The sequence below is a fragment of the Ruegeria sp. CDSC068 genome, assembly GCF_059610545.1.
Genome location: NZ_JBXWNV010000005.1, coordinates 167,925 through 225,235, shown reverse-complemented (window position 1 = coordinate 225,235; position 57,311 = coordinate 167,925). Strand labels below are relative to the sequence as shown.

52 protein-coding genes and 1 pseudogene are annotated in these 57,311 nt (G+C 57.6%); 31 read left to right on the top strand and 22 right to left on the bottom strand.

What is annotated here, in order from left to right:
• The first annotated feature begins 54 nt into the window (after positions 1-54).
• Positions 55-1,026 (top strand): formylglycine-generating enzyme family protein, encoded by a 972-nt coding sequence (locus AC2FID_RS12475; RefSeq protein WP_496837078.1) that lies wholly within the window; start codon positions 55-57, stop codon positions 1,024-1,026.
• A 2-nt stretch (positions 1,027-1,028) separates the two neighbouring features.
• Here the strand turns inward: AC2FID_RS12475 and AC2FID_RS12470 are convergent, their stop codons facing one another.
• From AC2FID_RS12470 to AC2FID_RS12445, 6 genes are all read right to left on the bottom strand, one after another.
• Positions 1,029-2,333: an NAD(P)/FAD-dependent oxidoreductase gene (locus AC2FID_RS12470; protein WP_282121504.1), complete on the bottom strand. Its 1,305-nt coding sequence runs from the start codon at positions 2,331-2,333 to the stop codon at positions 1,029-1,031.
• Between the two features lie 8 nt (positions 2,334-2,341).
• Positions 2,342-3,700, bottom strand: a complete 1,359-nt coding sequence (locus tag AC2FID_RS12465; RefSeq protein WP_058274095.1) for a glutamine synthetase family protein — start codon at positions 3,698-3,700, stop codon at positions 2,342-2,344.
• Positions 3,700-4,380: a type 1 glutamine amidotransferase gene (locus tag AC2FID_RS12460; RefSeq protein WP_496837076.1), complete on the bottom strand. Its 681-nt coding sequence runs from the start codon at positions 4,378-4,380 to the stop codon at positions 3,700-3,702. Before AC2FID_RS12460 ends, AC2FID_RS12465 begins: the two co-directional genes overlap by 1 nt.
• A 59-nt stretch (positions 4,381-4,439) precedes the next feature.
• On the bottom strand, positions 4,440-5,759 hold the full coding sequence (locus tag AC2FID_RS12455) for a glutamine synthetase family protein (protein ID WP_496837075.1): 1,320 nt from the start codon (positions 5,757-5,759) through the stop codon (positions 4,440-4,442).
• Between the two features lie 130 nt (positions 5,760-5,889).
• Positions 5,890-8,076 carry a xanthine dehydrogenase family protein molybdopterin-binding subunit gene (locus tag AC2FID_RS12450; RefSeq protein ID WP_496837073.1) on the bottom strand — a complete coding sequence of 729 codons (2,187 nt, stop codon included), beginning with the start codon at positions 8,074-8,076 and terminating at the stop codon, positions 5,890-5,892.
• A gap of 3 nt (positions 8,077-8,079) precedes the next feature.
• Positions 8,080-8,544, bottom strand: coding sequence for a (2Fe-2S)-binding protein (locus AC2FID_RS12445; protein ID WP_496754558.1), 465 nt, complete (start codon positions 8,542-8,544; stop codon positions 8,080-8,082).
• Positions 8,545-8,684: 140 nt separating this feature from the next.
• On the opposite strand from AC2FID_RS12445, the gene AC2FID_RS12440 reads away from it, so the two are divergent.
• A complete protein-coding gene (locus AC2FID_RS12440) occupies positions 8,685-9,287 on the top strand; it encodes a TetR/AcrR family transcriptional regulator (protein WP_058274090.1) in 603 nt (200 codons plus the stop codon).
• A gap of 53 nt (positions 9,288-9,340) precedes the next feature.
• Here AC2FID_RS12440 and AC2FID_RS12435 read toward each other — a convergent pair whose 3' ends face one another.
• The 4 genes from AC2FID_RS12435 to AC2FID_RS12420 are packed head-to-tail and all read right to left on the bottom strand — an operon-like array spanning position 9,341 to position 13,136.
• Entirely contained in the window at positions 9,341-10,129 is a 789-nt protein-coding gene (locus AC2FID_RS12435; RefSeq protein ID WP_496837071.1) for a heme ABC transporter ATP-binding protein, read from the bottom strand.
• Between the two features lie 3 nt (positions 10,130-10,132).
• Positions 10,133-11,209 (bottom strand): FecCD family ABC transporter permease, encoded by a 1,077-nt coding sequence (locus AC2FID_RS12430; RefSeq protein ID WP_496754556.1) that lies wholly within the window; start codon positions 11,207-11,209, stop codon positions 10,133-10,135.
• The gene (locus tag AC2FID_RS12425) at positions 11,206-12,081 is read right to left on the bottom strand and encodes a heme/hemin ABC transporter substrate-binding protein (RefSeq protein ID WP_496837069.1); all 876 of its coding nucleotides are present in this window, start codon (positions 12,079-12,081) and stop codon (positions 11,206-11,208) included. Before AC2FID_RS12425 ends, AC2FID_RS12430 begins: the two co-directional genes overlap by 4 nt.
• The gene (locus tag AC2FID_RS12420; RefSeq protein ID WP_496837068.1) at positions 12,081-13,136 is read right to left on the bottom strand and encodes a hemin-degrading factor; all 1,056 of its coding nucleotides are present in this window, start codon (positions 13,134-13,136) and stop codon (positions 12,081-12,083) included. The genes AC2FID_RS12425 and AC2FID_RS12420 overlap by 1 nt, the downstream gene beginning before the upstream one ends.
• 233 nt (positions 13,137-13,369) lie before the next feature.
• Between AC2FID_RS12420 and AC2FID_RS12415 the strand changes: the two genes are divergently transcribed.
• Genes AC2FID_RS12415 through AC2FID_RS12390 form a run of 6 tightly spaced genes read left to right on the top strand, consistent with a single transcriptional unit; the run spans position 13,370 to position 18,102 of the window.
• Positions 13,370-15,400: a TonB-dependent receptor domain-containing protein gene (locus tag AC2FID_RS12415; RefSeq protein WP_496837067.1), complete on the top strand. Its 2,031-nt coding sequence runs from the start codon at positions 13,370-13,372 to the stop codon at positions 15,398-15,400.
• 20 nt (positions 15,401-15,420) lie between these two features.
• Positions 15,421-15,867 (top strand): hypothetical protein, encoded by a 447-nt coding sequence (locus tag AC2FID_RS12410; protein WP_496837066.1) that lies wholly within the window; start codon positions 15,421-15,423, stop codon positions 15,865-15,867.
• A gap of 28 nt (positions 15,868-15,895) precedes the next feature.
• Positions 15,896-16,540 carry a MotA/TolQ/ExbB proton channel family protein gene (locus tag AC2FID_RS12405; RefSeq protein ID WP_496837064.1) on the top strand — a complete coding sequence of 215 codons (645 nt, stop codon included), beginning with the start codon at positions 15,896-15,898 and terminating at the stop codon, positions 16,538-16,540.
• Entirely contained in the window at positions 16,530-16,901 is a 372-nt protein-coding gene (locus AC2FID_RS12400) for a biopolymer transporter ExbD (protein ID WP_496837062.1), read from the top strand. The genes AC2FID_RS12405 and AC2FID_RS12400 overlap by 11 nt, the downstream gene beginning before the upstream one ends.
• Positions 16,898-17,293, top strand: a complete 396-nt coding sequence (locus AC2FID_RS12395) for an ExbD/TolR family protein (protein WP_496837060.1) — start codon at positions 16,898-16,900, stop codon at positions 17,291-17,293. Before AC2FID_RS12400 ends, AC2FID_RS12395 begins: the two co-directional genes overlap by 4 nt.
• Positions 17,290-18,102 carry a TonB family protein gene (locus AC2FID_RS12390; RefSeq protein ID WP_496837058.1) on the top strand — a complete coding sequence of 271 codons (813 nt, stop codon included), beginning with the start codon at positions 17,290-17,292 and terminating at the stop codon, positions 18,100-18,102. Before AC2FID_RS12395 ends, AC2FID_RS12390 begins: the two co-directional genes overlap by 4 nt.
• A 20-nt stretch (positions 18,103-18,122) precedes the next feature.
• Here AC2FID_RS12390 and AC2FID_RS12385 read toward each other — a convergent pair whose 3' ends face one another.
• Complete coding sequence (locus tag AC2FID_RS12385; RefSeq protein ID WP_282169286.1) at positions 18,123-18,905, bottom strand: FadR/GntR family transcriptional regulator; 783 nt, start codon at positions 18,903-18,905, stop codon at positions 18,123-18,125.
• Positions 18,906-19,256: 351 nt separating this feature from the next.
• On the opposite strand from AC2FID_RS12385, the gene AC2FID_RS12380 reads away from it, so the two are divergent.
• The 14 genes and pseudogenes from AC2FID_RS12380 (at position 19,257) to AC2FID_RS12315 (ending at position 36,859) form a co-directional block, all read left to right on the top strand.
• Positions 19,257-20,306 (top strand): TRAP transporter substrate-binding protein, encoded by a 1,050-nt coding sequence (locus AC2FID_RS12380; protein WP_496837057.1) that lies wholly within the window; start codon positions 19,257-19,259, stop codon positions 20,304-20,306.
• Between the two features lie 114 nt (positions 20,307-20,420).
• A complete protein-coding gene (locus tag AC2FID_RS12375) occupies positions 20,421-22,484 on the top strand; it encodes a TRAP transporter large permease subunit (RefSeq protein WP_472724061.1) in 2,064 nt (687 codons plus the stop codon).
• A 12-nt stretch (positions 22,485-22,496) separates the two neighbouring features.
• Positions 22,497-23,684, top strand: coding sequence for an alpha-hydroxy acid oxidase (locus AC2FID_RS12370; RefSeq protein ID WP_496837055.1), 1,188 nt, complete (start codon positions 22,497-22,499; stop codon positions 23,682-23,684).
• Complete coding sequence (gene dld / locus AC2FID_RS12365) at positions 23,681-25,378, top strand: D-lactate dehydrogenase (protein WP_496837053.1); 1,698 nt, start codon at positions 23,681-23,683, stop codon at positions 25,376-25,378. The genes AC2FID_RS12370 and dld overlap by 4 nt, the downstream gene beginning before the upstream one ends.
• Positions 25,379-25,612: 234 nt before the next feature.
• The gene (gene phbB / locus AC2FID_RS12360; RefSeq protein WP_472724058.1) at positions 25,613-26,335 is read left to right on the top strand and encodes an acetoacetyl-CoA reductase; all 723 of its coding nucleotides are present in this window, start codon (positions 25,613-25,615) and stop codon (positions 26,333-26,335) included.
• A gap of 38 nt (positions 26,336-26,373) precedes the next feature.
• Positions 26,374-29,028: a pyruvate dehydrogenase (acetyl-transferring), homodimeric type gene (aceE, locus tag AC2FID_RS12355; protein WP_496837051.1), complete on the top strand. Its 2,655-nt coding sequence runs from the start codon at positions 26,374-26,376 to the stop codon at positions 29,026-29,028.
• Positions 29,029-29,055: 27 nt separating this feature from the next.
• Entirely contained in the window at positions 29,056-30,303 is a 1,248-nt protein-coding gene (aceF, locus tag AC2FID_RS12350; protein WP_282169292.1) for a dihydrolipoyllysine-residue acetyltransferase, read from the top strand.
• 11 nt (positions 30,304-30,314) lie between these two features.
• On the top strand, positions 30,315-32,045 hold the full coding sequence (lpdA, locus tag AC2FID_RS12345; protein WP_496837049.1) for a dihydrolipoyl dehydrogenase: 1,731 nt from the start codon (positions 30,315-30,317) through the stop codon (positions 32,043-32,045).
• Between the two features lie 10 nt (positions 32,046-32,055).
• Positions 32,056-32,325: pseudogene (locus AC2FID_RS12340) on the top strand (Re/Si-specific NAD(P)(+) transhydrogenase subunit alpha); the annotation flags it as partial.
• 457 nt (positions 32,326-32,782) lie between these two features.
• Positions 32,783-33,229 (top strand): phasin family protein, encoded by a 447-nt coding sequence (locus AC2FID_RS12335; RefSeq protein WP_058275892.1) that lies wholly within the window; start codon positions 32,783-32,785, stop codon positions 33,227-33,229.
• 186 nt (positions 33,230-33,415) lie between these two features.
• Entirely contained in the window at positions 33,416-34,453 is a 1,038-nt protein-coding gene (gene dusA / locus AC2FID_RS12330; protein WP_496837047.1) for a tRNA dihydrouridine(20/20a) synthase DusA, read from the top strand.
• Between the two features lie 40 nt (positions 34,454-34,493).
• Positions 34,494-35,318: a sulfite exporter TauE/SafE family protein gene (locus tag AC2FID_RS12325; protein WP_496837045.1), complete on the top strand. Its 825-nt coding sequence runs from the start codon at positions 34,494-34,496 to the stop codon at positions 35,316-35,318.
• A complete protein-coding gene (locus AC2FID_RS12320; RefSeq protein WP_496836663.1) occupies positions 35,315-36,097 on the top strand; it encodes a hypothetical protein in 783 nt (260 codons plus the stop codon). Before AC2FID_RS12325 ends, AC2FID_RS12320 begins: the two co-directional genes overlap by 4 nt.
• Before the next feature lie 33 nt (positions 36,098-36,130).
• A complete protein-coding gene (locus AC2FID_RS12315) occupies positions 36,131-36,859 on the top strand; it encodes a SpoIIAA family protein (RefSeq protein ID WP_472724050.1) in 729 nt (242 codons plus the stop codon).
• Between the two features lie 267 nt (positions 36,860-37,126).
• Here the strand turns inward: AC2FID_RS12315 and AC2FID_RS12310 are convergent, their stop codons facing one another.
• From AC2FID_RS12310 to ccmI, 3 genes are read right to left on the bottom strand one after another with little or no spacing between them, the layout of a single operon-like run.
• Positions 37,127-37,360, bottom strand: a complete 234-nt coding sequence (locus AC2FID_RS12310; protein ID WP_109311459.1) for a DUF1289 domain-containing protein — start codon at positions 37,358-37,360, stop codon at positions 37,127-37,129.
• Between the two features lie 18 nt (positions 37,361-37,378).
• The gene (ruvX, locus tag AC2FID_RS12305; RefSeq protein ID WP_496837043.1) at positions 37,379-37,843 is read right to left on the bottom strand and encodes a Holliday junction resolvase RuvX; all 465 of its coding nucleotides are present in this window, start codon (positions 37,841-37,843) and stop codon (positions 37,379-37,381) included.
• Complete coding sequence (ccmI, locus tag AC2FID_RS12300; RefSeq protein WP_496837041.1) at positions 37,840-39,066, bottom strand: c-type cytochrome biogenesis protein CcmI; 1,227 nt, start codon at positions 39,064-39,066, stop codon at positions 37,840-37,842. The genes ruvX and ccmI overlap by 4 nt, the downstream gene beginning before the upstream one ends.
• 196 nt (positions 39,067-39,262) lie before the next feature.
• Here ccmI and AC2FID_RS12295 point away from each other — a divergent pair, with 196 nt between their 5' ends.
• The 4 genes from AC2FID_RS12295 to AC2FID_RS12280 all read left to right on the top strand — a co-directional run bounded on the left by AC2FID_RS12295 (position 39,263) and on the right by AC2FID_RS12280 (position 44,530).
• A complete protein-coding gene (locus AC2FID_RS12295; RefSeq protein WP_058278329.1) occupies positions 39,263-40,507 on the top strand; it encodes a sarcosine oxidase subunit beta family protein in 1,245 nt (414 codons plus the stop codon).
• Positions 40,508-40,583: 76 nt separating this feature from the next.
• Positions 40,584-40,913, top strand: coding sequence for a sarcosine oxidase subunit delta (locus AC2FID_RS12290; protein ID WP_282120397.1), 330 nt, complete (start codon positions 40,584-40,586; stop codon positions 40,911-40,913).
• A 43-nt stretch (positions 40,914-40,956) separates the two neighbouring features.
• Positions 40,957-43,971 (top strand): sarcosine oxidase subunit alpha family protein, encoded by a 3,015-nt coding sequence (locus AC2FID_RS12285; RefSeq protein ID WP_496837039.1) that lies wholly within the window; start codon positions 40,957-40,959, stop codon positions 43,969-43,971.
• Positions 43,964-44,530 carry a sarcosine oxidase subunit gamma gene (locus AC2FID_RS12280; RefSeq protein ID WP_496837037.1) on the top strand — a complete coding sequence of 189 codons (567 nt, stop codon included), beginning with the start codon at positions 43,964-43,966 and terminating at the stop codon, positions 44,528-44,530. The genes AC2FID_RS12285 and AC2FID_RS12280 overlap by 8 nt, the downstream gene beginning before the upstream one ends.
• Positions 44,531-44,572: 42 nt before the next feature.
• Here AC2FID_RS12280 and AC2FID_RS12275 read toward each other — a convergent pair whose 3' ends face one another.
• Together AC2FID_RS12275 and AC2FID_RS12270 are read right to left on the bottom strand one after the other, a co-directional pair.
• Positions 44,573-44,971: a hypothetical protein gene (locus AC2FID_RS12275; protein ID WP_496837035.1), complete on the bottom strand. Its 399-nt coding sequence runs from the start codon at positions 44,969-44,971 to the stop codon at positions 44,573-44,575.
• A gap of 101 nt (positions 44,972-45,072) precedes the next feature.
• Positions 45,073-45,834: an FkbM family methyltransferase gene (locus AC2FID_RS12270; RefSeq protein WP_496837033.1), complete on the bottom strand. Its 762-nt coding sequence runs from the start codon at positions 45,832-45,834 to the stop codon at positions 45,073-45,075.
• 101 nt (positions 45,835-45,935) lie between these two features.
• On the opposite strand from AC2FID_RS12270, the gene AC2FID_RS12265 reads away from it, so the two are divergent.
• Positions 45,936-46,535 carry a superoxide dismutase gene (locus AC2FID_RS12265; protein WP_109311451.1) on the top strand — a complete coding sequence of 200 codons (600 nt, stop codon included), beginning with the start codon at positions 45,936-45,938 and terminating at the stop codon, positions 46,533-46,535.
• Positions 46,536-46,865: 330 nt separating this feature from the next.
• On the opposite strand, the gene AC2FID_RS12260 is transcribed toward AC2FID_RS12265, so the two are convergent.
• The 5 genes from AC2FID_RS12260 to AC2FID_RS12240 all read right to left on the bottom strand — a co-directional run bounded on the left by AC2FID_RS12260 (position 46,866) and on the right by AC2FID_RS12240 (position 51,390).
• Positions 46,866-47,879 carry an alpha/beta fold hydrolase gene (locus tag AC2FID_RS12260; protein WP_496837031.1) on the bottom strand — a complete coding sequence of 338 codons (1,014 nt, stop codon included), beginning with the start codon at positions 47,877-47,879 and terminating at the stop codon, positions 46,866-46,868.
• 19 nt (positions 47,880-47,898) lie between these two features.
• Positions 47,899-49,338: a glutamine synthetase family protein gene (locus tag AC2FID_RS12255; RefSeq protein WP_496837029.1), complete on the bottom strand. Its 1,440-nt coding sequence runs from the start codon at positions 49,336-49,338 to the stop codon at positions 47,899-47,901.
• A 103-nt stretch (positions 49,339-49,441) separates the two neighbouring features.
• Positions 49,442-49,840, bottom strand: a complete 399-nt coding sequence (locus AC2FID_RS12250; RefSeq protein WP_108859955.1) for a cupin domain-containing protein — start codon at positions 49,838-49,840, stop codon at positions 49,442-49,444.
• Positions 49,841-49,844: 4 nt separating this feature from the next.
• On the bottom strand, positions 49,845-50,279 hold the full coding sequence (gloA, locus tag AC2FID_RS12245) for a lactoylglutathione lyase (RefSeq protein ID WP_085823161.1): 435 nt from the start codon (positions 50,277-50,279) through the stop codon (positions 49,845-49,847).
• Positions 50,280-50,298: 19 nt separating this feature from the next.
• A complete protein-coding gene (locus tag AC2FID_RS12240; protein WP_496837026.1) occupies positions 50,299-51,390 on the bottom strand; it encodes an aromatic ring-hydroxylating oxygenase subunit alpha in 1,092 nt (363 codons plus the stop codon).
• A gap of 523 nt (positions 51,391-51,913) precedes the next feature.
• Here AC2FID_RS12240 and AC2FID_RS12235 point away from each other — a divergent pair.
• Positions 51,914-52,360, top strand: a complete 447-nt coding sequence (locus AC2FID_RS12235) for an Lrp/AsnC family transcriptional regulator (RefSeq protein WP_200833196.1) — start codon at positions 51,914-51,916, stop codon at positions 52,358-52,360.
• A 500-nt stretch (positions 52,361-52,860) separates the two neighbouring features.
• The gene (locus tag AC2FID_RS12230) at positions 52,861-53,313 is read left to right on the top strand and encodes a baeRF12 domain-containing protein (RefSeq protein WP_496723535.1); all 453 of its coding nucleotides are present in this window, start codon (positions 52,861-52,863) and stop codon (positions 53,311-53,313) included.
• Between the two features lie 49 nt (positions 53,314-53,362).
• Here the strand turns inward: AC2FID_RS12230 and AC2FID_RS12225 are convergent, their stop codons facing one another.
• Positions 53,363-53,914, bottom strand: coding sequence for an LOG family protein (locus AC2FID_RS12225; RefSeq protein ID WP_496837023.1), 552 nt, complete (start codon positions 53,912-53,914; stop codon positions 53,363-53,365).
• A gap of 126 nt (positions 53,915-54,040) precedes the next feature.
• Between AC2FID_RS12225 and AC2FID_RS12220 the strand changes: the two genes are divergently transcribed.
• Both AC2FID_RS12220 and AC2FID_RS12215 read left to right on the top strand, forming a co-directional pair.
• Complete coding sequence (locus AC2FID_RS12220; protein ID WP_496837021.1) at positions 54,041-55,357, top strand: LysM peptidoglycan-binding domain-containing protein; 1,317 nt, start codon at positions 54,041-54,043, stop codon at positions 55,355-55,357.
• A 79-nt stretch (positions 55,358-55,436) separates the two neighbouring features.
• Positions 55,437-57,236, top strand: a complete 1,800-nt coding sequence (locus AC2FID_RS12215; protein WP_496837019.1) for an ABCB family ABC transporter ATP-binding protein/permease — start codon at positions 55,437-55,439, stop codon at positions 57,234-57,236.
• Positions 57,237-57,311: the final 75 nt, after the last annotated feature.

Below are 57,311 nucleotides of genomic sequence, written 5' to 3'. Positions count from 1 at the left end.
TAAGGTGCGATTGGTTCAACTCTGCTTTTGTTATTCACGGGTTGGACCACAGATTTGATATTCAGACTTTTGACATGGCTGTTGGCGATATCCTCGTTCGCAACAGTCGCACACGCCCAATATGTTCTCTCGGATGGAACCGACGTCGCGCCGCTCGAGATGTTTCAGGAATGCGATGTTTGCCCTGAGATGATCGTGCTGCCTTTGGGCGAGTTTCTGATGGGTGGGCCTCCGGGAGAGTCCAAGCAGAACGTCAAGTTTGATGAAGCTGGCAACTGGATTCCCGTCACGCCCGACAACCCTTATATCGCCTTTCATGAGGGGCCGGTGCACAAGGTTACGGTTGATCTGCCTGTTGCCATGGGCCGCAATGAGATAACCCATGACCAATGGATGACCTGTGTGCACGATGGCGGCTGCGGCGGGTACGAGCCGCAGGACTTTATTCGCCTCCCCAAAACCAAGCGCGCAAAGGTCAGGGGCAACCATCCCGTTATCACGGTCTCTTATCTGGATGCGATTGCCTATATCGATTGGCTAAACAGCAAGGTTGGGATGGACGTCTACCGCCTGCCGACTGAGGCAGAGTGGGAATACGCCGCCCGCGCCGGAACGCAGACACCCTTTGCGCAGGGCGAAGAAGTCACCACGGATCAGGTGAATTTTCTGGGCAGCGCGACCGAAATCATGCTGGGCGAAGAGCGGCCTGACCTTGTTTCGCGCGGCAAGCCTGTACCTGTAGACCAACTGGACGCCGCTAATGCGTGGGGACTGCGCCACATGTCGGGCAATGTGATCGAACGCACGATGTCCTGCTGGACCGACAAGTATGCGGGGTGGGACACATCCAGCCGCTATCTGGAAATGGCTCTCGAAACGCCGTGCGCGAAAATAGTGAGCCGAGGCGGAGCATATCCCTTTGCCATGGACGCTTCTCGTGTTGCCAATCGGGGGAGAGCCTTGCGGGATACCCGATCGACTTTGGCGGGGTTCCGCGTTTTGAGAGAGTTCAAGCAAGCGCCTTAGCGTCACACTCCCAACCGGTCCCGCAACGCAAACCATGTCATCGCAAGCACCAGCAGCGGGCTACGCAGCGCGGGCCCTCCGGGAAAGGGCAGGGCGGGGACGCGGGCCATTGTGTTAAACCCTTCGGCTTGCCCCTGGATGGCCAGCGCCATCAGTTGACCCGCATGCGTGGCCGTGCCGACCCCGTGCCCGGAATAACCCGACGCGGATAGGATATTGGGCGCGATCCGCGCCAGATACGGCATTCGGCGCATTGTGATGGCCAGAGTGCCGCCCCAAGCGTAGTCGATCTTTACATCTTGTAAGTGCGGAAAGATCTCGGTCATGGGTTTGCGCACCGTTGCCGCAATATCGCCGGGAAAGCGATAACCATAGCTTTCGCCGCCGCCAAACAGCAGGCGACCATCGGCGCTGAGGCGAAAGTAATTCACCACGAACTTGGTGTCGGCCACGGCGACGTCTTTTGTCAGGACGCGGGCGGCATCCACGCCCAAAGGCTCGGTCGCGGCGATGAAGTTGTTGATGGGCATGACCTTGGTGGCCACCTTGCGGTTCAGATCGCCGAGATATCCGTTGCAGGCCAGAATGACGTGGTCTGCCGTCACCTTGCCGTGTGCGGATTTCACAACGGCTGGTGTGGTTTCTTCGACGCCCAGAACCTCGGTGCTTTCACAGATGCGTACGCCTGCTTTTGCCGCTGCCTGAGCCAGCCCCAACGCAAAATTCAGCGGGTGCAGATGCGCCGCGCCCATATCCAGATAGCCGCCCCGATAAGAGGGCGAAGGACACAATGCCTGACCTGCGCCTTCGTCCAGAACCTCCATCTGGTCATAACCATACCGGTCGGACAGGTGCGCAGCGTGGTCATGAAGCTCTTGCTGCTCACCGCTGCTGAGCCCCAGAACGGCCACGCCCGGTTTCAGGTCACAGTCGATCTGGTGTTTCGCGATCAGGGATTTGACCAGATCTTTTGCGTCTTCGGCCAGATCCCACAGCTTGGCGGCGTCATCATCACCGACCAGTCGCTCGAGGTCTTCCTGATCCATACGCTGTGCGCTGCCCAGTTGCCCGCCATTGCGACCTGATGCCCCAAAGCCAACGCGGTGCGCCTCGAGCAGGACAACGTCGAACCCTGCTTCGGCCAGATGTAACGCGGCGGACAGGCCGGTATACCCGCCGCCCACGATGCAAACATCAGCCTTCACATCGCCGGACAGCGCGGGGAAGCGATCCACCGGATTGGCCGTCGCAGCGTACCAGCTGGCCGGATACTCGGCCTTGCGGTCATTGGAATAAAGCAGGTTCATCGGGTGCCTCAGACATTCATCAGCAGATGCTCGCGCTCCCACGGAGAGATGACCTGCAGGAATTCCTCGTATTCGGCCCGTTTGACGATGCCATAGACGCGGGCGAACTCAGGGCCCAGAACTTCGTGCAAGGCAGTAGCCTCATCAAACAGGTCCAATGCGTTGCCCATCACTTGCGGGATGTCACCTTCGCCCTCATAGGCATCACCATAGAATTGGCGGCGCGGGCGTTCTTGCCGGGTCAGGCCCAGATAACCACAGGCCAGGGACAGCGCGATGCCCAGATAAGGGTTGCAATCCATCCCTGCGATCCGGTTTTCGACGCGGCGTGCCTCGGGGCCGGACAGGGGCACGCGAATGCCGGTGGTACGGTTGTCGCGCGCCCATTCCAGATTGATCGGCGCGGCGTGATCTTTCACATAACGGCGGTAGGAATTAACGTATGGGGCCATCACGGCCAGGCCAGCTGGCAGGTGGTTCTGCAGCCCGGCGATGAAATTGTAGAACGCGTCCGTTTCACCGCCCTGTGGACCGGAAAAGATGTTCTGGCCTGTTTCCATGTCTATAATCGAGTGGTGGATGTGCATCGCTGAGCCCGGCTCATCCTCGATCGGTTTTGCCATGAACGTGGCAAAGCAGTTGTGGCGCAGCGCGGCCTCGCGGATCAGACGTTTGAAGTAGAACACTTCGTCGGCCAGTTTGACCGGGTCGCCATGGCGCAGGTTAATCTCTAGCTGACCCGCGCCGCCTTCCTGCGTGATGCCGTCAATCTCGAACCCTTGATGCTCCGCGAAATCATAGATGTCGTCGATTACAGGTCCGAACTCGTCCACCGCGGTCATCGAATAGGCCTGCCGCGCGGCCGCGGGGCGGCCCGAACGGCCCATCATGGGTTTGATTCCATGCGCCGGGTCGACATTGGGGGCGACCAGAAAGAACTCCATCTCGGGCGCGACGATGGGGTCCCAGCCTTTGTCGTGATACAGCTGCACAACACGCTTCAACACGTTACGCGGGCTGAAGGGGATCGGCTCACCATCCCGGTCGTAGGCGTCGTGAATAACCTGCAATGTCCAGTCACCCGTCCACGGCGCGGCAGATACGGTAGAGAAATCAGGTTTCAGGATCATATCCCGTTCGATAAACCCGTCCTCACCCGCTGCTTCGCCCCAATCGCCGGTGATGGTTTGATAAAAGATGCTGTCGGGCAGGTGGAAATAAGTCTGCCGCGCGAACTTGCTGGCAGGTACGGCCTTGCCGCGCGCAATGCCCGGCAGGTCCGAGATGATGCATTCGACCTCATCCAGCCGGTGGCCGGAGATATAGGTTTTTGCTGCTTCTGGCAGCTGGTCTGTCCAGTCGGCCATCAGGCCCTCTCTTTCTTCAGAAATTCTGCCATGTGCCGTCCGATGGTCGCGTTGTCGTCGGGGCTAGGCAGGCGTTTGGCGGCAGCTTCCATCAACGGGTCGGGAACAACGCCCTTGCCGCGTGTTTCCATCAGGCCCTGGATAAAGGCATCGCCGTATTCCGGGTGGGCCTGCACGGTCCAGATGTTGTCGCCATAACTTACCATCGCATTGCGGCAAAAGTCGTTGGCGCCGATCACACGTGCGCCTTCGGGCAATTCAACAACCTGATCCTGATGCCAGGCATTCAGGGTGACGGATTGGCCTTCCAAGTCATATTCGGTGCGCCCCACGGCCCAGCCACCGGTAAACTTTTCGACTTTGCCACCAAGCGCCTGCGCGATGATCTGGTGGCCAAAGCACACACCGATCAGCGGGCGACCGCTGCGTTGAATGGCGCGGATTAGATCCTCGAGCGGTGGTATCCACGCATGATCCTCATACGCGCCATGGCGCGAGCCGGTGATGATCCAGCCATCAGCATGAAACGCGTCCTTGGGAAATTGGCCGTCTACAACGGCGAAGGTTTCGTAGGTAAAACCGTTGCCGTCCAGCAGCGCGGCGAACATCGCGTCATATTCGCTGAATTGGTCCTGCAGTTCATCAGGTGGATGGCCGGTCAGTAGGATGCCGATTTTCATGGGTCACCAAATTTGATCAAATTTATTCTAGCCCAGCGGATGCGGGCGGGCAAGAGGGCTCATACGGCTTCGACATAACTCAGCCAATGGTTTTCGGATGGACGCTCGGCGAACCGCCTGATTTCCTGTCGCTTGGTCATGGCGAAATAGCGGATCAGGTCGGCCGGAAAGATGCGCGCGACATTGGGGTCTGTTTCAAAGGCTGTAATGGCTTGGGTCCAGTCGGCAGCCAATTGCGGCAGCCCGTCGACTTCATAGGCATTGCCCGTAATAGGGGCAGGCGGTTCCGACTGATCTTCGATGCCGTTCATGGCGCCCCCCAGAACAGCGGCCAACATCAGATAGGGGTTGATGTCCCCACCGGCGACGCGGTGTTCGATCCGTCGCGCGACCGGCGCGCCACCGGGAATACGCACAGCCGCAGTGCGGTTCTCATAGGCCCAACACGCACCGGTTGGGGCGTGCGCGCCCGGGACCAGACGCGTGTATGAATTCCCGTGCGGTGCAAAGACAAGCGTACATCCGGGCATCGCCGTCAGGCATCCCGCCACCGCCCACCGAAGAAAATCGGTGCCTTCGGGTCCACCGTTGTCAAACACGTTGCGGCCCTGTTGATCCACGACCGAGAAATGGACATGCATCCCGTTGCCAGCGTCATCGGCGTAGGGTTTCGCCATGAAGGTTGCGGTGAACCCGTGTTTACGGGCAAGGCCACGCGCCAAGGCCTTGAAAAGCCATGTATCATCGGCACAGCGCATGGCGTTTTGGTGATTCAGGTTGATTTCGAACTGGCCAATACCGCTTTCCGAGATGGCGGTTTGCGCGGGAACTCCCATCGCAGCGCACCCGTCATAAAGGTCGGTGAAGAACGCATCGAAGGCATCCATTTCTGCCATCGACAGGACTGCCTCATCCTCCAGTCGTCGCTGGGTCACGGGATTGACCGGCGGCTGCGGATGCGCACCCGAGGCGTCTAGCAAGGTGAACTCCAGCTCTGTCGCCGCAATGACCGACCAGCCACGCTGTGCATAGCGATCAAGAACAGAGGCAAGTGCATGCCTGGGGTCGCCAGCAAACGGGGTGCCTTCGTCGTCATACAGGCACATGGGGACCAGGGCGGTTTCCGTTTCCAGCCAAGGCACTGGCACTGGGCCGCGCTCGGTCGGAAGCAAGACACCATCTGCGTCACCGGATTCGAATACCAGCGGGCTGCCGTCGATATCCGCGCCCCACAGGTCGACATTCAACGCTGAAAACGGCATGCGCAGCGTGCCTTTGTCCAGCTTGTCGGCGTAAGAGGGCGGCACACGCTTGCCTCGCATCTGACCATTCAGGTCACATGCGGCAACGCGAAAACTGTGCAGGGCGCTCAGATCCATCACTGACTCCATTACTCTGGCTACCCGAGGTGTAATAGAGGAGTGACCTGTTGTCACGAAATTTGATCAAATTTTCTTTGACTGAGAAAAACCCCGCGCTTGTCCAGTGGGACAGGCGCGGGGTTGACCGTTAGACGAAGCTGACGCCGTTTTCCACCATCGGCAGAGTGGTGACTTTCACGCCGGAAAGCGCCCGGATCGCATTGGCCAGCGCGGGGGCCGAAGGCGGTGTGCCGGGTTCTCCAACACCAGTGGGGGCTTCGGCGGAAGGCACGATATGAACGTCAATCTCGGCAATATCGCCGATGCGCAGCGGTTCATAATCAGGGAAGTTGTACTGGTCCACCGCGCCTTGGGTCAGCGTGATCTGATCACGCATGACGTGGCCGATACCATATCCGATACCGCCTTCCATCTGCGCGCGCACCACGTCGGGGTTCACGGCAATCCCGCAATCCACGGCGCATGTGACCTTCTCGATCTTGATGCCGTTTTCCGGATCACCGGACACCTCAACAACCTGTGCGGCATAAGACCCAAAGGACTTGTGCACCGCGATACCTTGTGCGCGACCCGCAGGAGCATTACCCCAACCGGCCTTCTCAACAGCCAGCTTCAGAACTTCTGCCTTGCGTTGCTGATCCGCATTATTGGTGTCCGCCAGATGGGACAGACGGAATTCTACCGGGTCACGACCCGCAGCCTCGGCCACGGTATCCATCATTGTCTCCATGACATACCCGGTGTGCGTGTGCCCCACCGAGCGCCACCAAAGAACCGTTGTTGCCTTGGGGGTGTCGGTTAAACCCAAGGCCATTCCGGGGATGTCATACGGGCTGTCGGCAATGCCCTCGACAGAGCTGTGGTCGACGCCGTCATGTACCGCGACGGCCTCAAACGGTGTGCCCTTGATGACCGACTGACCGGCGACCTGATGCTGCCAGCCGACGATTTTGCCATCGGCGTCCAGGCCAACGCGAACCCTGTGGCCGAAGGCGGGGCGGTAGTAACCGCTGCGGATATCATCTTCGCGTGTCCACACCAGTTTGACCGGGCGCGAGCGGTCGGTGACCACAAAGGCCAGCGCAGCCTCAACCTGATAATCCGCATCTGGCGTCGCCCGCCGTCCAAAGGATCCGCCGGCCAGCATTGTTTTGATGTGAATCTTTTCTGGCGGCAGTTGGAAGATCTGCTGATAGGCCATATGCGGGCCGGTCGGCATCTGGGCACCATCGTGCAGGACAATGTCACCTTCGGCAGTTTGCTCGATGGTGCAGTTCAACGGTTCCATCGGGGCATGTGCCAAAAGCGGGAAATAGAAGGTCTTTTCAACGACCGTGTCCGCGTCATCAATGGCCGCCGACACCGCTGCGACATCCGCCTTGTTCACGTTATACGTGGCTTCGGCGTCCAGAGCGGCCATGATTTCGGCCTTGATCTGGTCCGAGTCGCGGGTCTCAGATCCGGACATGTCCCAGTCTACCTCAAGCGCGTCACGCGCCTGAATGGCAGCCCAGGTGTTTTCGGCATAGACAGCGACACCAGCCTGATTGGGCAGGATGGCGGCACTGATATAGCCTTTGACCTCTTTTGACGCGCTGTCGTCAAAGCCGCTTGCGATGCCACCCTTCGATTCGGGCCGTTTGATCATGGCGACCATCTGGTTCGGCAGATGGACGTCCATCGCGTACATTGCCTGACCGTTGCCTTTGATTGCCGAATCCTTGCGGCGCACCGTCTCGTTGCCGATCAGGCGGAACTCTGACGGGTCTTTTAGGCGCGGCTCAGCCGGGGCCTCCAGTTGAGAGGCCGCGGCCACGAATTCAGCGATTGGGGCCGATTTGTCGCCTGCCTTGACGATACCTTCCTCAATGGTGATGCCGGATGCGTCCACGCCCCAGCTTTGCGCGGCGGCATTGATCAGCATCTCACGCGCTGCCGCACCTGCCTGACGGTATTGCATCCACGAATTCGCCATTGCGGTTGATCCGCCAGTGCCCTGAAAGGGACCGAACAGCAGGTTGTTATAGACTTGCGGGTTGGACGGCGCGAATTCGTATTCGATCTGGTCCATGGTCAGGCCGATTTCCTCGGCGATCAGCGTCGGCAGACCGGTTGCTGGACCTTGGCCCTTTTCAAAGTGTTTTACGATGGCTGTTACAGTGCCATCTGCATCGATCTTCACGAACGGGTTGAATTGAGCGGTCTCTGACGAAGCAGCCGCCAGCGCCCCATCAGGGCGTGCGCCAACCAGCAGGACGGCACCGGCAGCAGCGGCACCTTTCAGAAATCCACGGCGGGAGGTGTTGATGGTCATGGATCAGGCCTCCAAAATTTCAGATGCGCGCTGGATGCCGGCGCGAATGCGTTGATAGGTGGCGCAACGGCAGGCGTTGCCATGCATGTAATCGTCAATCTCTTCGATGCTGGGTTTGGGGTTTTCGGACAATAGTCCAACCGCCGACATCACCTGACCCGACTGGCAATAGCCGCACTGGACCACGTCCAGCTCGACCCAGGCTTGCTGAACAGCCGCGCCGATTTTGTCGTTTCCAACCGCCTCGATTGTAGTGATCTCGGCATCTTCGACATCTTCGATATAAGTCTGGCACGAGCGCACAGGCTCGCCGTTCAGATGCACGGTGCACGCGCCACAGGATGCGACGCCGCAGCCGAATTTTGTTCCGGTCAGCTTAAGTTCATCCCGGATCACCCAGAGCAGGGGCGTGCCGGGTTCGGCGTCGACCGTGTGGGTCTCGCCGTTCAGTTTCAAAGTCAATGCCATGAGGGGGCTCTCCGTGTTGGGCTGGTTACCTGAGTCGGTAAACTGGCGGGTTTACATTAGGCCAGAAACCCGCGCGTGTAAACTGGTGAGTTTACGTAGTGTTTGACCTTGATCTGTCAATGGGTCTATAGCTTTAAAATATGAACGAATGCACAGCGCCGAATGCGTCCAAACATGCCCAGATCATCGAAGCGGCGGTAGCGGAATTCCAAGAAAAGGGGTTCGCCGCCGCCAGCATGGACCGTATTTCAGCGCAGGCCGAGGTGTCCAAGCGCACGCTTTACAAGTACTTTGAAAGCAAGGAAAACTTGTTTAGATCCATCGTGTTGGAACTGTCTAACCGGTTCGCGGCCGTTCGGGATATCCGCTATGAAAAAGGGCGCGACATTCGTAAGCAGCTAACCGATCTGGCCTGGGCCGAGGGGCGCATTCTGATGCTGCCCGAAGTGATGGCGATGGCACGGATGGTGATCAGCGAAACTCTGCGCAACCCTGATCTGGCTGCCGCTGCGCAAGGCAAACTGGACAAAACAGCGATCTTTATCGAGATGCTGAGGGATGCAGCCGAAGACGGGCAGTTACGGATCGAAAACCCCGAACAGGCGGGACAGGAATTCATCGGCCTGATCAAGTCCAGAGCTTTCTGGCCGATGGTTTTCTCTGGCAACGTTCTGACCGAAGTCGAAATGACCGCGACTATAGACAGCAGCGTCGAGATGATACTGAGCCGTTACGGCGTCTAGTTTCGCTGCGTGATTAGGGCAGGCGGAAATACTGCTCGCCCCAAGTGGGCCCTTTACGCGGTTAAGGCCTGTCGCATGGCCTGCGGCAGGATGAACGGAACCTGAGCTTTAGGAAGGGTGCTGATAGGCAGGTCGATACCATAGACCTGCAGCATCGTCTGGTCGTTCAGGATCGCAGTTGGTGTGCCTGAGCCCCAAACAGATCCTTCCGACATGACATACACATAATCGGCAAACAGCGCCGTCAGGTTCAGGTCATGCATCACCACAACAACGCCGCCGCCTTGTGTGGCGAAGTTTCGTGCGACGCCCAGCACAGTGAACTGATGTGCGATGTCCAGGCTTGCAACGGGTTCGTCCAGCAACAGCCATCTGGGCCGATCGTGGTATGTTGCGTCCCAGACTTGGGTCAGAACGCGGGCAAGCTGAACTCGTTGCTGCTCACCACCCGAAAGGTTCTGGTAAGACCGGTGCTCAAACCCAGCGAGGTCGACATGAGCCAGCGCGCGGGAAGGCAGGCTGTCATCCGCTGCAGCTAGCCCGTTTGCAAGGCCCAGTCGGACGATCTCGAGCACAGTGAAGGGAAAGGCAACGGTTGACGATTGCGGTAGAACCCCGCGCATTGCAGCCAGTTGCCAAGGCTTCAGCTCGGAAATGCTGTGCCCGTTTAGAGAAATCTCTCCACAAGATTCAAGTTCGCCTGATAAGGCTTTGAGTAACGTAGATTTCCCCGAGCCATTCGGGCCGATGATGGCTGTGACTTTTCCGGGTTCTGCGTCAAAGTCCACGCCGTGGAGAATCTCCTTACGGCCGAGTTTGACGTGTATGTTTTCGCCCTTCATCACTTACATTCCCATTGTTCCGTGACGCCGCAGCAGAATCCACAGGAAGACCGGTGCGCCTAAGATTGCAGTTACGATGCCAATCGGCAGTTCGGCCGGTGCCACGATCAGGCGACTGATCATGTCGGCACACAGCAGTAAGCTAGCCCCTAACAGGGCCGAGTTCATCAACAGGCGGTGGTGGTCCGGTCCGGTCGCCAACCGCAGCAGATGCGGCACAACGATACCGATGAAACCAATGCCGCCGGATACGGCAACGGCGGCTCCGGTCGCGCCGGCCACGGCCAGAATGGCGATGTTCTTGCTGCGCTGAACCGGGATTCCCATGTGGTGCGCCACGGCTTCGCCCATCGCCATGCCGTTCAGCGCACGGGCAAGGAACTGGGCCGTGAACACGGAAATCAAGATGATCGGAGCGGCCGTGGCTGCTTTGGTCCATGTTGCGCCGGCCAGCGAGCCCATGCCCCAGAATGTCAGATCGCGCAGCTGTTGGTCATCGGCCATGTAGACCAGAACCCCGGACACAGCGCCCGACAGCGCACCCAACGCGATCCCTGCCAACAGCATGGTTGCAACCGATGTCTGCCCGCCTCGTGTTGAAACGCGATAGAGCAGCAAGACGGACGTCCACCCGCCCAGAAATGCCGCCACGGCGACCAAGCTATTACCGACCCAGGCCAGAATGGAGGCGGGCAGGTACGCACCGAGGATGATCGCGGAAATCGCGCCCAGACCGGCACCTGCGCTGACGCCCACAATTCCGGGGTCAGCCAAAGGGTTGCGAAAAAGGCCCTGCATCACCACGCCGGAAACCGCCAAAGCGGCGCCGACAAGAACTCCCATCGCCAGCCGGGGCAGGCGGATATCCCACAGGACGATCCGGTCGAGGTCCGAAATGTCCCGCCCTGCAATCAGGTCTGCGAATGCTGCACGAACGGATGCGTCCGACGCGCCGACCGAGATGCTGCAGATGCTGGTGAAAACCAACAGCGCCATAAGGGCCAGAGTGACCCGGCGCGCCGTCACTCGGCGGTCGTGAGCAGCCACGCTGAGCCCATCGTGATCCATTGCAAGGGTCATGAGCCGTTTATTCTCTGCAATTCCGCCGACAGATCAGCAATCGCCTCGGCCGTTCGGGGGCCAAAGCCCAGCAGATAGGCACCCTGCATGCGGATCAGACGTTTTTTCTGTCCAGCGGGCGTCAGCTTGATGGCTGGCATGGCAAACAGGTCTTCATTGGCGGTGATGTGGTTGCCTTGTCGATCCATCATCAGAATCACGTCCGGCGCGGTTGTGGCAATCGCTTCGGGTGTCATGGGTTTGAAACCCGATACGTTGCCAGCCGCGTTCACGCCGCCAGCCAGACGAATGATACTGTCTGCCTGTGTGTCCGCGCCGCCAACCATGATGCGATTATCCTGAGCTGACAGGACAAACAGAACCCGGGGTGTGCCGCCCACCGAAGCATCAACTGCATTCGAATGGGCCCCGTCAATCTTGGCACCGGTCTGATTGGCAAGTTCTTCGGCGGCATCTTCGACACCCAGGGCGGCCCCGACAGCCCGGATTTTTTCCACCACGCCGTCGCGTGAATAGTCTTCACTGATCGAGACGAAGGGCACACCGGCCTCTCTGAGAACCTCGACAGCCTCCGGTGGTCCGGACCCTTCCAGTGCCACGATCAGATCGGGTTTCACCGACAAGACCCCTTCGGGTGACAGCGCACGAATATAGCCGACATCGGGCAGGTCCAGCACATCAACCGGGTAGGTCGAGGTCCGGTCCCGCCCAACAAGGCGGTCCTGCTGACCCAGGGCATAGACGATCTCTGTCACGGAACTGCCGATGGCGATGATGCGGTTGGGTTCTGGCTCATCTGCTGCGATAGCCGCTGTTCCGATCAGCGCGCCGGCTACCGCGACGACCGATGAAAACCTGCAAAGCGGGCTCATCACGCCACCTCGGTTTCTTTTTTGGATTGCAGGCCTGCTACCAGTTGGTCCCAGGCCGGGCGGTGATCGTTTTCGCCTGAACGGCGGCCAAATATCTGCAGAATAAGACCACCTTCGGCATCGAACGCCTCAACTGAAACGGCGGGACCGCGTTGGGTTGGTTTGGTCACGGCCCAAACCTCGGCAATATGATCCGAGCGCAGGTGCAAATTGAAGCGCGGATCAAGCACGTTGAACCACGGACCCATCTGTTTAAGCGTCTCAACCGACCCACCGTGAATTTCGATGCACCCCCGGTTGCCGACGAAGACCATGATCTCAAGCCCTTGGTCCCGGACCTGTTCGAACATCTGGGAAACCGTTGCCGGTTCAAGCGCGCGAACCAGCGGTTCACCAGCGACGCGGTAGGCGCCCAATCGGTTCATCTTCAGCTTTGAGGTTAGGCGCAGGAACTGGTGTGTATCCGTCATCTTGGCCCATTCCGTTCGCAGAAGTTCGACCTTGTCGGTGTTCACCTTGGCGGCCTCGGTTGGCTTTCGCGGCTCGACACTCAGCGTCTGGGATTGGTCATCTGCCTGCAATTTCCTGACAAGTTCGTCCCAGTGGTTCAGGTCAGAGCCATCACGCAGAAAGATCTTGTGCACCGCATCCCCAGCGGCATCAAAAACTTGAAGGGATCGCTTTGTCCCTTTGTCCGTTTCACGTTCGATGGCAAAGGCGTGGACCCAATGGCCGGGGAACATGCGCAGGTCAATCTCTTCGGTCAGAACCATCGAAGCATGCGCACCGGAGTGGTAGTTGTCGTATTGCCCGACCTTTTCAATGACGCAAGAGAGGTTGCGCGTCAGCACCATGACCTCACCCAGCCCGTTGAGCATCGGGAAGATGTCATCAAGGCTTGCCGAAAGCCGCATTACGTCGATACCCGCAAACGCCGCAACGAGTTGACCTTCGGTTATTCCAAGTGATTCCGCTAAGTCGCGGTCACGTTTTCCGGTGTTTTCAACATAGGCCGCACGAATTTGATCCGGGGCCAGAAGCACCTGTTCCGTCATGGGTTTTTCCATCTTCGATTGTCATGGGTGTCGGGCTGGCACGGCCACCGTTGAACGCGGTGTACTGCTGGCGGCGGTCGTAAGAACGACCAGGAATTTATGTTGACTGTTTTAGTCAACTTTATTAACGAGCACAAGTCGCCAAAAAAGGCGATTCCAAAAATCATAAAAGACTGACCAAGCCAGCGCGGAGCAAGCATTTCCGGTCCTCTTAAAATTTCGAAGGGACAGAAATGCGTTCGCGTATTCAAAAGATGGGGTTGCTTGGTACGGTGTCGTGCCTGAGCATGGTAGCGGCTGGTGTTTCGGCGCAGGAACAGGATGAAGGCTTCCTGGGCACGCTGGAACTGGGTGAAAGCAAACGGGAAATCCAAACGGATACCGCCGTGCCGGTCACCAATATCGATCAGGAAGAGATCAACGACCGTCAGGCCAACACCGTCGCAGAACTGATTGACACGGTGCCCGGTGTGACGCTGGTCAATGGCTCGACACCGCAAGGGTCGGGGATCAATATCCGTGGGTTCGGTGCCAACGGCACCTTTGGGACCGACCAGAAAGTGCTGATCCTTGTCGATGGGGCTACAACCGGCGCGGAGGAGTTGTATCGGATCGGCAATCAGTTGTTCACTGATCCGCAGCTATATAAAAGCGTCTCAGTCATTCGCGGCACTGTGGGGTCGTTCGAATACGGTTCGGGTGTCGTAGGCGGCGTGGTTCAGTTGGAAACCAAAGACGCGTCAGATTTCACCGGTGGTGAGCCGGGCTTCCGGTTCCGCCAAACGCTGGAAGGGTATTCCAACGGGAACGGCTTTGCCTCGTCATCCATCCTGGCCTGGCAGCCAAACCGCCAGACCGAATTCCTGTTCAACTACACCTATCGTGATCAGGACGATCAGAAGGACGGCAATGGCGATTCGATCGGTAACAGTGCCTTCACGCTGCCGTCGCTTCTGGCAAAGGGTAAATACAGCTTTGGTGACGACCTCGAACACTCGATCACCGCGTCCTATAATCAGTCGACGTCGGAAGAACGCGACGTTCCGTATGACTCGTTCGGCACGACATCGGATTCATTTGGCAACGTAGACCGCGATATCGAAACGAAAATCGGCATTCTGCGGTATCAGTACCGCCCGGCTGGCAATGACCTGATCGATCTGGACGTGAACCTCAGCTACTCGGAGCAGGAGATTGACAGCTCTTACGTGCCCGGGTCCTCAAGCCTGGAAGGAACGCCATTCTTCCCAAGTATTCGTGGGCTGGCTGACGCGACGCACAACTATGAAACCACGAAGCTGACGATCAAGAATACGTCGTACTTCCAAACCGGCGTCGCCTCGCACGACCTGCGCGCCGGGATCGAATTCATCAATCGCGAGCGTCTGGACGCGCCCTCGGCCCCCGGTGGTACCGATCGTCGTGTCGCACTGTTTGCCGTGGACGATATTCAGATCGGCGATCAGCTGACCATCACTCCGGCGATCCGGTACGAGACGCAGGACATCAAAGGCAACGGTGATGCACCGGCTCCGCGCAATGAAAGCTATGACAACAACGCGCTGATGGGCGGTTTGTCTGCAAGGTACGAATTTGCCAGCGGCTTTGCCGTGTTCGGCAGCGGTGCATACACGGAAAACCTACCAATCATCGACGATCTTGGCACACCAGCATACATGACGCAGCCTGAAAAGTCGCGCACATGGGAAGCGGGCTTCTCGTATAGCCGTGGCGATGTTTTTGCTGCGGGCGATGTGGTTCGTGCCAAGGTCAATTTCTATAAGACAGATCTTTGGGACATCACGTCTTATGTATCGGGCAGTCCTTCCCGCCCGCTGCAGGAAGTTGAAACCAAGGGCGTTGAAATCGAGGCATCTTATGCCAGCGCGGCTGGATACTATGTCGACTTCAACGCAAACATCGTCAAAGGGACTGAAACCAGCTCGCTTGGCGTGGACTCACCATGGCGGAACGAGCCGACAGACTCAGCGCGGGTAACAGTCGGCAAACGCTTTGGCGAAACTCTGGACGTCAGCTGGGAGCTGTTCGGCGCCAAATCCGGCACCGACTCAAGCGGAGATCCGGTTGCTGGCTACGGCGTGAACACCCTGCGCGCGACCTATCTGCCGCAGGAAGGCGCGTTTCAGGGTTTCGAAGTTCGCGCAGGCGTCGAGAACATCTTTGACAAGAACTATCTGCCGAACCTTTCGACCCGCAACTCACCAGGCCGGAACTTCAAGCTGACCCTGGCCAAAACCTTCTGATCCACACGAAAGGACCAGTCATGCAGACAACAATCAAAAGAAATGCTCGGGTGGTCCTGCTGACCCTGCTCCCAGTTTTGGGGGCAGGGATTGCCAGTGCAGAGGAAACGCAAAAAACCAACGGCGTATCAATCGAACTCAGCAGTGCCGAGACAAAGGGCGAAAGCTGTTTGCTGAGCTTTGTCGCTGAAAACGCCTATGACATCGATATCGATGGCGCGGTTTATGAGACCGTTCTTTTCGGCGCAGAAGGTCAGGTGGCCCTTCTGACACTACTTGATTTTGCCGAATTGCCTGCGGGCAAGCCCCGTGTGCGGCAATTCCAGTTCAACGACATGGCTTGCGATCAGATCAGCCGAATACTGATCAACGGTGTGCAGGAATGCGTGACACAATCTGACATGGCCGATGCCTGCATGTCCGGGCTTACGCTCACAAGTCGCCTTGAAACGGAAGTGATTGGGTGAGGTTATGGACGCAGTTATAAGAAAAGTAATGGAAATTTTGGAATTGGGCGGGCCGGTTGTCGCCATCCTGATCGCGACTTCAATCGCAACACTCTCATTGGTTTTGTACAAACTGTGGCAGTTCCGCGCCGCAGGGGTCGGCCGTCATATTGAGCTTTCGCGCGCCATTCAGGCCTGGGATCGTCAGGACCTTGATGAAACCAGGGCGCATCTGGGTAAAAGTCGCAGCTACCTTGCCCCGGTAATCGCGATGGCCTTGTCTGGTGAGGATCGCACCCTGTCCGAGCGTACCGACGCCGAGGCCGAAGCGCGGTTTGCCCAACTTGAGCAAGGGTTCAACGTCTTGGATATGGTCGCCCAACTTGCACCGCTTCTGGGGCTTTTCGGGACCGTATTGGGCATGATCGAGGCGTTCCAAACCCTTCAGGGCGCGGGCAATTCTGTTGATCCATCGCTGCTTGCCGGTGGTATTTGGGTGGCCCTGTTGACGACCGCTGCCGGCCTTGCGGTCGCTATGCCGACTTCGATGGTCCTGACGTGGTTCGAGGCACGCATGAACCGAGAGCGTACCTTTGCCAACCGCGCTTTGAGAACCGTGTTTGCACCGGGCTATGCTGAGGACGCGCCGGTGGCTGATCAAACCCCGCAACAGGTTTTCGCCCATGGCACTTAACGTCCGCAGAAGACGGCGCAGGCGCTTGTCGATGACATCCTTGATTGACGTCATCTTTTTGCTGTTGCTGTTCTTCATGCTGACGTCGACGTTCTCCAAGTATGGCGAAATCGAATTTGCCACCGCCGCTGCCGGAGGTGCGGAAACTGATCAGGTGATCCGCTTTGTCAAACTTGAGGCCGACCGTATTTTGGTTGACGGCACGCTTGCCGCGTTCGAAGACATGGCCACGGTGATGGCGACCGATAAGCCTCAGACCGCGTTGATCAGTCTTGGACAGAACGCGACTTCGCAACAGCTGATTGATTTGCTTTCGGTGCTAAAAGGCATCGACCATTTGCGCGCACAGGTGATCGGATGATTCAACTCAAACGCAAGGCAAAACAGGGTCGAGAACCAACGATCGCACTGATCAATGTCGTCTTTCTGATGCTCATCTTTTTCATGATCGCAGGCACGCTTGCACCGCCGCTGAGCAAATCGGTGAAGCTGGTGGAAACCAGTGATCTGGACGGTCGCGAGCCACCCGATGCTTTGGTCATTCGTAGCGATGGTTCACTGGAATACCGGGGCGCCGAACTGACTGGAGTTGAGGCGTATGTGGAACGCGCGTCGATCAACCTGCCGCTGGATGATGTTCGCGTTGTGCCGGACCGGGCTTTGCCTGCTGTTCGGCTGAAAGAGGTCAGTGATAACTTGCGCGTGCTGGGTGCAAAAAGGGTGTACGTGGTCACAGAAAGGGGTTTGCAATGATACCCAGATCTCGTGGCGTAGCTGTTGCGGCTTTGGCGCTGGCCGCAGCCACCCATGTTCTTGCCCTGCATGACTTTTCCGCAGGTGAACCGGTGCTTGTCGAAGGTGGCGGGTCGGGCGAGGTTGCTGCGCTGGGGGATGCATTCAAGGACTATGTGACGGGGGCCACCGCCTCGACACCCGCTACTGCACATCAACCGACCGTCGCACCGACACAGCAACAAACTGCGGTCAGCCCAACCTCTCAGGCCCGGGCGTCAGTTCCCGGGGCGATCAAGCATACTGTCGCCAACACCAAAGCCGCGGTCGCGGTGACCCATCGACAAGCATCTGCCGAAGCGCAAGAAGCAGCGCCGTCTGAGACCGAAGCCGTCGCGAAAACCCCAGCCGTGAAACCGGTGGACCCGACCAAACAAAAGGTCGATCAGGTTGCGTCGCAGGCAGGAAATTCTGAAAAGAGCGCCAGAAAAGGCAATGCATCGGGAAAAACCAGCAAAGGCGCTGCGACGGCCAAAAAGACAAGTTCCATAGCGGCCGGGCAGGGTAACGCTGAGGTCAGCAATTACAGAGGGCACGTAATGCGCAAGATAACTCGTGCCCGACGTAAAAACGTCAATATTCGTGGTGCAGTGTTGGTGAGTTTTCGGATTGGCGACAATGGGGCGCTTGTAAGTGTCACCGTTAAGCGCAGTTCGGGGTCGAAACGACTGGATCAGGTGGCACTTGCGCAGGTACGCGCGGCAGCGCCATTTCAGCCACCACCTGCCGCAGCCCGTCGTGATTACATGATTGAGATCGTTGGAAAGTAAGAACGAACTGCGCTGCCCGATCAGAGTTTTGAATCAGACAGAAGGCGGCGCTTTTCGGCCATTGCCTCACGGCGGCGTCTTTCAATGCCAAGCTTGAAGGACTCTTCAACAAAGTCGATGTGGTCATAAGCAGCCTTTTCCGCGCGTGCTTCATTGCCTGAGATGACCGCCATTCCAAGTTCGCGATGCTGCTCCATCAGCAGCTTGCCCGTGCCGTCGATGGTCTTCAGAAAATCACGATTGTAGAACACGCCTTGCCGTGTGAGCTCGTAGATAGACGCCATCATGTGGATGAGTGTCGCGTTTTGGCTGGCGTCCACAATTGCGGCGTGCAGCGCAAAATCAGCCTCACGCGAGGCCAATGCATCCTTCTCGTGCCAGGCGCGTTCATCCTCGGCCAAGATATTCGTGATCCGTTCTTTATCCGCTTTGGTCGCCCGCCGCGCGGCGAGCTTAGCGGCAAAGCCTTCCTGTTCGCGCCTGTATTCGAGATAGTCAAAAAAAGCGGGCTCATGGCGTTCGTAAAGCGCCAACAAGGCAGGGAGCATGGCGCTGCCTGTCAACGCAGCTACGAAAGTGCCTTCACCATGCTGTGTCGTCACCAAGCCTCGTTCTTCAAGAACCGCCAGCGCCTCACGCAGTTTGGGGCGGGAGACGCGAAGGGTTTCCGCCAGATCGCGTTCCGATGGCAGTTTGCGACCCTGCTTGAGAATGCCCGAAGCAATCAGGTCTTCAATCTGAGCCACCACTGCATCCGAGAGTGATTCGTGCCCGATTGGTTCGAAAATCGCTGTCGTGTTCATCGTGGTTTACCCTTCTGAAGAAGATTCAGAACCCCTTTGGTAAATAAAAGTAACCTTTGAGTGTGTGTTTTTCAATGCCTGATTTTGTGGGGAAACCTCTCGGAAAATTTAGAGTTCAACTGATTGCCAGTAAACAAAAAAGTCCGAAGTGTTCGCCCAATCATCGTCGTCGGCGATCCTCTTAGGTTTAGGCGATCTGGGTCATCTCTAGGCAAATAGCAAGCGAACCATTGGTAAATAAAGTTGTTGACTGAAATGTTTGGTCAACTTTATTTACCAGTGTGGGCGCAGGAAGATCTCGCGTCACAAATTCATCGGACGCCAAGTCCGACCGACCCTGGAGGAGATTTCATGAAAAAGACCCTGACGAGCCTTGCCGTGGCTGCCAGCCTGATGGCGGCACCTGCGGTTGCTGCTGACAAACTGCTGCTGAAAACCCCGATTGCTTTCTCGACCGAGCTTCCAGGGTTGGGTTCCCCGATCCCTCGTGTTGCCGAGCAGCTTGACCTGATGTCTGGCGGTACGCTGAAGATGAAGGTTTACGAGCCGGGCAAATTGGTCCCGCCGTTCGAAATTCTGGATGCCGTATCGACTGGCAAGATTAACTCGGGCTACACCACCGCTGGTTACTGGGCGGGTAAAATCCCGGCTGCGCCGCTGTTCTCGGCGGTTCCGTTTGGCCCTGAGGCGGGCGAATACATGGCGTGGCTGTATTACGGCAACGGAATGTCGCTGTACCAAGAGATGTATGATCAGGCGGGATACAACGTTCATGTAATCCCCTGCGCGGTCATTGCCCCTGAAACGTCGGGCTGGTTCGCGACCGAGATCAACACCCCTGAAGATCTGAGTGGCCTCAAGATGCGCTTCTTCGGTCTGGGTGGAAAAGTCATGCAGAAACTGGGCGTGGCAACCTCGTTGCTGCCGGGCGGTGAGATTTTCCCCGCGCTTGAAAAAGGCGCCATCGACGCAACCGAGTTTTCGATGCCTGCCATCGACGCGCGTCTGGGCTTTCACAAACTGGTTAAGTTCAACTATTTCCCCGGTTGGCACCAACAGGCGACCGTGTTCGAGCTGATGATCAACAAGGACGTCTGGAACGAGACCAGCGAGCAGCACAAGGCGATCATCGAAAACGCTTGTAAGGCATCGATGGCCGACAGTTTTGCCGAAGGTGAGGCCATCCAGCACGCGGCCCTGATCGACAACGTTGAAAACAACGGCGTCACCATCAAGCAGTGGTCGCCCGAGATGCTGGATACATTCCGTGCCACCTGGGATGAGGTTGCTGCCGAAGAGGCCGCCAACGATGCCTTCTTTGCCAAGGTTCTGTCCGACATGAACGAGTTCCGCGACGGCTATGCCCTGTGGAAAACCAACGCGTTCCTCCCCCGTCAGTAACCCGACTTGCTGACGCGTCCGGGGCAGGGGCAACTCTGCCTCGGACATTATCAGGATTTCAAACCTGCATTCCCTTGACCGCGCTAGCGCCGGTCAACTGAGCGAGGATTACCCATGGCCACGCAAAAGAACCTCAATGATCCGGTCGAAGCCTATGAAGGCATCCTGGAGCACCCCGAAACTGACCGCCAAAAAATCGCCGTTGCTATTGATACAGGCGTGAAAACCGTCGGGCATGTGGTGATGTGGGCCAATGTCCTGTTGATGGCCGCGATCTTCAGTCAGGTTTCGCTGCGCTATCTGTTCAGCCAGAACTATCCCAAACTGGACGAGATCCAGTGGCACTTTTACGGCATCGTCACGATGATCGGCATATCCTATGCCTTGATCACAGACAGCCACGTGCGCGTTGACGTTCTGCACATGCAACTGTCCCGTCGCGCGCAGCGTGTGATCGAAGTGATCGGCATTCTGACTCTGCTGACCCCGTTCATCTATCTGATGATCGATCAAGGATATGATTACTTCTACGAGAGCTTCCGCGTCAGCGAGCGCTCGGACAGCCCCACAGGTCTGCCTGCGCGCTGGGCCTTTAAGGCGGTCATTCCGATCAGTTTTGTTCTGCTGGGCTTGGCCGCGCTGGCGCGATTGATCCATGACGGGCATGCGCTGATGTACGGGCCCGCCTCGGAGCGCGAGGGCGCACCCCTGCGCCGAATCCTTCTGGTGCTGGCCGTATTTGCCGCGGTCTGTATTGGCCTGACCTTCCTGGTTGAAACGACTGAGGAAAAACTGGTCATCGCAATGTTCCTGACATTCATTGCGCTGCTTTTTACAGGATACCCGGTGGCTTGGGTTCTGGCCGGTGTCGGCGTTGCCTATTGTGGGCTGGCCTATCTGTTCGACAACGATCTGATGCTGTGGACAGGGTTGGAAAGCACCTTTACGGGACTCGACTATCTGACCTTGGGCGCTGTGGTGAACCGGGTCTACGCGACCATGTCCAACGCGGTTCTGGTTGCGCTGCCGATGTTCATCTTTATGGGGCTGATGCTGGACGAAAGCGGGGTAGCCGAACGTCTGATGTCGTCGATGCAGCGCCTGTTTGGCACCGTGCGTGGCGGTCTGGCGATCACGGTCACGCTGATCGGGATCATTCTGGCGGCTTCGACCGGCATCATCGGTGCGTCCGTGGTTCTGCTGGGTGTGCTGTCGCTGCCGTCAATGATGCAACAGAAGTACCAACCAACGTTGGCCGCAGGTGTGGTTTCAGCCTCAGGCACGCTGGGCATCCTGATCCCTCCGTCGATCATGCTGGTGATCATGGCTGACCAGATGGCATTGTCGGTAGGCGATCTGTTCATGGCCGCGGTCTTTCCAGGTGTCATCATTGGTGGCCTCTACCTGACTTACATCTTTATCCTCGCTTTGGTGAAACGCGATGCGGCACCAGTGCCCGAGGGTGCAAAAGCCCCCGATTGGGCCGCCGTCAAGGACGTGCTGTTTGCCGTCATCCCAACCCTGTTGTTGATCCTTGCAGTACTGGGTTCGATCTTTGCCGGGCTGACGACGCCAACCGAGGCTTCGGGCATTGGTGCGTTGGGTGCAACACTGCTTGCGCTGGGCTATCGCAAGCTGACATTCGCCAAACTGTGGAATGTGCTGGTGTCGACCTTCAACACGACCGCCTACATCTTCGCGATCTTCCTGGGCGCGACCGTGTTTTCGTATGTCCTACGAGAACTGGGCGGAGATGAGTTGATCGAACACGTGGTGCAGTCCACTGGCTTTGGGGCCAATGGAACGATCCTCTTCATCCTGTTCATCGTATTCCTGCTGGGTTTTGTTCTGGACTGGATCGAAATCACGCTGATTGTGCTGCCGCTGATGCGCCCCATCGTGAACGGTCTGGGCATCGATATTCCCGGATTTGGAGTACTGGATGAACCGGCGCTTGTGTGGTTCGTGATCCTGGTGGCAGTTACGCTGCAGACCAGCTTCCTAACCCCACCCGTTGGTTTTGCCTTGTTCTATCTCAAGGGCGTCTGCCCGCCCGAGATCAAACTGACGCATATCTACAAGGGCATCATCCCCTTTGTCCTGCTGCAATTGACCGGACTGGCTCTTGTCTTCCTGTGGCCCACACTTGCCACCTGGTTGCCATCCGTCGCCTATTAAGGAGGAAGAGTCATGCGTCTGACGGACTGTCATAACTTTCAGGATTTCCGCAGATTGGCCAAGCGCCGCCTGCCGGGGCCGATCTTCAACTATATTGACGGCGGCGCGGATGATGAGGTGACTTACCGCGAAAACACACGGACGTTTGATCGGTGTGATCTGCTGCCATCGGTCCTGCGTGGGGTGACGGACGTGGACATGTCGGTCACCGTGATGGGGCAAAAGCTGGATATGCCGATTTATTGCTCGCCGACGGCTTTGCAGCGCCTTTTCCACCATCAAGGGGAACGTGCTGTGGCAGCGGCCGCCGAGAAATATGGCACCATGTTCGGTGTGTCGTCGCTGGGCACCGTGTCCATGGAAGAATTGCGCCAGAAGCATAAGAACCCGCAGGTCTATCAGTTCTACTTTCACAAGGATCGCGGCCTGAACTCTGCCATGATGCAGCGCGCCAAAGAGGCTGGCGTCGAGGTCATGATGCTGACCGTCGACAGCATCACCGGCGGCAATCGCGAACGGGACCTGCGCACAGGCTTTTCAATCCCGTTTCGCCTGACTTTGGGCGGCATGATCCAGTTTGCGATCAAGCCGATGTGGGGCATCAACTATGTCACGCATGAAAGATTCCGCCTGCCGCAATTGGACGAACATGTGGATATGGGCGGCGGCGCCAGTTCGATCGGTGGCTACTTCACTGACATGTTGGACCCGTCGATGGACTGGGATGATGTGGCCGAGATGGTGCGTGAGTGGGATGGCCAGTTCTGCCTCAAGGGTATCATGACAGTCGAGGACGCACGCCGTGCGGCTGAGATCGGGTGTACCGGCATCATCCTGTCGAACCACGGTGGTCGCCAGTTGGACGGCTCGCGTACGCCGTTTGATCAGTTGGCCGAGATTGTTGATGCCGTCGGCGACAAGCTGGACGTGATGATGGACAGCGGAATTCAGCGCGGAACCCATGTGCTCAAGGCGTTGTCTTTGGGTGCCAAGGCGGTCGGGGTAGGGCGGCACTATCTGTATCCATTGGCTGCCGCTGGTCAGCCGGGCGTCGAACGGGCGTTGGGATTGATGCGGGCCGAGATCGAGCGCGACATGAAGCTGATGGGCGTAACGCGGCTCGACCAACTGTCGCGCACTAACCTGCGCTTCCGGGACACAGCGACCAGTCCTGGCGATGCACATCGGAACGCGGCATGATCAACGAAGCCCTCATAACCAAATTTCGCGCCATCGTCGGCGCCCGTAATGTGCTAAAAGGCGAACGCGCGACCGAGCGGTTCCGCCGCGGGTTCAGATCGGGTGAGGGCAAAGCACTCTGCGTCGTTCGACCCGGTGCTTTGCTGGAACTGTGGCACGTTCTGCAGGCCTGCGTCGCCGCCGACAAGATCGTCATCATGCAGGCGTCCAATACTGGCCTGACCGAAGGGTCTACACCCAAAGGCGGTTACGACCGTGACGTTGTGCTGATTAATGTCAGTCGGATGAAAGCCCTGCACCTTTTGCAAGACGGTCAGCAGGTTCTAAGCCTGCCGGGCGCGTCTCTGTTTGAGTTGGAGAAGCAGCTAAGGCCACTGGGGCGAACACCGCATTCGGTAATCGGGTCCTCCAGCATTGGGGCCTCGATCGTGGGTGGGGTTTGCAACAATTCCGGCGGTTCCTTGTGCGAGCGCGGACCCAGTTATACAGAGCTTGCCCTTTTCGCCCAGATCGCCGCGGATGGGACGCTGAAACTGGTGAACCATCTGGGGCTGGATTTGGGCGACACTCCAGAGGAAATCCTGACCCGTGTTGAAGCCGGGGATTTCGACAAGGATGCCCCGACACCTCAGGGTCGCAATGCGTCGGACCCGGATTACACTGCGATCCTGCGCGATGTCGATGCGGACACGCCCTCGCGTTACAACAATGACGAACGGCTGTTGTACGAAGTGTCCGGCTGTGCGGGCAAACTGGCGGTATTCGCAGTGCGGCTTGATACTTTCCCGACCTATGAGCGTGAGCAGGTCTTTTACATCGGTACAAACCACCCTGCTGACCTTACCGACCTACGTCGCCACATCCTGACGCATTTCAAAACACTGCCAGTTTCAGCCGAATACGTTCATCGAGAGTGTTTCGACATCGCAGCGAAATACGGTAAGGACACTCTGGTAATGATCGACAAGCTGGGGACCGACCGGCTGCCGATGTTCTTTGCTATGAAGGGCGCGGTGGACTCGCGTCTGAACAAGTTTTCGTTGACCCGGGGTTTCACCGACAAGTTCATGCAGGTTGTTGCAAAGCTTTGGCCCGAGCATCTGCCGAAGTTCCTGTATGAGTATCGTGACAGGTATGAACACCACCTCATCTTGAAAATGCATGACAGCGGTATCGAAGAGGCGGCGGTGTTTCTTCCCGAATTCTTTGGTTCCCGCAGCGCCGAATTTGTCACCTGCACCCCGCGTGACGCCAAGATCGCCGGGTTGCATCGATTTGCTGCTGCGGGTGCCGCAGTGCGGTATGGCCATGTCCATTCCGACGAAGTCGAAGAGATACTGGCGCTGGATATCGCGCTGCGTCGCAATGATCGTGATTGGTTCGAAACGCTGCCGCCTGAGATCACTGATCAGTTGGTTGGCAAAGTCTACTACGGCCACTTGATGTGCCACGTGATGCACCAGGATTACATCATCAAAAAGGGATGCGATCCAAGGGCGATCAAGACTGCGATGCTTCGGATACTTGATGAGCGCGGGGCCGAATATCCGGCCGAGCACAATGTCGGCCACCTCTACAAGGCCAAGCCGGATCTGGCGGCGCATTACAGGCGCTGCGATCCAACTAATTCCTTTAACCCCGGGATCGGTAAAATGTCGAAGTTCCGGGATTATGCTGGTGACAAGCCCCGGTGACGGTGACCGGAGTCTCGTGCCGTCCATTGCGTTTTGACTGTGAATGGTTGCGTAAACACTCCAGTAACTCTTTGGTAAGGCTGTATTTTTAATGTCAAATTTCAGGTAGTTTAACGTTAAACCTTTCCTGAAACGCATAGCTGCTATTCCGCTCAGGCCTATCCGGTGGTAAAAAATTACGCTACGTAACACTGCAAGTTAGGTCAAAGTCACTGACTAATTGGAGGGTTAGAGATGACACGTACTGCACTTGTAACCGGTGGTAGCCGGGGTATCGGCGAAGCGATTTCCAGAAAGTTGAAAGCTGAAGGATATACTGTTGCCGCGACCTATGCTGGCAATGACGAAAAGGCGGCTGCTTTCACTGCCGAGACCGGCATCAAAACCTATAAATGGAATGTCGCAGATTACGAAGCCTCGGCCGCTGGGATCGCACAGGTCGAGGCCGAGATTGGATCGATCGATATTGTGGTCGCCAACGCCGGGATTACCCGCGACGCGCCGTTCCACAAGATGACGCCGCAGCAGTGGAAAGATGTCATAGACACCAACCTGACCGGAGTGTTCAACACGATCCACCCAATCTGGCCCGGTATGCGCGAGCGTAAGTTCGGCCGTGTCATTGTCATCAGTTCTATCAACGGCCAGAAAGGCCAGTTTGCGCAAGCCAACTATGCCGCCACCAAGGCAGGTGATCTGGGAATCGTCAAATCTCTGGCACAGGAAGGCGCGCGCGCAGGCATTACCGCAAACGCTATCTGCCCCGGTTATATCGCCACTGAGATGGTCATGGCCGTGCCTGAAAAGGTCCGCGAGGCCATTATCGGCCAAATCCCGGCGGGACGGCTGGGCGAACCCGAGGAAATCGCCCGCTGTGTGGCCTTCTTGGCCTCGGATGACGCCGGGTTTGTCAACGGCTCAACGATTTCTGTCAACGGCGCACAATTCTTCGTCTGACACTCCTCGGGACACAGTTTGAGAAAGGAACCTGTCCAATGAAAGACCTCGAACCCGATATCGACCCGGTAGAAAGTCAGGAATGGCAGGACGCCATCGAAGACGTGATTGAACGCGATGGCGCGAACCGTGCGCATTTCCTGTTGGACAAGGCCGTACAAAAAGCCCGCGCTGCCGGGGCGACGCTGCCGTTTTCCGCAACGACGCCGTATCAGAACACCATTCCCGTTGACGATCAGTACGCGTTTCCCGGCGATCCTGAGATGGAGTGGCGGATCCGTACGATCAACCGCTGGAACGCCATGGCAACCGTGGTTCGGCGCAACAAAGTCAGCAGCGAGTATGGCGGCCACATTGCCTCCTTCGCATCATCTGCCGTTATGTATGACGTGGGCCTGAACCACTTCTGGCGATCGAAATCGGCGATCCACGGCGGGGATCTGGTGTTCTTTCAGGGCCACGTGATCCCCGGTATCTATGCCCGTTCCTTCATGGAAGGGCGCATCACTGAAGAGCAGCTGGAAAACTTCCGCTCCGAGGTCGATGGCGGCGGGCTGTCCAGCTATCCGCACCCGTGGTTGATGCCGGATTACTGGCAGTTCCCGACTGTCTCGATGGGCTTGGGCCCGCTGATGGCGATCTATCAGGCGCGGTTCATGAAATACATGCACAACCGGGGTCATATCGACATGGCCGACCGTAAAGTGTGGTGCTTCCTGGGCGACGGCGAGATGGACGAACCCGAAAGCCGGGGTGCAATTGACCTGGCCGTGCGAGAAGGCCTGGATAACCTGATCTTCGTGATCAACTGCAACCTGCAGCGTCTCGACGGTCCGGTTCGCGGCAACGGCAAGATCGTGCAAGAACTTGAGGGCGACTTCCGCGGTGCGGGCTGGAACGTGATCAAGCTGCTTTGGGGTAAGGGCTGGGATCAACTGCTGGAAAAAGATACGAGCGGGCGGTTGCGTCAGTTGATGGATGAAACCGTCGATGGCGACTACCAAACGTTCAAGTCGAAAGACGGCGCTTATATCCGCGAACATTTCTTTGGGAAATACCCGGAAACCGCTGCTTTGGTCGAAGACTGGACCGACGATCAGATCTGGGCATTGCGCCGGGGCGGACATGACCCAGAAAAAGTCTATACCGCATTCAAGCGCGCGACCGAGAACGAGGGCACGCCGACCTGCCTGCTGGTGAAAACCGTCAAAGGCTACGGCATGGGCTCGGCCGGTGAGGGGCAGAACACCACCCACCAGCAAAAGAAACTGGCCGAAGATCAGTTGCGTGCGTTCCGTGATCGGTTCCAGATCCCGGTCAGTGACGAAGACCTGCCCAACGCGCCGTTTGTGTCGTTGAACAACGCACAAAAGGCTTACCTGGCCGATCGACGCAAGGCTTTGGGCGGTGAGTTCCCCAAACGCGACAGCAGCGCTCCGGCGTTGGAGATCCCCGAACTTTCCAAGTTCGAAGCTCAACTAAAGGGCACCGGTGATCGCGAGATCTCGACGACGATGGCCTTTGTCCGCATCCTGACCACGCTGTTGCGTGACAAGGGAATGGGCAAGAACGTGGTGCCGATCGTGCCGGACGAAAGCCGGACCTTTGGGATGGAGGGGCTGTTCCGCTCGGTCGGGATCTACAACCCCTCGGGTCAGAACTATACCCCTGAAGATGCTGATCAGATGATGTTCTACAAGGAAACGACCAACGGTCAGGTCCTGCAGGAAGGCATCAACGAGGCTGGCGCCATGGCCGATTGGATTGCGGCAGCGACTGCGTATTCCAATCACGGCGTCCCGATGATCCCGTTCTTCATCTACTATTCGATGTTTGGCTTCCAGCGCATCGGTGATCTGGCCTGGGCGGCTGGTGATAGTCGTGCGCGGGGCTTCATGCTGGGCGGTACGGCCGGTCGGACGACGCTGAACGGTGAAGGTCTTCAACACGAGGATGGCCACAGCCACATTCTTGCGGGCACTATCCCGAACTGCATCACCTACGATCCGACCTTCAGCTATGAGGTCGCGGTGATCATCCAGAACGGTCTGCAGCGCATGTATGGCGATCAGGAAGATATCTATTTCTACCTGACCCTGATGAACGAAAACTATACGCACCCCGATATGCCGATGGGCGCGGAAGACGGGATCATCAAGGGGCTGTACCGGTTCCAGGAAACCAAGAAGCCGGGCAAGAAGCACGTCAACCTGATGGGCTCGGGCACCATTCTGGTGCAGGCGATGAAAGCGGCGGAATTGCTGAAGAAGGATTTCGGCGTGACGTCTGATATCTGGTCGGCCACCTCCTTCAACGAATTGGCCCGTGACGGACAGGATGCGGCACGCGCCAACCGTCTGGACCCGCTGGCAGAGGAACGCGTGCCTTACGTGACCGAACAGCTTTCAAAGGCCAAAGGTCCGATCATTGCAGCCACTGACTACATGAAGAACTACGCCGAGCAGATCCGCGCCTTTGTGCCGGGCCGCTATTCGGTGCTGGGCACGGACGGCTATGGCCGTTCGGACAGCCGGGTGAACTTGCGCCGGTTCTTCGAGGTCGATGCCAATCATATCGCGGCGGCGGCAATGGTCGATTTGTATCGCGAAGGTGCGGTGACCAAGGCCGAGCTCGAGAAGGCGCTCAAGACATATGAAATCGACGGCGACAAGCCGAACCCCCGGTTGGTTTAAGGCCACGGGGCACGAGGAGACGTAGAAATGGCAATCGAAGTAACAGTCCCGGATATCGGGGATTTTGCGGATGTCCCGGTGATCGGCATCCTGGTCTCGGTCGGTGATACCGTCGCAGCCGAGGACCCCCTGATCGAATTGGAAAGCGACAAGGCCACGATGGAGGTTCCGTCCCCTGCCGCGGGTGTCGTCAAGGAAATCAAAGTGTCCGAGGGCGACAACGTTTCCGAAGGCGCGCTGATCCTGCTGCTGGAAGGCGAGGGGGCACCTACCGCCGCGGCCGAGGCCGCGCCCACGGTCGCACCGGCACCTGCGGCTGCCCCCGCACCAGCCACCCCGGCGGCGCCGGTGATGGACCAAGGGTTCGGCAAGGCCCATGCCTCGCCATCGGTGCGCGCCTTTGCCCGTCAGCTGGACATTGACCTGTCCAAGGTCAACGGCTCGGGCCGCAAGGGTCGTATCCTGCGCGAGGACGTCACCAAGTTCCTCAAATCCACGACTGCGACTGCTCCGGCTGCTGCAGGTGCATCGGGTGGCATGGGTATCCCGCCGATCCCGGCTGTCGATTTCTCAAAGTTCGGCCCGGTCGAAGACGTGGAAATGCCTCGGATCAAAAAGCTGTCTGGCCCCGCATTGCATCGGTCATGGCTCAACATTCCACATGTCACCCATAATGATGAGGCCGACATCACCGAGCTGGACAAATACCGCAAGGAAATGGACACGATGGCCAAGGAAGAAGGCTATCGCGTCACATTGCTGAGCTTTGTGGTCAAGGCCTCGGTCAATGCGCTGAAACAGCATTGGGAGTTCAACTCGTCGATCCACCCCGACGGCGACAAGCTGATCCGCAAATCTTACTACAATATAGGCTTTGCTGCAGACACGCCGAACGGCCTGGTTGTTCCGGTCATCAAAGATGCGGATCGTAAGGGCATTGTCGAGATCTCCAAGGATCTGATGGAGTTGTCAGGCAAGGCGCGTGCAGGTGAGCTGAAATCGAACGACATGCAGGGCGCGACGTTCACGATCTCGTCGCTGGGCGGTATCGGTGGCACCCATTTCACTCCGATCGTCAACGCGCCCGAGGTGGCCATTCTGGGCCTGACCCGGTCGAAGATGGCTCCGGTCTGGAATGGTGAAGAATTCGTGCCGCGCCTGATGCAGCCCTTGTCGCTCAGCTATGACCACCGTGCCGTTGATGGCGCCTTGGCTGCACGCTTTTGCGTCACGCTCAAGACGCTGTTGGGTGACATGCGCAAGTTGATGTGGTGAGGAGAGATCAGATGGACGTCAAAGTACCCGATATCGGCGATTTCTCCGATGTGCCCGTGCTCAGCATTCTTGTCTCGGTTGGTGATACCGTTGTCGCCGAAGACCCGCTGATCGAACTGGAATCCGACAAGGCCACAATGGAGGTTCCGTCCCCCGCCGATGGCAAGGTCGTCTCGATTGCCGTTGCCGAAGGCGACAATGTCTCGGAAGGCTCGCTGATCTTGACGCTGGAAGCCGCTGATGGCGCAACGCCCGAGGCCGCCCCAGCCGAGGCACCTGCCGCCCCTCAGGCTGTGGCCGCCACCGGCACTGCAACCGGAAAGGGCGATGTGCATGCCGAGGTAGTCGTGCTGGGGTCTGGGCCCGGCGGTTACACGGCAGCCTTCCGCGCTGCCGATCTGGGCAAGAAAGTTGTCATGATCGAACGTAATCCGACGCTTGGCGGTGTCTGCCTGAACGTAGGCTGTATCCCCTCGAAGGCTCTGCTGCATGTGGCAAAGGTCATCACCGAGGCCGAAGAGATGGGCGCGCATGGTGTCAACTTTGGCCAGCCTAAGATTGACTTGGACGAATTGCGCGCCTTCAAAGACAGCGTTGTCGGCAAACTGACCGGCGGTTTGGACGGTTTGTCCAAGGGTCGCAAGGTTCAGATCGTGCGCGGCTACGGTCGCTTCTCTGGCCCGAACATGATCGAGGTCATGGGCGATGACGGAATGACAACGGTTTCCTTTGACCAATGCATCATTGCGGCGGGATCTGAACCGGTTGAGCTGCCCTTTATTCCGCATGACGATGACCGCGTGATCGACTCGACAGGTGCGCTGGAACTGGCGGATGTTCCAAAGCGGATGCTGGTTCTGGGCGGCGGTATCATCGGTCTGGAGATGGCTTGCGTTTATGACGCGCTGGGCTCGGACATCACCGTGGTCGAGTTGATGGATCAGATTATCCCTGGTGCGGACAAGGATATCGTCAAACCTCTGATGACCCGCATCAAGGGCCGGTACGAAAACATTTTCCTCAAGACCAAGGTCACAGCGATTGAACCGTTGAAAAAGGGCCTCAAGGTCACGTTCGAGGATGACAAGAGCGACAGCTTCACCGACACCTTTGATAAAGTTCTGGTTGCCGTGGGACGCAAACCCAACGGCAAATTGGTCGACGCAGAAAAAGCCGGGGTCGCGGTGGATGAGCGTGGGTTTATCGCCGTGGACAACCAAATGCGCACCGGCGTGCCGCATATCTTCGCCATCGGTGACTTGGTCGGCCAGCCAATGCTGGCGCACAAGGCCGTGCACGAAGGCAAGGTTGCAGCCGAGGTTGCCGCCGGTCACAAGAGGTTCTTCGACGCGAAACTGATCCCTTCGGTCGCCTATACCGACCCGGAAGTGGCTTGGTGTGGCCTGACTGAGACCGACGCCAAGGCCAAGGGGATCAAGGTCGAAAAAGGCGTGTTCCCGTGGGCCGCGTCGGGCAAATCTCTGTCCAATGGCCGATCCGAAGGCATCACTAAGCTGCTGTTCGATCCACAGGATCAGCGCATCGTGGGTGCCTGCATCGTCGGCACCAACGCCGGTGATCTGATCTCCGAGACTGCTCTGGCCATCGAAATGGGGGCGGACGCGGTCGATCTTGGTCACACGATCCACCCCCACCCTACGCTGAGCGAGACAGTGAACTTCGCGGCCGAGATGTTTGAGGGCACGATCACCGATCTCATCCCACCCAAGAAACGCAGCTAGGATCGTGGCGATGAAGATAGGTACACCGAGAGAGACTTATGACGGTGAGAACCGTGTTGGGATGTCGCCCGAGTCTGCGTTGCAGCTTCAGAAGTTGGGCTATGAATGTCCGATTGAGAAGGGTGCTGGTGCTGCGGCTGGATTTTCGGATGCGTCGTATGAGGCAGCGGGGGTTGAGGTCGTAAAGACAGCTGCGTCGCTGTGGAAGCAGGCCGACATTGTTGCTAAGGTGCGTCAGCTAAACGAGGCCAGGGCACCGGGTGCTCGGGCATCAAAAACTCGCTGATCTTCAAAGAAAACACCCGCATGTTCTACGGTGACGCAAGGGCAAGCCTCGACAAACTCCTGCCATTGATCGACTAAGCGGAGCGGTTTGGTCCAAGATGTCTTGTCACTTGAAAAACTCCGTACGCCTTTTGGCGTAGCGGATTGAGTTTTGGGGTCAATCTGTTCGGAATTTTGCCGAGGCTCAGCCGCCCCCGGTGGGAGGCCTGGCTGAAGAAGCGGTCGGGTAAACAGGTGCCCGCGCGTGCGACCGGCGATTCGGCCCATCTTGCCCTGGCCTCGGCGCCGGGGACCTATGTGCGGGTCAAGGCAAGTATTTGATTTCAATACGTCTCGCAGAATTTTTCTGCAGCGCAGCAAGAAGAATCTTGCAATGCTGCGCTGCGGCATCCATATTGTCCTCAAGCTGATGAAAACCGGGGTGGGCTCGGTTCGGCAAAAGGATTTTAGACATGGCAAAGACGCAAGACTTCACCGCGACCCTGAAAGACGTTATGGGCGCGTTCCCCGTTGACACCACCGCTCTGGAAGGTGCTTTCAAATCGACCGCGACGCTGAATGAAAAGCTGTCGGGTGTTGCACTGGAAGCGGCTGAAAAGTCGGCTGAGATCTCGAGCAAATGGACCAAGGACACCCTGGCCAAGCTGACCGAGATGTCGAAAGCCAAGGCAGAGCCTGCAGACTACGCCAAAGCGGCCACCGACTTCGCCAGCGCATCGGCTGAAGTTGCAGCTGAAAACATGGCGGCCTTCGCAGAGATCGCGAAAAAAGTTCAGTCCGAAACCGTTGAGCTGCTGATGGCGGCTGGCAAAGACGTAGCCGAAGACACAACCGCGGCTGTCAAAAAAGCCACCAACGACGTGACCGCAGCTGCCAAGAAAGCAACTGCTGCCAAGTAAGCAAACGCCGCGAGGCGCACCCAATCCTCCCAATCGGTGCTATCGCGCAGGGCAGGTCGAAAGACCTGCCCTTTCTTTGTTGGTGGAGCGTCTTATCGATACGCGTCTTGACCACAGTGCGCCCTTAGTTGCGAAACGCCGTCCGGTGCAGTAAGCCACCTATTCAGTGTAGACCGAGACCCATCCATGACCGCATCGTCAAACCCTGTTTTTAAGCGCCGGTCGGCTTCAAAAGGCCTTGTCACCAAGGCCGCGAGGCTGTCGGTTGCACCTATGATGGATTGGACAGACCGGCATTGCCGATTTGTGCACCGACTGCTCAGCCAGCAGACACTTCTATACACGGAAATGGTAACCGCCCCGGCGTTGGTGCGAGGTGGCGCATTGCATTTGTTGGACTTCAGTTCGCAGGAACACCCCGTCGCGCTGCAATTGGGCGGTTCTGACTCAGAGGAGCTGTCGCAGGCGGCCCAGCTGGGTGCGCAAGCGGGGTATGATGAGATCAACCTGAACTGCGGCTGTCCTTCGGATCGGGTGCAATCGGGTACATTCGGGGCCGTCCTGATGAAAGATCCTACCCGTGTTGCTGATTGCGTTGCCGCGATGCGCGATGCTGTTGATGTCGAGGTGACGGTCAAATGCCGTATTGGGGTCGATGATCAGGATCCAGAACAGGTACTGCCTGAATTCCTGCAGGCCATTCATGCGGCCGGATGCCGACGCATAACAATCCACGCGCGCAAAGCATGGCTGCAAGGGCTTAGCCCAAAGGAAAACAGGGATATCCCGCCTTTGGACTACGACCTTGTGCATCGGATGAAAGATGCGTTCCCGGACCTGCACGTTTCGATCAACGGCGGAATCACGTCTCTGGAACAAGCAAAGACGCAACTGGACGCCGGGCTGGACGGTGTCATGATTGGCCGCGCGGCCTATCACCAACCCACAGATATTCTGGCCCAGGCGGATGCCATGATCTTCGGCAGCGGGCAGGTAGCTGATCCGATTGATGTTATTCACAAAATGGTGCCCTATGTCGAAAACCACCTTGCCGAGGGCGGCCGCCTGCACCAGATCACGCGTCATATGCTGGGCCTGTTTGCCGGACGTCCCGGTGCGCGTGCGTGGAGGCGGGCTTTGTCCGAGAGTGCGGTTCAGGATGGGGCAGGCCCCGAGGTGATGCTGCAGGCGCTGGACAGCATCGCGCCTTTGGCAGAGGTTTGACAGCTACAGGATACGGCCAGTTGGCCGGTTTGGGGGGATGATGCCCGAGACGATGTTACTGGCCCAGATGCTGGGCCTTTTGCTTGTAATCGGGGCGCTGGCCGGTGTTTTGGCCGGAATGCTGGGTGTCGGCGGCGGCATCGTTCTGGTGCCCGCGTTTTTCTATGCGTTCCAAACACTTGGATATGGTGGCCCGCAATTGATGCAGTTGTGTCTTGCGACCTCACTGGCAACCATCATCGTCACCTCATTGCGATCCGTCTTGGCGCACAACAAGAAAGGCGCGGTAGACTGGGATATCTTGCGCGGCTGGGGGCCAGGAATTGCAGTTGGGGCCATTGTCGGCGTGCTGGTCGCCTCGGCGCTACGAACCGAAGCGTTGCAGGCGTTGTTCGGAGTGTTGGGTATGGTCATCGGCGCTTATCTGGGCTTGGGCAAATCGGAATGGCGGCTTGGTGATGTGATGCCAAAAGGCGTGAAGCGGGCCGTTTTGTCGCCTTCGGTCGGGTTCCTTTCAGTTCTGATGGGCATTGGCGGCGGCAGCTTTGGCGTGCCGCTGATGAGTCTGTTCAACATGCCCATCCACAAGGCGGTTGCAACGGCGGCCGGGTTTGGCGTGATCATCGCCGTGCCTTCAGTTCTGGGCTTTCTATTCTTGGACATAGCGCCTGAACACCGCCCGCCGTTCACAATTGGCGCTGTCAATTTGATAGCATTTGCAATTGTCGTGACCATGACCATGATCACCGCGCCGTGGGGTGTGAAACTGGCGCATGCGATGGACCCTAAACCATTGAAGCGCGTGTTCGCGGTGTTTCTGACGCTGGTCGCCTTGAACATGCTTCGCAAGGCGTTGGGGCTATGACCGATTTTTGGGACAAGGGCTGGATCAGGTTTCCACACGATCCGACACTTGCCCAATGGGTTGAACACGCTTTGCCGCAAGCCCGCGCCTCGGTCACAGATCCAACCTTTGCGGAATGGCTGGATTGCGAAGGCACGTGGTTCATCGGCGTGGATGCGCTGGATAACGATCCAGAGGGCAGGGTGGGGCAATCAGACCTTTTGTCAGGTCATGCGATGGACTTTATCGCCGAACATTACGGGCGGTTGCCACTGCACAAGGGGCAGGTCTCGGTCGTTTATCCCGGTTATCCCCGCCCTCGTCGTGGCGAAAACGAAGCCGCCAGCAGATACCGGCGGAACCGTGACGCGGCGCATGTAGACGGTTTGCGTCCCATGGGGCCGGATCGCCGACGACGGGTGGATGAGCCACACGCATGGATCCTTGGCATTCCGTTAACGGATGCAAGCGCGGATGCCGCGCCGATGGTTCTGTGGGAAGGCAGCCACAAGATTCTGGGGGCAGCCTTTCAGCGTGCCATGGAAGGCCAGCCCAAGGACAGTCTGCACCAGATCGACATCACCGATGTCTATCAGACCGCCCGTCGTGAGGTGTTTGAAACCTGCCCCCGTATCGAACTGCCTGCAAAACCGGGTGAGGCCTATCTGCTGCATCGCCACTGTCTGCACGGCGTCGCGCCTTGGGCCGAGGGGGCGACCGCCGGGCCGGATGGACGGATGATCGCCTATTTTCGTCCGGAATGCGCGGGGGGAGTAGCCGAGTGGATCGAATCCCCGTAACCTGTTGCCATTATTCAGGTTTGGAGGTTTTCGATGATTACGGTTCATACGCATTCTGAAGGGGCCCAGATTGAGGTCGAGCTGTCCGGCGAAGTGACAAGCAAAGATTACAGCGAGACATTGGTCCCCGCGATCGAAGCGGCGTTAGAGGCTCATGATGCGGTGCGTCTGTTGGCGATCGTGCAGCCAGAGTTCAAAGGCTATGATCTTGGGGCCGCGTGGTCCGATACCAAGCTGGGTCTCAGCCACTGGCGCGGGTTTGACCGTATCGCAGTTGCGGCTGATCAGGGCTGGGTGCAGACCAGCATCCGTCTGGCCGCGCCGATTCTGCCATGCCCCGTTCAGGTGTTTGAACTTTCGGAACTAGAGGCCGCGCGCCGTTGGATGCGCGAGTCGCTGGGTGCCATTCATGTGACCGATCTGGGCGGACCCTGCGTGCAGATCAGCCTGATGGGCAAATTGGATCCCGAGGAGTACCAGCAGGCAGAGCGTGATCTGGATACCTTGCTAAGCTCAAAGAACGGGTTCCGTCTGTTGATCGACCTGCGCGAGTTTGACGGCTGGCAGGGGCTGACCGCACTGGCCGCGCATTTCCGCCTGGCCCGAGGGCATGTGGGAATGCTGGATCGCGCCGCCATCGTCGGGGACAAAGCGTGGCAGCATATGGCGCAGCGTGTCGCCAGTCACGTTCTGGGTGCCCGCACGCAGTTCTTTCCTTCTGAGGATTTCGAAAACGCAAAATCCTGGCTTGCAGCCGGGTAAGGCGGCGGCCGGCAGAGCGAAAGATTTCGCCTGGCTTTACCATTACGTAAGGTTAAATTTTCGGCTGTTTATTTTTCTTGATCAGTCGGTCAAAAAAAGATTAAACGTGTTTTAGTCTTCCGTATGACCACTTCGGAAGAACTTAAATGCTGAAGAGCGCCGCTGTGGGTTGCCACTCACTTACGCATGTCGTCGAACTTGATCCCCCCTCGGAGTTCAGACCGACCCGCAGCGGCGCGAATTCAGCCAAAAAGCCAGAAGTGGATATCAGGATTTGTTCATTCGCGCAGCCCGCCCACCGCGCCGTTTGGCAAGTCGGGGTTTGCGTGCAGGCAGATCTTCCATGATTTCGGCACGCTCAATGCTGTCCATTTTCGACCAGCGCGTGATCTCATCAATTGTGCGATAACAACCGGTACAGATGCGCTCGGTCGGGTGCACGACGCATATCTGGATGCAAGGGCTCTCGACCTCGTTCCTTTTCCAGACCATGTTTGTCATCGGTACACCCCGTTGCCCTTAAAGAAAGCGCAGCCTGTCCAGCGCTCCTTGTAGAATATAGCCTGCCGCAACGTGATCGATAACCTGTCCGCGACGTTTTCGTGACGTATCCGCCTCAAGAAGTGCTTTTTCCGCCGCGACTGTGCTTAGCCGTTCGTCCCAGAAGCTGATTGAAACCTCGGTCAGACGTGACAGATTTCGGGCAAAAGCGCGGGTCGATTGGCACCGGGGGCCTTCGGTGCCGTCCATGTTTTTGGGCAGGCCGAGTACGACACCACCAATCTCTCGGTCCGCGATGATGTCCAGCAATCGGGCCGAATCCAGGGTGAATTTCTTGCGTCGCACGGTCTCAAGCGGGCTGGCCACGCCGCGCATCCGGTCGGACACGGCCACGCCGATGGTCTTTTCGCCCAGATCCAACCCCATCAGGGCAGTAATAGGGGATAATGCGGCGGCGAAGTCTTCGAATTCGTCATATATCATTGCGCGATACCTGCCTGAAGTGCGGCAGCGTCGATGATCTCCAGCGCGTCGGCGTTTCCGGCAAAGACCGCCATGGCTTCGTTCCTGATGTCGATGGCGCGCTGTCCTTCGCCCAGAACGCCCAGTGCCGCGATCAGACGGGCCCAATCCTCGGGCGCTCCTCCTTCGGTGGCCAACCGGTCGGAGAGCTGATTAACCATGCCTCGGATCATCTCTTGTCGTTCTTCCGGGGTCAGCGCAGCGGCGGCCTCGACGTCATCCTGGCTTGGGCCGGGTCCTGCGGGGGCCGAAACCTCGGGCGCGTTGAACACCCCTGCGCGAAAGGCCAGCTCATCCAGTTGGGCCAGAATTGCGTCGACCCATGGCGCGCCGGCCGGTGCGTTGCGCAATGCGTCGGTCCAGATGCGATACCCGATGTCGGGGCGCCCGACCTGCACCATCATCTGGCCAAGGTAATACAGCGCCGGGCCATGTCGCGGATCGCGTTTTAACGCTTCGCGCAATGCAGCTTCGGCTTCGGGGGATACATATCCACCCGCCGACAAGATCATCATTTCGGCCAGATGCGAATAAGCGTCTGCAGGGACAGCGTCGCCAGACAATTCGATCACGCGCTGCTGGGCCTTGTAAGCGGCCGAAAAGTTGCCTGCGTTCGCCTCGTGTTGCGCCAAAAGAACATGGCCTTGCAGGTCATCGGGACGCGCTTCAACGGTTTCACGCAACTGCTCCAAAAGCGCTGCATAACTCTCTTCAAGCTTGGGCAAGGGCGCAGGTGTTGTGGTGGCCTCGAATTCAGCCTGGCTGGGGCGTTCCGCGCGCAAGGTTTCCGCCTGCGCAATACGCAGCGACAGGGGTTGATCCGGCAGCCCCGCCGCACCCATCCGGTCGTACATCCAGGCCGCACCGCCGACCAGGATAAGACCCACGGCTGCGATCGTGGTGACCGAAGCCCAAAGTGGCGGTCCCGGTCGAGTCGACTGTGCCTGTATCTGTGCGTCTGCGGCCAGAATACGGCGTGAAATCTCGGTGCGTACACGCTCGGCATCTGCTTCCCCGATGACACCTCGGGCGAGATCCTTGTCCACGCCCGCCAATTGTTCGCGATAAACACGCAGGTCATAGGCCGCTGCGGGTTCGCGTGTGTCGCGCGCGCGCAGGATAGAATAGCCTAGGAACACTGCAGTCACGGCAGCTGTTAGGATGATCAGGACCCAGAACGACATGGCTTCTCCGAAGTGGCTGCCCTGACTTAGACCTCTCGGCGGGCCGACAAAAGGGACAAATGGCCGCTGGCCGACTTCGTGTCGCAATAATGGGGCCTATGTCGCAATAGTGCGATATTACGGCGTTGAACGGCAGGGGCGCGCTGGCGTTACGCGGCATATCTTCGCGCAATCACCGAACCGGATGGATTCGCCTATGAAACACTATTCAGCCTTTGCTGTAGCGCGCGAAGCGCTGCGCTATCACACCGGATGGGAACGCGCCTGGCGTTCGCCCGAACCCAAGAAGAAATACGACGTGATCATCGTCGGTGCGGGCGGTCATGGTCTGGCCACGGCCTATTATCTGGGTAAGAACTACGGCATCCAGAATGTCGCCGTGATCGAAAAAGGTTGGCTGGGCGGTGGTAACACCGGTCGGAACACGACTATCATCCGCTCAAACTATCTGCAGGACCCTTCGGCAGCGATCTACGAAAAAGCGCGCAGCCTGTACGAGGATCTGAGCCAGGAACTGAACTATAACATCATGTTCAGCCCCCGTGGCGTTATGATGCTGGCCCAAACCCATCACGAAATTCGCGGATATCAGCGCACGGCGCATGCCAACGCATTGCAAGGTGTTCAGACCGAATGGATCACCCCCGAGCGCGTCAAAGAGCTGGTGCCGATCATCAATATCGACGGCCCGCGCTATCCGGTTCTGGGCGCATTGTGGCAGGAACGCGGGGGCACCGCTCGTCACGACGCCGTGGCTTGGGGATATGCGCGCGCCTGTTCCGCAATGGGCATGGACATCATCCAGCAATGCGAGGTCAAAGGCGTCAGGTCTGAGAATGGCCGCGTTGTTGGCGTCGATACTACCAAGGGTTCGATTGACTGTGACAAGCTGGGTATGGTGGTTGCGGGCCATTCCGGTCAGCTGGCCGAGATGGCGGGATTCCGTTTGCCGCTTGAGGCGATTGCCCTGCAGGCGTTGGTGTCCGAGCCGATCAAGCCCTGCATGGACGTGGTGGTGATGGCCAACACCGTGCATGGTTACATGTCACAGTCCGACAAGGGTGAGATGGTGATTGGCGGCGGCACTGATGCCTTCAACAACTACACCCAGCGCGGCAGCTTCCATCATATCGAGGAAACCGTTCGGGCACTGGTCGAAACTTTCCCGATGATCTCGCGCCTGAAGATGCTTCGCCAGTGGGGCGGGATTGTGGACATGACCGGCGACCGGTCTCCGATCCTGTCAAAAACGCCTTTGGGCGGTTGCTTTATCAACTGTGGCTGGGGCACGGGTGGCTTCAAGTCGATCCCCGGATCTGGATGGGGCATGGCGCAGCTGATGGCCACAGGTCACTCGCCGCTGACCGAAGCCTTTACGCTGGACCGCTTCAAAGAGGGCCGCTTCATCGACGAAAGCGTCGCCGCCGGGGTGGCGCACTAACACCCTGGCCCGAAGGTGCCACCTAATAGAATTCTGGTTGGCCACATTGCCAGCCGACCGCCAAAAGGATGACCATATGCTGATCCTGAACTGCCCGTATTGCGGCGTCGACGCCGAAGAATCTGAACTGTCCGCCGGAGGTGAGGCGCACCTGAAACGCTTCGGTCCCGGCTCGTCGGATGGCGAATTCCACGACTACCTGTTCATGCGTGAAAATCCCAAAGGCGTTCATTTCGAACGCTGGCGCCACAGCAACGGCTGCGGCAAGTGGTTCCACGCCGCTCGCTGCACACAAACGCTCGAAGTGTTCGGGACTTATACCGCCCAGACCACCGAGCCGCCGAAAGAACTCAAGGACGCGATCACTGCAAAGCGCCCTGGCTGGACGTGGAGAGAGTACGAATGATCCGCGCCGCCATCCATAATTCCGCCTGCGAAAGGTCCGCAACATGAGCACCCGTCTCGCAAAACAAGGCCGGCTGATTGACCGGTCGAAACAGGTCACATTCACCTTCAACGGCACTTCGATGCAGGGGTACGAGGGCGACACGCTTGCCTCGGCCCTGCTGGCCAATGACCAAATGATGATGGGCCGGTCATTCAAATACCACCGGCCCCGCGGTGTCGTCGCCAGCGGTGCGGAAGAGCCGAACGCTTTGGTTGGCTTGGGGCAGGGCAACCGGTTCGAGCCGAACCAGCGCGCCACAACGACCGAGCTGTTCAATGGTCTGACCTCAATTTCACAGAACCACTGGCCGAACCTGGAATTCGACATCGGTGCCGTGAACACAGCGCTGGCGCGGTTCCTGCCGGCGGGCTTCTACTACAAGACGTTCATCCACCCCAAGCCATTCTGGAAACACGTCTACGAGCCGATCATCCGGCGGTCGGCCGGTCTGGGTAAAGCACCCGACAAGGACAACCGCGACGCAGATACTTATGAGCACTTCTACGCCTTCACCGACGTTCTGGTGATCGGTGGCGGTGTCGCCGGGTTGCAGGCGGCCATGGCTGCGGCCGAGACCGGTGCCAAGGTTCTGCTGATCGAGCAAACCGCGCATTGGGGTGGGCGTGCTCCGGTCGATGGCGGGACCATCAATGATGAGCCTGTGGATAAGTTCGTGGAACAAATGGTTTCCAAAATGGAAACAATGGACAACGTTATCATGCGCAACCGCTGCATGGGCGCGGGCGTCTATGACCATGGTTATGTGCTGGGGTATGAGCGTCTGAACGACCATAAACCAGGCACACAAGGTCCACGCCATCGCCTGTGGCGTATCCGGGCCAAGCAGGTCGTCACTGCGACAGGCGCAATCGAACGTCCGCTGTCATTTGCGGGCAATGATGTGCCGGGCGTCATGCTGGCCGCGGCCATGCGCGACTATGTGGTGAATTGGGGCGTAACCCCGGGCGAACGTGTAATCGTTGCGACCAACAATGACGACGCATATCGCACAGCGATCATCCTCAAACAGGCAGGTGTCGATGTTCTGCGTGTTATTGATGCGCGCGCTGCAGCCGGACCGCTGGCCGAAGAGGCGCGACAGCTTGGCATCCGGGTCGACCCCGGCAAAGCCATTGCCAAAGTCAAAGGCGGCAAGCGCGTTAAAAAGGTCGAAATCTGCAATCAGGAAGGCATCGGTGGCGCTCGCGAAGAAGTTGAGTGCGATGCGGTTGCCATGTCTGGCGGCTGGTCCCCGGTTGTTCATATGTGGTCGCATTGCGGCGGCAAGCTGATTTGGGACGAGGCACACGCGCATTTCCGCCCCGATCCGGCACGGCCACCACTGGGCGCGAACGGCGAGGGATTTGTTGTGGCTGCTGGTGCGTCTAATGGCCCTCTGGCATTAGGCGATGTTCTGACGGACGCGCACGCTGCGGGCAAAGCGGCCGCCAAAGCAGCTGGCTTCAAGCCAAAGAACACCAAAGCTCCGGCTGTTGAGGCCACGCAAGAGGCCGCTATGCAAGCGGTCTGGCTGATGCCCGCCAACGCCGAAGTGCAGTTACGCATGAAATCCTGGCTGGACTTCCAGAACGACGTCAAAGTCTCTGACGTGCAACTGGCCGCGCGCGAGGGCTATGAAAGCGTCGAGCATACTAAGCGATACACTACACTGGGCATGGCGACGGATCAGGGTAAGTTAAGCAATATCAACGGTTTGGCGATTCTTGCTGATGCACTGGAATCAGAAATTCCGAAGGTAGGAACCACCACGTTCCGTCCGCCATACACGCCCATTTCGATGGGTGCGATTGGCGGCGAAGCGCGGGGCGACGTGTTCCAACCGATCCGTCAAACGCCGATGCATGACTGGCACGACAAGAACGGCGCGGATTGGGAACCGGTCGGCCACTGGCGCCGGACCTACGCATATGTGCGCCCCGGTGAGTCCGTGCACGACGCAGTAAACCGTGAGGTCAAGAACACCCGCGAAAACCTTGGTCTGCTGGACGCGTCGACACTGGGTAAACTGATCGTCAAAGGCCCGGACGCCGGCAAGTTCCTCGACATGATGTACACCAACATGATGTCCACGCTGAAGGTCGGCAAATGCCGCTATGGCCTGATGTGCTCGGAAAACGGGTTCCTGATTGATGATGGCGTTGTCGCCCGCATCGACGAGGATACCTGGTTGTGCCACACAACCACCGGCGGAGCTGAACGCATCCATGCCCATATGGAAGAATGGCTGCAGACCGAGTGGTGGGACTGGAAAGTCTACGTCGCCAACGTGACCGAGCAGTACGCTCAGGTGGCAGTGGTCGGTCCCAATGCCCGCAAGCTGCTTGAAAAGCTGGGCGGCATGGATGTCAGCGCTGAGGCGCTGCCATTCATGGAGTGGCGCGATGGGCAGATCGGTGGTTTCGATTGCCGTGTCTACCGGATTTCGTTCTCAGGTGAACTGAGCTGCGAAATCTCGGTCCCGGCCAGCCAGGGGCAAGCCTTCTGGACCGCTCTGATGGAGGCAGGCAAAGAGTTCGGAGTGATGCCATACGGCACCGAGTGTCTGCACATCCTGCGGGCTGAAAAGGGCTTTATCATGATCGGGGACGAGACCGACGGCACCGTGATCCCGCAAGATCTGGGGCTGCACTGGGCGCTCTCGAAAAAGAAAGAGGACTACCTCGGTAAACGCGCCCATTCGCGCAGCCACATGGCCGATCCAGACCGCTGGAAACTGGTTGGTCTTGAGACTGTGGATGGTTCTGTCATCCCTGACGGAGCTTACGCAGTCGGTGAGGGCGTCAACGCCAACGGTCAGCGTAACATGATCGGTCGCGTTACCTCGACATATTACTCGGCCAACCTCGGAAAAGGCATCGCCATGGGTCTGATCAAGCACGGTCCAGACCGCATGGGCGAGATCGTCGAATTCCCGGGCACCGATGGCAAAACCTACAAAGCTAAGATCGTGGACCCGATCTTCTTCGATAAGGACGGGGAGAAGCAGAATGTCTGAACCCATCAGCGCACTGAACCACGCAAGCTATGATGGCATTGCCAAGGTCCAGGAATGTGGCCTGCAGGGCATGATTACCCTGCGCGGCGACCTGTCCGACAAGGTGTTGGCCAAGGCTGTCAAGGACGCAACGGGTCAAAAAATGCCCGGTCAGCGCGAAGCTCTGGTCGACGGTGAGGCCGGCGTTTGCTGGATGTCCACGGATGAATTACTGGTGCTTGTTCCCTACGCCGAGGTTGAGGCCAAACTGGCGACCATGACCAACGCGCTGAGCGGTACACACGCGTTGGCCGTCAACGTCTCGGACGCCCGCGCGGTGTTCCGTATCTCGGGCAGCAATGCGCGTGAGGTGCTGGGCAAACTTGCCCCAGTCGAGCTGTCGGCTGAGGCATTTCAGCCAGGTCAGATCCGCCGTTCGCGTCTGGCGCAGGTGGCAGGGGCGTTCTGGATGGATGACGCCGATACCTTCCGTGTTGTCTGTTTCCGGTCGGCCGCAGACTACGTGTTCAAGCTGCTTAAAGTTGCGGCGCAGCCCGGCAGCGAGGTCGGGGTTTACTGAACCGAAGTGAAGTGAAAAGCCCCGGCCACACCGGGGCTTTCTTTACCCGGTGATTACGCTGCATACTCCGGAACCATAAGGCTTGTTAGAAGCGCTTATGTGCGCAAAACTGGCGCGGACTTTGACCGTGTTTTTCGCTGAATTAAGATCTGCCTGATATTTCATACGCAGGCTTTGCCCTTCGCTTGACCGGAGGTCGACGTTCCAAAACATGCGGTATTCGCCACTGTTTTTCACTTTGAGTTTGGCGCTGGTCCAATCGTGATGGCCGCTGACAACTTTGGCTTCACGAGTGTTGGTGTCTACCTGAAAGTGATACTCGGGCGCGATCCAGCCATGGCCGTCCGTCTTCGTAATTTCACATCTGTATTCGACGGTACCAGCTAAAGCTGATTGCGCGGAAACGATCATCGCAGCAATCGCCGTAAGCGAAGCTTTCATTTTTGTTATTCTTCAAACTATTCCGCGGGCGCACTTCAACCAGCTCACGCTTGGGTTGCAAGTGGGAAAACACCTACTTCGGCAGGGCTAATGGCCGCATTCTAGCCAGTAAACAAAACCGTACGGTACCGTGTCATTTCCGTTGGACTGAGAGCTTTCTGAACATCCAGCGGGCGCCCGGTTTCGTCAGTAATTTCAGAGTAAAAGGAGAGACTTTTCAGCAGGTCTGAGGTCCGCTGGTGTCTGTCCTCTTCAGCCAAAAGAGGCGAGTGGAGCGAGAGGTACAGAGTAGGTCGCGTCCGTTTCAACCAGGGCAGGATCGTTGGCAGTACAAAAAACTCAGCCCCCTCAATATCCATCTTGACCAGAGAGACACCCGACAGGTCATTCGCGACTTCGAACTGGTCCCATGCGATCGTCAAAGCGTCATTGCCATGTGTTCCGTCATGCAAAAGTGAGCTGGTGGAATCGCCCGGCTCACCGCGCACCGACGCCATGCGGGCCACTCCGAACTGATCCGACAACGCCACGCCAAAGGCCGAAACATTGCGGATGTCGTTCAGGTCGAGGTTCCAGGCCAGATGCCGAAAAGCCGTTGGGTCCGGTTCGAAACACCAAACGTGCCGCGCCTTGCGGGCACCGTATAGGACCGTGGGGCCAATCCACGCACCGATGTCCAGATAATCCCGATCTGCCGACAGATACTTGTCGAGCACTGCGAAGGTTTCAGGTTCCCACTTGCCAACGGACGCCTTGCGCCAGAATTTCGAATGATAAGGGTCCAATCGAAACGGCTCGCCATTCAGCTGGCCCGCATAGTATCCGCGGGCGCGGTAAAACATCTTGCGCGCCTGTGTAAGCATCGCCTGCCTCCGGGTTTTCTTGTCTCGGCTCTTGACCTGCGGCGGCTGCCAAAGCATTTAACCTTGGGAACCGCAACTTACATTTTTAACAGGGGGCCGATATGGCTTTTGAACTTCCTGATCTTCCTTATGCACATGACGCGCTGGCAGCCAAGGGTATGTCCGCGGAAACACTGGAATATCACCACGACCTGCACCACAAGGCCTATGTCGACAACGGCAACAAGCTGATCGCTGGCACCGAGTGGGACGGCAAGTCGCTGGAAGAGATCATCGTTGGCACCTACGACGCAAATGCCGTCGCGCAAAACGGCATCTTCAACAACATCAGCCAGCTGTGGAACCACAACCAGTTCTGGGAAATGATGGGCCCCGGCGGCAACGCAATGCCCGGTGACCTGGAAAAAGCCCTGACCGAGAGCTTTGGCTCGGTTGACGAGTTCAAGTCGCAGTTCAGCGCGGCTGGCGCTGGTCAGTTCGGTTCGGGCTGGGCGTGGTTGGTCAAAAACGCAGACGGCTCGCTGGCCGTGACCAAGACCGAAAACGGCGTGAACCCGCTGTGCTTTGGTCAGACGGCACTGCTGGGCTGTGACGTTTGGGAGCACAGCTACTACATCGATTTCCGTAACAAGCGTCCGGCTTACCTGTCGAACTTCCTCGACAATCTGGTGAACTGGGAAAACGTTGCATCGCGGATGTGATTGTTGACCCGATAAGGGTTTATCAAGGGCCTGCTGGCGGTGACGTCGGCAGGTCTTTTTTATTTAGATGGGTGTTTCTGAAGGTGATGCGGCGTTTTGCAATCGGCGTCGAATGGCAGCAGTGAGCCCAATGTTTCGAATGCTGTGACTGGTATTGGCGTCTGCTGTTTGCGGTAAAGCGGACTTTAAAAAGTTGATCGAACAAACCAAAGTAGAGCTATACCTAAACCAACATGTTTGCGTTCCAGTTGCCGCGTTGCCGCCCCTCGATTAACGAAAAATATCGGTAACTAGTGAATGCGTACGGCCCCCCCAGTTATTTACCAAGTGTTAATCTTCTAAAAGTTCCCGAATATTGGCATCTAGCTGCGCAGTGAAACCTCTGTCATTGCCTGGGTTGGCAGCGCAATGGCCCCAAGGGGAATTGTAAGGGCGGAAGACGGCGCGAGGTATGTAGTGGGCCTCAATTTCATTGTCCTCGGGAGGGAAATATAGATCCTGAGTACAAGGCATCAGAATGGCACGAGCCTTGATGGCACCTAGCGCCAGTTCAAAATCTTCATTGTAAAGCGGCCCGGCTGAGATGTCGCCTGCCTGCCAAGTGGCAAGCTTTGCCAGTAAGTTGTTGGCATCCCAGCCCTGCACATGGTCCTGCTCCCAATCCTGCATCAGCTCTTCTATCGATTGGAATCCCAGCTGCTGATATAGCCCCTCGCGATAGAAGGTCTGAGAGAAGGCCCAGCCTGCGTAAACCCGGCCAAAGGCGCTAAGCCCGGCCTCGGGTGGGCTGTCATAGTTTCCGTCGTTCCAATTCTGATCCGCACAAAGAGCAGCCTTGACCCCTTCGAGGAAGACAAAATTATGCGGTGAGGTCTTGGCCGAGGCGCAGAAAGGCAGGATCGCCTGGACCATGTCCGGGTATTGCGCCGCCCACTGGTAGGATTGGCAGCCCGCCATTGACCAGCCAGCGACTAGGGCGATTTTCTCGATCCCCAGGTGACCATGGATCAACCGATGCTGGGCAGCGATGTTGTCCCACATCTGCACCAGCGGAAATCGCGGGCCGTCCTGCGGCGCAGGCGAATTCGATGGAGACGACGAACGACCATTGCCGAACAGGTTCGGGCTGACGATAAAATGGCGGCTTGGATCAATCGCGCGACCCGGGCCAAAGAACCCCTCGTTACGGGAATTTGTGCCTGTGTAAAAGGTGGGCAGAACGATGACGTTGTCACGGGCGGCCGACATTGTGCCGTAGGTCTGATAGGCAAGCTTGGCATCCTTCAATACCTCGCCAGACAAAAGCGGAAAGTCGCCCAGCTCGTAAATCTCAAAATCCGGCACCACCTGATCCTTTCCTGTCTTAGTAGAGCCGGAGATATTCCTGAACTTCCCAATCGGTGACCGATTGGTGATACCGCTCCCACTCGTCGTTTTTGTATTCGAGATATGAATTACGCATCACCGGACCCATCACATGTTCCGCCATGGCATCGCCGCGCAAGGCCTCGATCGCGTTAAACAAGGTTCGCGGCAATCGGCGGATTCCGAGCTTGGCAAGTTCAGCTTCGGTCTTTGAATAAAGATCAAAATCCGTTGGTTCGCCCGGGTCGGTCTTTTCTTTGATGCCCTTAACACTACAGCTCAGATGCATCGCCATTGCCAGATAGACATTCATGGTCATGTCGCAGGCACGGTTTTCGATGCAGTGGCGGCTCTGTGGCAGGCGGAACTGGGCCGAGCGATTGTTGAAGCCATATGTGATATTGGTCGGAGCCCAGGTGACAGTGCCGCCTTCAAAACCGCCAACGCGCGGCACCAACCCGTTATAGGAATTCACTGTCGGACAGGTGATTGCGGTGATCGCTTCGGCGTGCTGCATCAATCCGCCTACTGCCCAGCGGCTCTCGTCGCTCCAGTTGCCATCGGGTGTCTCAAAAATGTTTTCGCCAGGGCGACTTTCATGCTGCATCGACAGGTTGATATGCGCCCCGGACCGCCAGTCCCCCACAGTTGGCTTTGGCATGAAGGTCACAAACAGCCCATGCTGCTTGGCCACCTCTTTCAACGTGATGCGCAGAAAAGCCAACCGGTCGGACATCTCCAGCAGGTTGGTGTAGTGGAAATCAAGCTCAAACTGGGAGTACGCACCCTCGGCCACCACGTCATGCAGGTTCCAGCCTAATCCTTCGATGATGTCGATCAGGGTTTTTAGGAATGGCATCGAGTCGATGGAATACTCAACATCATAGCCAAATGCCTGACGACGCGGACGAAGCCCATCTGCAGGGTCATCGTCAAATGCCTTAACGGGCTGCCCGGCGTCGTCATATTTCATCACGATAAACTCGGGTTCTACCCCGGCGTAACCAGTGTACCCTTCCAGCGCGGCCTCGTGCATGGCACGTTTCAGGGCCTGACGCGGGCAGACATTATAGGGTGCGTCTTCCCAGTAGAGATCCGAGAAGATGATCGCCATCGATGTGTCCCACGGACAGACGTAGACGGCATCGAGATCCGGAACCACCACCTGATCGCTGTCGGCGGGGCTTAGCTCGGGCACGTACGAAATCGAATGCACCGCGAATTGCGGGCCTTTTCCAAGGCATAGCGGTTCAAAATCACTCATCGGTACGGGTTTTGTTTTTGGAATACCGTGCAGGTCAATCCAGGCGGCCATCACGTATTTGACGCCAGCCTCCTCCAGACGTTGCCGTACCTCTGCGATACGCGGGCGGTTACGCTCGACAGCGTCATGGAAAGTCTCGTAGTAGATGCGGGTGCTGGCATTATCCTTGGGCATTCGGCGTCCTCCCATCGAATGGCAATCAGATTTGGTTCACCGAGGGTGATCCCTCAGTGTTGGTGTTGGTTTCGGTTGTTCTGTCGCTCAGCGGTTAAGATGTTCAGCCGGGGACAAAATCGTCGGGGTCGATGCCCGGAACCTGCGTGATCCCGGCAAGCTGTTTCCAGTTGTGAGGGTAGGCGGCATAGAAGATCACGCATTTGCCGTCCGACTCGTAGGAAATATGGTTGTCCTTCGGGACAAACAGCACATCACCACGATTGCAAACATAGCTTTTGCCATCGCAAACCAGTCGGAATGTACCCTCAAGGCAATAAATGATCTCGTCGCAGGTCAGATCCCACGGCACCTTGATGTTGTTCAGGACGTTGATACCGCCGCACATGGACTTGCTGAATTCGCTGGTCACCATCGGTTTGATGTAGGTGTCGCTGTCGCCCATCGAGTCGTAGCGATTTTGAACCAGATCGAATTTGAAAAGTTGAGGTGTGTCACCCATTTGGTCAGCCTTCCTGTGCCAGGTGTTTCAGTATGGATTCGTTCAATTCGACCTTGTAACCGTCAGGGTCCTCGCAAAAGGCGATGACCCTAGTGCCGTTTTTCATTGGCCCAGGTGGACGGGTGATGTTTACCCCCGCCGCAGCCAGCTGTTCGCACGCGGCATAAACATCTGGCGTTTCGATGCAGATGTGACCCCAGCCGTCGCCTTTGTCATAAGGCGTGCCCTGATCCCAATTGGCGGTCAGCTCCAGCGTTGGAAACTCGGCCTCGGGCCCATAGCCGATAAAGGTATTGGTGAATTTGCCTTCGGGGTAGTCCGTGCGCCGCTGCACTTCCATACCCAGAATTCCGCAATAGAAATCCAGTGACTTCTCCATATCTGTGACCCGCATCATCGTATGGGCCAGACGAAACCCTTTGGATATGGACTTGTTCATCGTTATTGTTCCTTCTTGCTTAGGCACCAGCTACGTCGCGCTCGATCAGATCCTGAAAGGCGCGCACGCTGTCTTCCCAAGCGGGCGACAACAGGCCTCCATCCTCGGCGACCGGGGATTTGCGGCCCTCAAACATACGTTCAACCATCTCGTGATCTTCCTTGTGGACATCCCACCAAAGGTTTCTGAGGGCTTGTATTTCATCGGCGCTCAGTTCCTGGCCTTCTGTCGTGTAAAGTGCGCGGTACTGGCGCATTTTTCCGGGGCCGATGGGTACGTTCAGATAGACGCCCAGTTGATCCGGAAAATAGCGGCCCAGAATGAAATTGGGGTACAGGGTCAGATAGCGAGAGCTGACGCCCAGACTGCCGGATGTGCCCAACTCTTCGTTCAGATCCACCGCGCTGCCGATGCAGGTGCCATCGGTGATGGTATAGTGGTTCTCCAACGGCTGATCAGTGGTTGAGGCATGGACAAACTGAACGTGGTAGGGCTCGATAAAGTTCTCCATGATCAGCTTCCAGTTGGTGCCAATCTCACCAAAGTCGAGCAGGCCAATTGGTTCCACTCTGGTGAAGTCCATCCCCTCCAGTCGGCTGATCAAAGGCGCGGCATAGTCTTCGAAATCCGGCGCATTCCCGTCCAGATTGACGAAGATCCAGTCATGCCAGACATGGGTGCGTACAGGCTTGAGGCGATGATTTTTGATGTCAAAGCCGTCGAACTCCTGCTTGCCGGTTCCGGCAAAATGAGGTGCAGCGCGCAGGCGGCCATCCAGGTCATAAGCCCAAGCGTGATAGGGGCAGCGGATCAGCTTGCCGACGTTCTTGGGCTTGTCGACCAATGTCATGCACCGGTGCAGGCAAACGTTGTGAAAAACCTGGATGTCGCCATCACGACCGCGCACCGCCAACAGTGGCAAGTTTGCGCATGTGACCGGATGAGCGTCGCCGGGGTTTGCCATCTGATGCGCAAACCCGATGAATACCCAGTTCTTGGCCAGGACCGTCTGGCATTCCCGCTGCCAGAACTCTTCGCTACGATACGCCCCGGCGGTCAACCCGTGCTGAGGCCCTCCAACGGCCTGGGCTCTATCCTCGGCAATTGTCATTTGTCCTCCCTTCGACACTGCCACCTGTACCCGTCGGTCCAACGACAGGCGCATGGTTTTTCCGTTTCTCGCGGTCTTCCTACTTGCCGACTTTGTCCCGCCGCGCCGGGCCTTGAGGTTTCGACTGCGAATATCGCATTTTTCGTCTAGCGATATTTCGATTTCCGCGACTAATTGGGATTTTGGGGCAAGAATCGGAAATAATCTGGTCAAAAAACGGCATGATGGTACGAATTTCGAATAACGAGGTCGTGTGGATTGCGAGAGTCGCAATTCCAACGGGATTTTACAGAAAATTTGGCAATAGGCCCGCGTCACCGTCCTTGGAATCTGCGGTGTCGAGGGCAAAGGATGTCGTTTTCTGCACTTCCTGCCACAGATTTCTTAGCAGAGAATTGCGGATTTCGATGTCCTCACCTAGTCTCAGCTACGAATGCAGCAATCGAGCATCAGGTATATGGCAGTCAAAAAGCAATCAAACGTGCGCGCCACCGCACAGAGCATTAGGTCCCCAAAGGATGACTTGAACCAACAGATCATCCGGCTGTTGCAGCAAGATGGCCGGATGGCCTTTTCGGAGATTGCGCAGCAGTTGAACGTGTCCGAAGGAACCATCCGCAACAGGGTGAGCGGTCTGCGAGACAATAACATGTTGCGGATCGTCGCGATGTCGGATCCCGTGGCCACAGAGTACACAACCGACGCGATGATTGGGTTGAATGTGGCTGTTGGCGTGACCCCACGCCAGGTGGCGGAGCGGCTTGAAAAGAACCCTCGGGTTGTTTTCATTCTGTGGGTCGCGGGTCGATATGACCTGATCATTGAATTGGTCAGCGACGATGATGACGCATTGAAGGAATTTCTGGAGCATGAAATCCACGCGAATGACGATATCGCCAATGCCGACGTTATGCCGGGGTTGAAGAACTTCAAGAATCAATTCCTGCTAAAGCAGGATGTGAGGGAATGATTGGGGAGAAGCCCATCGCTGAAGCCAATAGGGCGAAAGGATTTTGACAGAGTTTTTGCGGAGATATTATGCGCCGGTCTTAATGTCGCCTCCGACAGCAATCAGTCTTCCCAACTGTGCGAAAGATGTTGTCTGACAAGTCGTCGTGAATGCCGGGTTGCTTCAGCAAAATACCGCTTTGCGTTGGCGGACAACCATTGTGCTCAGATAAGCGAACAGCGGGTTTGTCCGCAAAGCTGACATTAGCCGAAAAGCTATTCGACAGTGCCGGCGTGACCCTGCAACTCCGCCGCAGGAGAAAACCTGCCTACACGTCAACTTTCGAATTGAGACCTATTGTACGCCGCCCCGCAATACCTAGCTAAAGTATGCGGAGGGAGAGAGCCGCAAACCACTAAGAAAACGGTTAGGCACCGCGCTGAATGACTTTGGCGCGTCTCGGGTAAGCTGTGCCTGACGCATGAGGGATGGCCAAAAAAACGCCATTACAGGAGAACACAATGGTCGAACTTGCACAGGGAACATGGGTTGTCATCGCCGACGGGGAAAAGGCGCTGTTCATGGAGAATATCACCGACGCTGAAGATCCCAATCTGGTTGTCGTATCCGTAGAAGAAAGCGACGGACCAAGGACTAAGCCTTCGGACCGGGCCGGTCGTCGTTTTGACACGGCGCCGCATCAGAAATCGTCCGTGGAAGAGAGTAAATGGAAAACCCATGCGAAGTCCCTGTTCGTGCAGGATGTCGCCAACCTGTTGAACCGTAAGGGTTTAAAAGGGGCCTATAAACGATTGGTCCTGGTGGCCAGCCCGCATGTTCTGGGGTTGCTGCGCCGGCGGTTGCACAGTGAAGTGCTGGGCAAAGTGGTTGCCGAGGTCGATAAAACCCTGACCAATCATCCGATGCATAAGGTCGAACAGGTGCTGCGCCAGCGCCTTGCTCCGGCGACTTGAATTTGGCGATAGCAAACGGGCGGTTCTGGCCGCCCGTACATCTGTCAGCCTAAGTCAGAACTTTCCTGAGCGTTGACATTGCAGCCTCCGGGCCATCGACCCATGTGATGAAGTCTGACAGCGACGCATCGGCAAAGCCTTGGCCGATGACCTGTTGCAACAACTCGTGCAGCGTATCCCAATACCCATCCACATTCATGACTAGAATGGGCTTGTCGTGCAGGCCCAACTGACGCCAAGTGAGCGCCTCGAACAACTCGTCCAGCGACCCCGGGCCGCCGGGCAGGACGATGACTGCATCGGCGTTCATGATCATGACCTTCTTACGTTCGTGCATAGTCTCGGTGACCACGAAACGGGTCAGGTCCGTTTTGCCGACTTCGCGTTGCAGAAGGTGCACCGGGATGACGCCGAACGTGTCACCACCGGCGGCTTGCGCGGCACGTGCAACCTCGCCCATCAGCCCGACATCTCCGGCCCCGTAGACCAGTCGCCAGCCTTCTTCGGCCAAAAGGGTTCCAAAGTGCTGCGCCGCTTCGGAATAGGCCGGATTCGCGCCATTTCGTGACCCGCAATACACACAGACAGATTTCTGAGACATGGGATGGCTTCTCCGGGCTTGTATATGGTGTTTTGACCCGTGATAGCGGGATTGATAGATTGGCTCAACCGTCAGGCAGAATGTGTTATACTCAAAGCACTTGCGCTGCGGAGTGAAGGGAAAAGAATGAATTCCAATTCGGGAAGCGAAAGTTCCGGAACTTTCACCTGGGGGGTGATTGCCGGCGTCGTTGCATTGGTGGGAGCCGGTGGGTTGTACCTGTCCGGTATCTTCGGCGCTGGTCCTCAGGACGCTGTGCCGCAACAGGACACCGCAGTCCAGACCACGGAAGCGGCCAGTACGAATTCCACCGCCTCTGGGGATCAGAGCACGGCAATTCAGGAACAGGAAGCCATTGATCAGCCTGATGACACTTCTGCACCAGCGACTGATACCGCCGAGGCCGAGCCGGTTGCCGCACCACCGACTCTGGACCAGATTTTCGTAGAACCCGACGGAAATACTGTTCTTTCGGGCAACGCAGAACCGGGTGCGGACATTCGTGTTTTGCTGGATGGTGAGCAGGTACACAGCTTTACCGTCGACGACTCCGGTCAGTTTGCCGAGTTTCTGTCGATCCCATTCTCAGATGATGCACGCGGGTTAACGCTGGAAACTGCGGGTGAGGATCAACCTGTCCGTTCGGACGATTATTTGATTGCAGCTTTGCCTGAACCGGAACCGGCAATTGAGCAGATAGCTGCCTTGGAAACAGGTGACGCCGCCAGTGATCAAACTGCAGGGGCGCAAGACACATCGACGCCTGCGTCGACCGATGAAACATCGACAACCGGTGATGTCGAAACGGCGGAGGCAGTTGCAGATCAACCAGAGGATCAACCCCAGGAAACTGCACAACAAGTCGCTGAAGAAAGCAACGAAAGTCAACAAGTTGCTATTTTGCGTTCAGGTGAAGACGGGGTTGAACTGGTTCAATCTCCAACAGCCGAACCCGATACTTCGGATGAGGTGGCGTTGGACACGATTGGGTATTCTGACGTTGGCGACGTTGAATTGACAGGCCGGGTGCCGGACGGGTCTGCGGTGCGGCTGTATCTGGACAACCAGCTTGTCGCCGATCTGCCGCTGGTTGATGATGGTAAATGGCGCAGCGAGTTGGAAGGGATTGACCCCGGGATCTACACCCTGCGTGTGGATGAAATCGCCACGGATGGCACCGTGGTCAGTCGCCTTGAAACGCCGTTCAAGCGCGAACCACTGGAAGCTCTGCGCGCCGCAGAGGGTGGTGATCAGCCCGAGGGCGAAACAGATACCCCCCCGATCCGCGCGGTCACCGTGCAGGAAGGCGACACGCTTTGGGCCATATCGCGTGATCGGTTCGGCGATGGTATCCTTTACGTGAAATTGTTCGAGGCTAACCGCGACGCGATCCGCGATCCTGATTTGATATATCCCGGTCAGATATTCACCATCCCGGAATGAACTATTGCTGCTGGCCCTTGGGGGGCCAGCGGTCTATCTCTGACCGCAGATCAGGTACGTGATGAGACGAGCAGCGCCAATGACCTCAGCCGATACGCCCACGCCCGACGACCGCCGCTCTGGCTGGCGCACGATCCGGAAGGTTGCGCCATATATGTGGCCCGAGGACGAGCCTTGGGTAAAACGTCGCGTCGTTCTAGCCATGGGTATGCTGGTGCTGGCCAAGCTGATCGCGGTCTATACTCCGATCCTTTACAAGGGCGCTGTCGATGGGCTGGCAGGTGAGGGCGTACCGCCGCTGGCGTTGGGCGCGGTTGGTCTGACCGTGGCCTATGGTGTCGCACGGATGATGACCGTTGGCTTTCAGCAGCTACGCGATGCGGCCTTTGCCCCTGTAGGGCAGCGGGCTTTGCGCGCACTGGCGTTGGAGACCTTCCAGCACATCCACCAGCTGTCCATGCGTTACCACGTGACGCGCCGCACCGGGGGGCTGAGCCGGATCATCGAGCGTGGTGTGAAAGGCGTGGAATTCCTGCTGCGCTTTTTGCTGTTTTCCATCGGTCCATTGATCCTGGAATTGTTGCTGGTCGCGATCATTCTGATGTGGCTGTTCGACGTCTGGTATCTGGTTGTCGTTGCTGTCACCATCGCTCTGTACATCTGGTTCACCTTTGCGGTGACCGAATGGCGCGTGAAGTTGCGCCGCGAGATGAACGATCAGGATACCGAGGCCAACCAACGCGCGATCGACAGCCTGCTGAATTTCGAAACCGTCAAGTATTTCAATGCTGAATCGCGCGAGGCGGCTCGGTACGACGTGTCGATGAAGGCCTATGCCGGGGCTGCGCTTAAAACGGCGTATTCGCTGGCCTTCCTGAATTTTGGTCAGTCCCTTCTGATCACTTGCGGGCTGATCGGCGTGATGGTTCTGGCGGCCATGGGGGTGCAGCAGGGTACGCTGACCGTCGGCGATTTCGTCATGGTCAACGCCTATATGATCCAGATCACAGTGCCGCTGAACTTTCTGGGCACCGTCTACCGGGAAATCCGCCAATCGCTGGTGGATATGGGGCAGATGTTCGACCTGTTGGAACAACCGACCGAGGTGCAGGACAAACCCGGCGCGCCAGATCTGGTGGTCAGTGGTGGTGAGGTGACATTGGACAATGTGCGCTTTGGCTATGATGCGGACCGCGAGATCCTCAAAGGTGTGTCGCTGACGGTACCTGCTGGTCAGACTGTTGCAATTGTCGGTGCCACAGGTTCGGGTAAGTCAACGATAGGCCGCTTGCTGTTCCGATTCTATGATGTCACCGGAGGCGCATTGAAGATCGACGGGCAGGATGTGCGCGACGTAACACAAGGAAGCCTGCACGCAGCCATCGGCGTGGTACCGCAGGACACTGTGCTGTTCAATGAAACCATCCGGTACAACATTGCCTATGGCCGGGACGGGGCCACGCAGGAAGAAGTCGAAGCAGCTGCCAAAGCTGCGCAGATCCACGACTTCATCGTGACGTTGCCCGAAGGTTATGACACCAAGGTAGGCGAACGGGGGCTGAAGCTGTCGGGTGGCGAGAAACAACGGGTGGGCATTGCGCGTACCCTTCTGAAGAACCCGCCGATCCTGCTGTTGGATGAGGCGACCTCGGCGCTGGACACAGATACCGAACAGGACATCAAGGATGCATTGGCGCGGGCAGGCGAAGGACGAACCGTGCTGACGATCGCGCACCGCCTTAGCACGATTGCCGAGGCGGACCGCATTGTCGTTCTGGAACGCGGTGAAATCCTTGAACAAGGCACCCATGACCAGCTTTTGAAGCGCTCGGGCCGTTACGCGCAGCTCTGGAGTCGCCAGCAAGCGGACGCGGCCTGATCCGGTCATGAGGGTAATTCCTGAGGCCGGGCAGAACAGCCCTGCAAAAATGCGTTCATTCCCGCAGGTTTAATT

Bases quoted from the DNA above. Each gene is read 5' to 3' on its own strand.
- AC2FID_RS12455 (WP_496837075.1), bottom strand. From the start codon at position 5,759: ATGGATCTGAGCGCCCTGCACAGTTTTCGCGTTGCCGCATGTGACCTG.
- AC2FID_RS12285 (WP_496837039.1), top strand. From the start codon at position 40,957: ATGAGCACCCGTCTCGCAAAACAAGGCCGGCTGATTGACCGGTCGAAA.
- AC2FID_RS12265 (WP_109311451.1), top strand. From the start codon at position 45,936: ATGGCTTTTGAACTTCCTGATCTTCCTTATGCACATGACGCGCTGGCA.
- AC2FID_RS12465 (WP_058274095.1), bottom strand. From the start codon at position 3,700: ATGGCCGACTGGACAGACCAGCTGCCAGAAGCAGCAAAAACCTATATC.
- dusA (WP_496837047.1), top strand. From the start codon at position 33,416: ATGACCGCATCGTCAAACCCTGTTTTTAAGCGCCGGTCGGCTTCAAAA.
- ruvX (WP_496837043.1), bottom strand. From the start codon at position 37,843: ATGATATATGACGAATTCGAAGACTTCGCCGCCGCATTATCCCCTATT.
- AC2FID_RS12250 (WP_108859955.1), bottom strand. From the start codon at position 49,840: ATGGGTGACACACCTCAACTTTTCAAATTCGATCTGGTTCAAAATCGC.
- AC2FID_RS12390 (WP_496837058.1), top strand. From the start codon at position 17,290: ATGATACCCAGATCTCGTGGCGTAGCTGTTGCGGCTTTGGCGCTGGCC.
- AC2FID_RS12320 (WP_496836663.1), top strand. From the start codon at position 35,315: ATGACCGATTTTTGGGACAAGGGCTGGATCAGGTTTCCACACGATCCG.
- AC2FID_RS12430 (WP_496754556.1), bottom strand. From the start codon at position 11,209: ATGACCCTTGCAATGGATCACGATGGGCTCAGCGTGGCTGCTCACGAC.
- AC2FID_RS12335 (WP_058275892.1), top strand. From the start codon at position 32,783: ATGGCAAAGACGCAAGACTTCACCGCGACCCTGAAAGACGTTATGGGC.
- aceE (WP_496837051.1), top strand. From the start codon at position 26,374: ATGAAAGACCTCGAACCCGATATCGACCCGGTAGAAAGTCAGGAATGG.
- AC2FID_RS12470 (WP_282121504.1), bottom strand. From the start codon at position 2,333: ATGAACCTGCTTTATTCCAATGACCGCAAGGCCGAGTATCCGGCCAGC.
- AC2FID_RS12435 (WP_496837071.1), bottom strand. From the start codon at position 10,129: ATGAAGGGCGAAAACATACACGTCAAACTCGGCCGTAAGGAGATTCTC.
- AC2FID_RS12225 (WP_496837023.1), bottom strand. From the start codon at position 53,914: ATGTCTCAGAAATCTGTCTGTGTGTATTGCGGGTCACGAAATGGCGCG.
- AC2FID_RS12375 (WP_472724061.1), top strand. From the start codon at position 20,421: ATGGCCACGCAAAAGAACCTCAATGATCCGGTCGAAGCCTATGAAGGC.
- ccmI (WP_496837041.1), bottom strand. From the start codon at position 39,066: ATGTCGTTCTGGGTCCTGATCATCCTAACAGCTGCCGTGACTGCAGTG.
- AC2FID_RS12385 (WP_282169286.1), bottom strand. From the start codon at position 18,905: ATGAACACGACAGCGATTTTCGAACCAATCGGGCACGAATCACTCTCG.
- AC2FID_RS12425 (WP_496837069.1), bottom strand. From the start codon at position 12,081: ATGAGCCCGCTTTGCAGGTTTTCATCGGTCGTCGCGGTAGCCGGCGCG.
- AC2FID_RS12460 (WP_496837076.1), bottom strand. From the start codon at position 4,380: ATGAAAATCGGCATCCTACTGACCGGCCATCCACCTGATGAACTGCAG.
- AC2FID_RS12290 (WP_282120397.1), top strand. From the start codon at position 40,584: ATGCTGATCCTGAACTGCCCGTATTGCGGCGTCGACGCCGAAGAATCT.
- AC2FID_RS12380 (WP_496837057.1), top strand. From the start codon at position 19,257: ATGAAAAAGACCCTGACGAGCCTTGCCGTGGCTGCCAGCCTGATGGCG.
- AC2FID_RS12270 (WP_496837033.1), bottom strand. From the start codon at position 45,834: ATGCTTACACAGGCGCGCAAGATGTTTTACCGCGCCCGCGGATACTAT.
- AC2FID_RS12240 (WP_496837026.1), bottom strand. From the start codon at position 51,390: ATGACAATTGCCGAGGATAGAGCCCAGGCCGTTGGAGGGCCTCAGCAC.
- gloA (WP_085823161.1), bottom strand. From the start codon at position 50,279: ATGAACAAGTCCATATCCAAAGGGTTTCGTCTGGCCCATACGATGATG.
- AC2FID_RS12220 (WP_496837021.1), top strand. From the start codon at position 54,041: ATGAATTCCAATTCGGGAAGCGAAAGTTCCGGAACTTTCACCTGGGGG.
- AC2FID_RS12450 (WP_496837073.1), bottom strand. From the start codon at position 8,076: ATGACCATCAACACCTCCCGCCGTGGATTTCTGAAAGGTGCCGCTGCT.
- AC2FID_RS12445 (WP_496754558.1), bottom strand. From the start codon at position 8,544: ATGGCATTGACTTTGAAACTGAACGGCGAGACCCACACGGTCGACGCC.
- AC2FID_RS12310 (WP_109311459.1), bottom strand. From the start codon at position 37,360: ATGACAAACATGGTCTGGAAAAGGAACGAGGTCGAGAGCCCTTGCATC.
- dld (WP_496837053.1), top strand. From the start codon at position 23,681: ATGATCAACGAAGCCCTCATAACCAAATTTCGCGCCATCGTCGGCGCC.
- AC2FID_RS12325 (WP_496837045.1), top strand. From the start codon at position 34,494: ATGCCCGAGACGATGTTACTGGCCCAGATGCTGGGCCTTTTGCTTGTA.
- AC2FID_RS12215 (WP_496837019.1), top strand. From the start codon at position 55,437: ATGACCTCAGCCGATACGCCCACGCCCGACGACCGCCGCTCTGGCTGG.
- aceF (WP_282169292.1), top strand. From the start codon at position 29,056: ATGGCAATCGAAGTAACAGTCCCGGATATCGGGGATTTTGCGGATGTC.
- AC2FID_RS12280 (WP_496837037.1), top strand. From the start codon at position 43,964: ATGTCTGAACCCATCAGCGCACTGAACCACGCAAGCTATGATGGCATT.
- phbB (WP_472724058.1), top strand. From the start codon at position 25,613: ATGACACGTACTGCACTTGTAACCGGTGGTAGCCGGGGTATCGGCGAA.
- AC2FID_RS12420 (WP_496837068.1), bottom strand. From the start codon at position 13,136: ATGACGGAACAGGTGCTTCTGGCCCCGGATCAAATTCGTGCGGCCTAT.
- AC2FID_RS12395 (WP_496837060.1), top strand. From the start codon at position 16,898: ATGATTCAACTCAAACGCAAGGCAAAACAGGGTCGAGAACCAACGATC.
- AC2FID_RS12255 (WP_496837029.1), bottom strand. From the start codon at position 49,338: ATGCCCAAGGATAATGCCAGCACCCGCATCTACTACGAGACTTTCCAT.
- AC2FID_RS12275 (WP_496837035.1), bottom strand. From the start codon at position 44,971: ATGAAAGCTTCGCTTACGGCGATTGCTGCGATGATCGTTTCCGCGCAA.
- AC2FID_RS12400 (WP_496837062.1), top strand. From the start codon at position 16,530: ATGGCACTTAACGTCCGCAGAAGACGGCGCAGGCGCTTGTCGATGACA.
- AC2FID_RS12415 (WP_496837067.1), top strand. From the start codon at position 13,370: ATGCGTTCGCGTATTCAAAAGATGGGGTTGCTTGGTACGGTGTCGTGC.
- AC2FID_RS12410 (WP_496837066.1), top strand. From the start codon at position 15,421: ATGCAGACAACAATCAAAAGAAATGCTCGGGTGGTCCTGCTGACCCTG.
- AC2FID_RS12315 (WP_472724050.1), top strand. From the start codon at position 36,131: ATGATTACGGTTCATACGCATTCTGAAGGGGCCCAGATTGAGGTCGAG.
- AC2FID_RS12440 (WP_058274090.1), top strand. From the start codon at position 8,685: ATGAACGAATGCACAGCGCCGAATGCGTCCAAACATGCCCAGATCATC.
- lpdA (WP_496837049.1), top strand. From the start codon at position 30,315: ATGGACGTCAAAGTACCCGATATCGGCGATTTCTCCGATGTGCCCGTG.
- AC2FID_RS12370 (WP_496837055.1), top strand. From the start codon at position 22,497: ATGCGTCTGACGGACTGTCATAACTTTCAGGATTTCCGCAGATTGGCC.
- AC2FID_RS12295 (WP_058278329.1), top strand. From the start codon at position 39,263: ATGAAACACTATTCAGCCTTTGCTGTAGCGCGCGAAGCGCTGCGCTAT.
- AC2FID_RS12230 (WP_496723535.1), top strand. From the start codon at position 52,861: ATGGTCGAACTTGCACAGGGAACATGGGTTGTCATCGCCGACGGGGAA.
- AC2FID_RS12405 (WP_496837064.1), top strand. From the start codon at position 15,896: ATGGAAATTTTGGAATTGGGCGGGCCGGTTGTCGCCATCCTGATCGCG.